53 protein-coding genes, 1 other RNA gene, 4 pseudogenes and 1 other annotated feature (2 of these 59 only partly in view) are annotated in these 57,671 nt (G+C 50.3%); of the genes and pseudogenes, 43 read left to right on the top strand and 15 right to left on the bottom strand.

What is annotated here, in order from left to right:
- Positions 1 to 893, bottom strand: the 5' portion of a protein-coding gene (gene pckA, locus skT53_RS09075; protein WP_200760739.1) for a phosphoenolpyruvate carboxykinase (ATP). The gene continues 688 nt to the left of window position 1, outside the view; only the first 893 of its 1,581 coding nucleotides appear in the window; the start codon lies at positions 891 to 893; its stop codon lies off the left edge, out of view.
- 216 nt (positions 894 to 1,109) lie between these two features.
- Here pckA and skT53_RS09070 point away from each other — a divergent pair, with 216 nt between their 5' ends.
- Entirely contained in the window at positions 1,110 to 1,289 is a 180-nt protein-coding gene (locus tag skT53_RS09070; protein WP_200761064.1) for a hypothetical protein, read from the top strand.
- 87 nt (positions 1,290 to 1,376) lie between these two features.
- Positions 1,377 to 1,826, top strand: coding sequence for a gamma-glutamylcyclotransferase family protein (locus skT53_RS09065; protein ID WP_200760738.1), 450 nt, complete (start codon positions 1,377 to 1,379; stop codon positions 1,824 to 1,826).
- Here the strand turns inward: skT53_RS09065 and skT53_RS09060 are convergent.
- Both skT53_RS09060 and skT53_RS09055 read right to left on the bottom strand, forming a co-directional pair.
- Entirely contained in the window at positions 1,812 to 2,027 is a 216-nt protein-coding gene (locus skT53_RS09060) for a hypothetical protein (RefSeq protein WP_200760737.1), read from the bottom strand. The two genes, skT53_RS09065 and skT53_RS09060, sit on opposite strands and share 15 nt — an antisense overlap.
- 36 nt (positions 2,028 to 2,063) lie before the next feature.
- Positions 2,064 to 2,387, bottom strand: a complete 324-nt coding sequence (locus skT53_RS09055) for a hypothetical protein (protein ID WP_200760736.1) — start codon at positions 2,385 to 2,387, stop codon at positions 2,064 to 2,066.
- Between the two features lie 286 nt (positions 2,388 to 2,673).
- On the opposite strand from skT53_RS09055, the gene skT53_RS09050 reads away from it, so the two are divergent.
- Positions 2,674 to 3,606, top strand: a complete 933-nt coding sequence (locus tag skT53_RS09050; RefSeq protein WP_200760735.1) for an alpha/beta hydrolase — start codon at positions 2,674 to 2,676, stop codon at positions 3,604 to 3,606.
- Positions 3,607 to 4,042: 436 nt separating this feature from the next.
- Here the strand turns inward: skT53_RS09050 and skT53_RS18530 are convergent.
- Positions 4,043 to 4,425, bottom strand: a pseudogene (locus tag skT53_RS18530) (EcsC family protein); the annotation flags it as partial.
- A gap of 205 nt (positions 4,426 to 4,630) precedes the next feature.
- Here skT53_RS18530 and skT53_RS09040 point away from each other — a divergent pair.
- Positions 4,631 to 5,689, top strand: coding sequence for a tRNA modification radical SAM protein MnmL/YtqA (locus skT53_RS09040; protein ID WP_200760734.1), 1,059 nt, complete (start codon positions 4,631 to 4,633; stop codon positions 5,687 to 5,689).
- A complete protein-coding gene (locus skT53_RS09035; RefSeq protein ID WP_404828942.1) occupies positions 5,686 to 6,348 on the top strand; it encodes a tRNA 5-(aminomethyl)-2-thiouridylate-methyltransferase MnmM in 663 nt (220 codons plus the stop codon). The genes skT53_RS09040 and skT53_RS09035 overlap by 4 nt, the downstream gene beginning before the upstream one ends.
- Before the next feature lie 9 nt (positions 6,349 to 6,357).
- On the opposite strand, the gene skT53_RS09030 is transcribed toward skT53_RS09035, so the two are convergent.
- Positions 6,358 to 7,212: a LysR family transcriptional regulator gene (locus tag skT53_RS09030; RefSeq protein ID WP_200760733.1), complete on the bottom strand. Its 855-nt coding sequence runs from the start codon at positions 7,210 to 7,212 to the stop codon at positions 6,358 to 6,360.
- 145 nt (positions 7,213 to 7,357) lie between these two features.
- Here skT53_RS09030 and tcuA point away from each other — a divergent pair, with 145 nt between their 5' ends.
- The 25 genes and pseudogenes from tcuA to skT53_RS08905 all read left to right on the top strand — a co-directional run bounded on the left by tcuA (position 7,358) and on the right by skT53_RS08905 (position 39,181).
- Complete coding sequence (gene tcuA, locus skT53_RS09025) at positions 7,358 to 8,869, top strand: FAD-dependent tricarballylate dehydrogenase TcuA (RefSeq protein WP_200760732.1); 1,512 nt, start codon at positions 7,358 to 7,360, stop codon at positions 8,867 to 8,869.
- Positions 8,870 to 8,900: 31 nt separating this feature from the next.
- Complete coding sequence (locus tag skT53_RS09020; RefSeq protein ID WP_200760731.1) at positions 8,901 to 9,668, top strand: electron transfer flavoprotein subunit beta/FixA family protein; 768 nt, start codon at positions 8,901 to 8,903, stop codon at positions 9,666 to 9,668.
- Between the two features lie 14 nt (positions 9,669 to 9,682).
- Positions 9,683 to 10,675, top strand: coding sequence for an electron transfer flavoprotein subunit alpha/FixB family protein (locus skT53_RS09015; protein ID WP_200760730.1), 993 nt, complete (start codon positions 9,683 to 9,685; stop codon positions 10,673 to 10,675).
- Between the two features lie 37 nt (positions 10,676 to 10,712).
- Complete coding sequence (locus tag skT53_RS09010; protein ID WP_200760729.1) at positions 10,713 to 11,768, top strand: DctP family TRAP transporter solute-binding subunit; 1,056 nt, start codon at positions 10,713 to 10,715, stop codon at positions 11,766 to 11,768.
- A gap of 83 nt (positions 11,769 to 11,851) precedes the next feature.
- Positions 11,852 to 12,373, top strand: a complete 522-nt coding sequence (locus tag skT53_RS09005; RefSeq protein WP_200760728.1) for a TRAP transporter small permease — start codon at positions 11,852 to 11,854, stop codon at positions 12,371 to 12,373.
- The gene (locus skT53_RS09000; protein WP_200760727.1) at positions 12,351 to 13,628 is read left to right on the top strand and encodes a TRAP transporter large permease; all 1,278 of its coding nucleotides are present in this window, start codon (positions 12,351 to 12,353) and stop codon (positions 13,626 to 13,628) included. Before skT53_RS09005 ends, skT53_RS09000 begins: the two co-directional genes overlap by 23 nt.
- Before the next feature lie 34 nt (positions 13,629 to 13,662).
- Entirely contained in the window at positions 13,663 to 14,739 is a 1,077-nt protein-coding gene (locus skT53_RS08995) for an isocitrate/isopropylmalate dehydrogenase family protein (RefSeq protein WP_200760726.1), read from the top strand.
- A gap of 24 nt (positions 14,740 to 14,763) precedes the next feature.
- Complete coding sequence (locus tag skT53_RS08990; RefSeq protein ID WP_200760725.1) at positions 14,764 to 15,912, top strand: 2-methylaconitate cis-trans isomerase PrpF family protein; 1,149 nt, start codon at positions 14,764 to 14,766, stop codon at positions 15,910 to 15,912.
- Between the two features lie 120 nt (positions 15,913 to 16,032).
- Positions 16,033 to 16,494, top strand: coding sequence for a hypothetical protein (locus skT53_RS08985; RefSeq protein WP_200760724.1), 462 nt, complete (start codon positions 16,033 to 16,035; stop codon positions 16,492 to 16,494).
- 172 nt (positions 16,495 to 16,666) lie between these two features.
- Positions 16,667 to 17,367 (top strand): annotated as a pseudogene (locus tag skT53_RS08980) (YitT family protein).
- Between the two features lie 131 nt (positions 17,368 to 17,498).
- A complete protein-coding gene (locus tag skT53_RS18525) occupies positions 17,499 to 20,666 on the top strand; it encodes a PD-(D/E)XK nuclease family protein (RefSeq protein ID WP_226375391.1) in 3,168 nt (1,055 codons plus the stop codon).
- Positions 20,620 to 24,468, top strand: a complete 3,849-nt coding sequence (locus skT53_RS08970; protein ID WP_226375435.1) for a UvrD-helicase domain-containing protein — start codon at positions 20,620 to 20,622, stop codon at positions 24,466 to 24,468. The genes skT53_RS18525 and skT53_RS08970 overlap by 47 nt, the downstream gene beginning before the upstream one ends.
- 92 nt (positions 24,469 to 24,560) lie before the next feature.
- Positions 24,561 to 25,538, top strand: coding sequence for a quinone oxidoreductase family protein (locus skT53_RS08965; RefSeq protein WP_200760722.1), 978 nt, complete (start codon positions 24,561 to 24,563; stop codon positions 25,536 to 25,538).
- 46 nt (positions 25,539 to 25,584) lie between these two features.
- The gene (locus skT53_RS08960; RefSeq protein WP_200760721.1) at positions 25,585 to 26,448 is read left to right on the top strand and encodes a selenium metabolism-associated LysR family transcriptional regulator; all 864 of its coding nucleotides are present in this window, start codon (positions 25,585 to 25,587) and stop codon (positions 26,446 to 26,448) included.
- Between the two features lie 42 nt (positions 26,449 to 26,490).
- On the top strand, positions 26,491 to 27,918 hold the full coding sequence (locus skT53_RS08955) for a DNA recombination protein RmuC (RefSeq protein ID WP_200760720.1): 1,428 nt from the start codon (positions 26,491 to 26,493) through the stop codon (positions 27,916 to 27,918).
- 35 nt (positions 27,919 to 27,953) lie between these two features.
- Entirely contained in the window at positions 27,954 to 28,148 is a 195-nt protein-coding gene (locus skT53_RS08950; RefSeq protein WP_200760719.1) for a hypothetical protein, read from the top strand.
- 11 nt (positions 28,149 to 28,159) lie between these two features.
- Positions 28,160 to 29,527: an FAD-binding oxidoreductase gene (locus tag skT53_RS08945; protein WP_200760718.1), complete on the top strand. Its 1,368-nt coding sequence runs from the start codon at positions 28,160 to 28,162 to the stop codon at positions 29,525 to 29,527.
- 43 nt (positions 29,528 to 29,570) lie between these two features.
- Positions 29,571 to 29,811, top strand: a binding site (T-box leader).
- 58 nt (positions 29,812 to 29,869) lie between these two features.
- Positions 29,870 to 30,976, top strand: coding sequence for a glutamate 5-kinase (gene proB, locus skT53_RS08940; protein WP_226375390.1), 1,107 nt, complete (start codon positions 29,870 to 29,872; stop codon positions 30,974 to 30,976).
- Entirely contained in the window at positions 30,973 to 32,271 is a 1,299-nt protein-coding gene (locus skT53_RS08935; protein ID WP_200760716.1) for a glutamate-5-semialdehyde dehydrogenase, read from the top strand. The genes proB and skT53_RS08935 overlap by 4 nt, the downstream gene beginning before the upstream one ends.
- A 34-nt stretch (positions 32,272 to 32,305) precedes the next feature.
- Entirely contained in the window at positions 32,306 to 33,181 is an 876-nt protein-coding gene (gene proC, locus skT53_RS08930; protein ID WP_200760715.1) for a pyrroline-5-carboxylate reductase, read from the top strand.
- Positions 33,182 to 33,287: 106 nt separating this feature from the next.
- Positions 33,288 to 33,569, top strand: coding sequence for a hypothetical protein (locus tag skT53_RS08925; protein ID WP_200760714.1), 282 nt, complete (start codon positions 33,288 to 33,290; stop codon positions 33,567 to 33,569).
- Positions 33,570 to 33,752: 183 nt separating this feature from the next.
- Positions 33,753 to 36,842 (top strand): phosphodiester glycosidase family protein, encoded by a 3,090-nt coding sequence (locus tag skT53_RS08920; protein WP_200760713.1) that lies wholly within the window; start codon positions 33,753 to 33,755, stop codon positions 36,840 to 36,842.
- Between the two features lie 255 nt (positions 36,843 to 37,097).
- A complete protein-coding gene (locus skT53_RS08915) occupies positions 37,098 to 38,381 on the top strand; it encodes a glycosyl hydrolase family 18 protein (RefSeq protein ID WP_200760712.1) in 1,284 nt (427 codons plus the stop codon).
- Between the two features lie 86 nt (positions 38,382 to 38,467).
- A non-coding RNA gene (ssrS, locus tag skT53_RS08910) (6S RNA) lies at positions 38,468 to 38,662 on the top strand.
- A 156-nt stretch (positions 38,663 to 38,818) separates the two neighbouring features.
- On the top strand, positions 38,819 to 39,181 hold the full coding sequence (locus skT53_RS08905; protein WP_200760711.1) for a hypothetical protein: 363 nt from the start codon (positions 38,819 to 38,821) through the stop codon (positions 39,179 to 39,181).
- Positions 39,182 to 39,228: 47 nt separating this feature from the next.
- On the opposite strand, the gene skT53_RS08900 is transcribed toward skT53_RS08905, so the two are convergent.
- Positions 39,229 to 40,419, bottom strand: a complete 1,191-nt coding sequence (locus skT53_RS08900; RefSeq protein WP_226375389.1) for an MFS transporter — start codon at positions 40,417 to 40,419, stop codon at positions 39,229 to 39,231.
- A gap of 239 nt (positions 40,420 to 40,658) precedes the next feature.
- Between skT53_RS08900 and skT53_RS08895 the strand changes: the two genes are divergently transcribed.
- The 6 genes and pseudogenes from skT53_RS08895 (at position 40,659) to skT53_RS08870 (ending at position 43,549) form a co-directional block, all read left to right on the top strand.
- Positions 40,659 to 40,916: a YhjD family protein gene (locus skT53_RS08895; protein WP_200760710.1), complete on the top strand. Its 258-nt coding sequence runs from the start codon at positions 40,659 to 40,661 to the stop codon at positions 40,914 to 40,916.
- Entirely contained in the window at positions 40,895 to 42,166 is a 1,272-nt protein-coding gene (locus tag skT53_RS08890; protein WP_226375388.1) for a DNA polymerase IV, read from the top strand. The genes skT53_RS08895 and skT53_RS08890 overlap by 22 nt, the downstream gene beginning before the upstream one ends.
- Positions 42,167 to 42,180: 14 nt before the next feature.
- The gene (locus tag skT53_RS08885) at positions 42,181 to 42,498 is read left to right on the top strand and encodes a YolD-like family protein (RefSeq protein WP_200760709.1); all 318 of its coding nucleotides are present in this window, start codon (positions 42,181 to 42,183) and stop codon (positions 42,496 to 42,498) included.
- Positions 42,499 to 42,506: 8 nt separating this feature from the next.
- The gene (locus skT53_RS19015) at positions 42,507 to 42,650 is read left to right on the top strand and encodes a hypothetical protein (RefSeq protein WP_318978604.1); all 144 of its coding nucleotides are present in this window, start codon (positions 42,507 to 42,509) and stop codon (positions 42,648 to 42,650) included.
- Positions 42,587 to 42,946, top strand: a pseudogene (locus skT53_RS08875) (methyl-accepting chemotaxis protein); the annotation flags it as partial. The gene skT53_RS19015 and the pseudogene skT53_RS08875, both read left to right, overlap by 64 nt.
- Positions 42,947 to 43,087: 141 nt before the next feature.
- Entirely contained in the window at positions 43,088 to 43,549 is a 462-nt protein-coding gene (locus skT53_RS08870; RefSeq protein WP_200760706.1) for a chemotaxis protein CheW, read from the top strand.
- Between the two features lie 65 nt (positions 43,550 to 43,614).
- Here skT53_RS08870 and skT53_RS08865 read toward each other — a convergent pair whose 3' ends face one another.
- Together skT53_RS08865 and skT53_RS08860 are read right to left on the bottom strand one after the other, a co-directional pair.
- Entirely contained in the window at positions 43,615 to 44,385 is a 771-nt protein-coding gene (locus tag skT53_RS08865) for a YheC/YheD family protein (protein WP_200760705.1), read from the bottom strand.
- A complete protein-coding gene (locus skT53_RS08860) occupies positions 44,382 to 45,623 on the bottom strand; it encodes a threonine synthase (protein WP_200760704.1) in 1,242 nt (413 codons plus the stop codon). Before skT53_RS08860 ends, skT53_RS08865 begins: the two co-directional genes overlap by 4 nt.
- Before the next feature lie 183 nt (positions 45,624 to 45,806).
- Here skT53_RS08860 and panD point away from each other — a divergent pair, with 183 nt between their 5' ends.
- Positions 45,807 to 46,184 carry an aspartate 1-decarboxylase gene (panD, locus tag skT53_RS08855; RefSeq protein ID WP_200760703.1) on the top strand — a complete coding sequence of 126 codons (378 nt, stop codon included), beginning with the start codon at positions 45,807 to 45,809 and terminating at the stop codon, positions 46,182 to 46,184.
- A gap of 118 nt (positions 46,185 to 46,302) precedes the next feature.
- Here panD and skT53_RS08850 read toward each other — a convergent pair whose 3' ends face one another.
- From skT53_RS08850 to skT53_RS08825, 6 genes and pseudogenes are all read right to left on the bottom strand, one after another.
- On the bottom strand, positions 46,303 to 46,989 hold the full coding sequence (locus tag skT53_RS08850) for a zinc metallopeptidase (RefSeq protein WP_200760702.1): 687 nt from the start codon (positions 46,987 to 46,989) through the stop codon (positions 46,303 to 46,305).
- A gap of 236 nt (positions 46,990 to 47,225) precedes the next feature.
- A complete protein-coding gene (locus tag skT53_RS08845; protein WP_200760701.1) occupies positions 47,226 to 47,426 on the bottom strand; it encodes a carbonic anhydrase in 201 nt (66 codons plus the stop codon).
- 256 nt (positions 47,427 to 47,682) lie between these two features.
- Positions 47,683 to 47,988: pseudogene (locus skT53_RS08840) on the bottom strand (transposase); the annotation flags it as partial.
- 358 nt (positions 47,989 to 48,346) lie between these two features.
- Positions 48,347 to 48,712: a Na-translocating system protein MpsC family protein gene (locus skT53_RS08835; RefSeq protein ID WP_200760931.1), complete on the bottom strand. Its 366-nt coding sequence runs from the start codon at positions 48,710 to 48,712 to the stop codon at positions 48,347 to 48,349.
- A 183-nt stretch (positions 48,713 to 48,895) separates the two neighbouring features.
- Positions 48,896 to 51,547, bottom strand: coding sequence for a DUF2309 domain-containing protein (locus tag skT53_RS08830; RefSeq protein ID WP_200760700.1), 2,652 nt, complete (start codon positions 51,545 to 51,547; stop codon positions 48,896 to 48,898).
- Positions 51,544 to 53,079, bottom strand: coding sequence for an NADH dehydrogenase subunit 5 (locus tag skT53_RS08825; RefSeq protein WP_200760699.1), 1,536 nt, complete (start codon positions 53,077 to 53,079; stop codon positions 51,544 to 51,546). The genes skT53_RS08830 and skT53_RS08825 overlap by 4 nt, the downstream gene beginning before the upstream one ends.
- A gap of 480 nt (positions 53,080 to 53,559) precedes the next feature.
- On the opposite strand from skT53_RS08825, the gene skT53_RS08820 reads away from it, so the two are divergent.
- The 6 genes from skT53_RS08820 (at position 53,560) to skT53_RS08795 (ending at position 57,304) form a co-directional block, all read left to right on the top strand.
- Positions 53,560 to 53,874: a type I phosphomannose isomerase catalytic subunit gene (locus tag skT53_RS08820; RefSeq protein WP_200760930.1), complete on the top strand. Its 315-nt coding sequence runs from the start codon at positions 53,560 to 53,562 to the stop codon at positions 53,872 to 53,874.
- 41 nt (positions 53,875 to 53,915) lie between these two features.
- Complete coding sequence (locus tag skT53_RS08815; RefSeq protein WP_226375387.1) at positions 53,916 to 54,098, top strand: hypothetical protein; 183 nt, start codon at positions 53,916 to 53,918, stop codon at positions 54,096 to 54,098.
- 187 nt (positions 54,099 to 54,285) lie between these two features.
- Positions 54,286 to 54,876 carry a fatty acid metabolism transcriptional regulator FadR gene (locus skT53_RS08810; protein WP_318978609.1) on the top strand — a complete coding sequence of 197 codons (591 nt, stop codon included), beginning with the start codon at positions 54,286 to 54,288 and terminating at the stop codon, positions 54,874 to 54,876.
- A 37-nt stretch (positions 54,877 to 54,913) separates the two neighbouring features.
- Entirely contained in the window at positions 54,914 to 55,672 is a 759-nt protein-coding gene (locus skT53_RS08805; RefSeq protein ID WP_200760697.1) for an electron transfer flavoprotein subunit beta/FixA family protein, read from the top strand.
- A 34-nt stretch (positions 55,673 to 55,706) separates the two neighbouring features.
- Positions 55,707 to 56,687 (top strand): electron transfer flavoprotein subunit alpha/FixB family protein, encoded by a 981-nt coding sequence (locus skT53_RS08800; protein WP_200760696.1) that lies wholly within the window; start codon positions 55,707 to 55,709, stop codon positions 56,685 to 56,687.
- 254 nt (positions 56,688 to 56,941) lie between these two features.
- On the top strand, positions 56,942 to 57,304 hold the full coding sequence (locus tag skT53_RS08795) for a hypothetical protein (RefSeq protein WP_200760695.1): 363 nt from the start codon (positions 56,942 to 56,944) through the stop codon (positions 57,302 to 57,304).
- A gap of 81 nt (positions 57,305 to 57,385) precedes the next feature.
- Here skT53_RS08795 and skT53_RS08790 read toward each other — a convergent pair whose 3' ends face one another.
- A protein-coding gene (locus tag skT53_RS08790; RefSeq protein WP_200760694.1) for a peptidylprolyl isomerase crosses the window boundary here: on the bottom strand, positions 57,386 to 57,671 show its 3' portion. Its footprint extends 443 nt past the window's final position; 286 of the gene's 729 nt are visible here — the last part of the coding sequence; its start codon lies off the right edge, out of view — the gene reads right to left on this strand; it ends in the stop codon at positions 57,386 to 57,388.

The raw sequence follows: 57,671 nt of genomic DNA, 5'->3' as shown, positions 1-57,671 counted from the left end.
GTTACATTCTCAAGCACGGCGCCAAATTTGATCGAATTCCAGATTTGTGGCTCTTTTTCCTCCGATAGGTTGATGCATTTCGCGTAACAACCGCCTTCGAAGTTGAAAACGCCATGATCCGACCAACCATGCTCGTCGTCTCCGATCAAACGCCGGTTCGGATCGGCGGACAGAGTGGTTTTACCCGTTCCGGACAACCCGAAGAAAAGCGTTACATCGCCCTTCTCTCCCACGTTTGCGGAACAGTGCATCGGGAACACATCACGCATCGGCAGGAGGTAATTGAGCGCGCTGAAAATTGATTTTTTCATTTCCCCTGCATATTCGGTTCCGCCAATCAGAACGATTTTTTTCTCCAGATTGAGAATGATGAATGTTTCCGAATTGGTTCCGTCTTCAGCCGGGTCTGCTTGCAGGCCGGGAACTCCGATTACGGTAAATTCCGGTTTGTGCGTCTTCAGTTCCTCTGCGGTAGGACGGATAAACAACTGGTGGACAAACAGGTTGTGCCAGGCATATTCATTAATGATACGGATGGGCAGACGGTATTTCTTGTCAGCACCGGCAAAACCGTCGAATACAAACAATTCACGATTTTTCAAATAATCGAGTGCCCGTTCATACAATTGGTCAAACTTTTCCGAAGAAATCGGTTGATTGACGGGTCCCCACGCTATATGGTTGTGAACCGCAGGAGTGTCTACAATGAATTTGTCTTTGGGTGAACGGCCGGTGTATTTGCCGGTTGTAGCCCGAAGCGCGCCCGTCGAAGAAAGAACCCCTTCCTTGCGGGCGACAGCAGCTTCTACCAATTCCGGCACGGAGAGGCGAAAGTGCACCCGGTCGGATTTTAAAATCTGATCTAAGTCAACGGTTGAGGCGTTTACATTCATGCCTATTGTCAGATCCTTTCTGAGCGTTAATCGAAAAAAACAATTCTTTAAGATTTTAATATAACAGACCATATTGTTCAATTGAAGCATGCAAATATTTTTATGAGCAAAATGTGAACTTTTCTATGAAAACACCTTTTGTTGTTTAAAAAATCTGAAAAAAGGAAAGGCTTGTCATGTAACTTCCATAATGTGAGAAAAAGCGAGGTCGATTGCATGGAAATTAGTCTGACGGCGGACCAAGTTCGCGAGCGTATCTTGAAGATGCATCAGAACGGAGCCAACATGACCAAGCGGCACATTAAAAAGACAGACCCGGAATTGCTCCGACACGCATCCTATTATTATCCTTCCTGGGAACATGCATGTAAGGAAACCGGTATTGAAATCACTTGACAACCTAACAAAAAAACGGAGCAGAAAGTCTGGGGAACGATCCCCGGACTTTTCTTTTGTATATAATAACAAACAGGAGGGGGATTCATGAACAGTGTGTTCGTATACGGGACCCTGCGTCCTGGCCAACGTTATCATAAACTTATAGAAGCATACGTAAAACATTCTGTTTCGGCTACACTTTCTGGCAGATTGTATCATCTGCCGGAAGGATATCCGGCGCTGGTCCTGGCTAGCGATCAATCGCACGGAAAGCGGAACGGACCAGTTCGAGGTGAACTGTTGTATTTTTCCGAAATCGCCCAAGTGCTTCCCATCCTGGATGAGTTGGAAGATTATTATAGCCCGAACGATCCGCGCAATCTGTATGAGCGAGTGAATGTTTCGGTTGTCACTGTACGCGGTCACTCTGCCTCTTGTATGGTTTATCTGTTTACCCCTGACAAACTGCCTGAACTTGAGCGACGCGCCGTACATATCCCGAACGGCGATTGGGTTCAGTGGATTACTGCCAACAGCAGGTTAATAGACCCTTAGAATTCGAATCGTGTCCTGTTGGCTGGTTTCATCCAATTTGGCAATCAGACCAAACAGGATTTTGCGAAGTTCGTCATCCGACAACCGGGACGTGGAATAGGTAAAGCCGATCTCCTTTAAGAACTCGGTTACTTTATCACGGGGCATGTTGTGCAGGGATTTCTCCCAAAACTCATGGAGTAACGGAGATGCGGTCGCCATACGAAATCACCTCTTAGTCTTAGGTGCAACCTTTTTTTAGTATGACATTTGTTTCCCGTCATATTCCCCGCTTGGTGCAGTTCCTTTTGCGAGTGTTTGTTTGCGCAGGCAGATCATCTGGAACAACGGCCACCAAAAGAAGAAGTAATGATTTGTGTAGGCAGACCCCACATGCAACATAAAGTGGAACAGGTTGGCGTGCAGAATGGCAACCAAAACGGCAACAGGCAGCAAATAACGGGGTCGCGCCCATTTTTCAGGAAAAAAAGGTGCCGCGAGTCGGCCGATCAGGAGTCCGCATAAACAAACTGCCAAAAGTGTAAACAGGATCAGCGGAAAAGATGGAGAAGCAAGCAGCATGGGGACCCCCTGTTTTGAATTGTCGCTCTTTTTAAAATTCGATCCGGATAAAAAAGTTCCCTGTTTGGTCGATAGGAATTTATAAATTTTTTCCTATCGACATATCGACATAAGGGCAACTAAGGCTCGCCTGCGCCAGTGGCTTGGCGAAACCAAGTTTTCTTTATCACATAACAATATATGGAAGTGGAAAAATTATCGTACTATTCGAAAAATTAGATTGTAGAATAGAAGTGAGACCCTGCGATTTTCAGTCGACAGGGAAATGTAGAGGAGGAAAACCGAAATGACTCTAGATCCCCAGGCAAAAATGTTTCTTGATCAATTGGCTGCTTCAAACGCTCCTCCGTTGTCTGAATTGTCACCGCAAGAAGGGCGGGAAAGCATCAGCGGCATCAAAGAACTGGCTGGGCCGCTAGAGCCGGTGGCCAAAGTGGAGGATATGGCCGTGCCGGTAGACGGAGGTGAGATCACCGTTCGCGTCTATACGCCATCGGGGGAAGGGCCATTCCCTCTATTTGTCTACTATCACGGTGGAGGATGGGTAATCGGCGACCTGGATACGGTCGATTCTCCCATGCAGGCAGTTGCCAACCGAGCCGGTTGCATTGTGGCGTCTGTCGATTACCGATTGGCGCCGGAATACAAATTTCCGACAGCAGTCGAAGATTGTTATGCGGCTACGGTCTGGGTAAGGGAAAATGCTCAGCAGTTTAACGGAGATGCAAACCGAATTGCGGTTGGCGGCGACAGTGCCGGCGGCAATTTGGCGGCGGTCGTCTCGCAATTGGCGAAGCAGCGCGGCGGTCTCGAGTTGGCCTTTCAGGTGTTGATTTATCCGGCCACAGATCTTTCGTTTAATACGCAATCGTATCGGGACAATGGAGAAGGCTATTTTTTGACGAAGGATAGTATGAATTGGTTTAAAAATCATTATTTGCGCACCGAATCGGACGCCCGGAATGTGTTGGCATCTCCGCTTCTGGCGGAAGATCTCAGCGATCTGCCGCCTGCCCTGGTTATTACCGCCGAATACGATCCGCTGCGTGATGAAGGGGAAGCGTATGCGGCACGTTTGAAAGAAGCGGGTGTTCCGGTTGAACTGACCCGCTATGAAGGCATGATCCACGGATTTTTCTGGATGGCGGGATTGATGGACAAAGGGAAAGCGGCAATTGAACAAGTTGCCGGCTCGCTGCGTTCCGCCTTCGGGAATTAAACGGCGATAGGCAGGAAACGGGATCGGATTTGTTTTTGTAGACCCACGCGTGAAGGAAGCCTGACTGCTGAACGTGAAAGCCGCAGTCGGTTCGCCTGCCACCGCGTGGGTGCTGTTATGGCTTCCTCTAACTTTTCGCTACTTTTCGTTTGCAAGACAATCGACCAACGTTTTGACCTGTTGGTCACTTAATCGTTTATCAAAAGCCGGCATCCCGCACAGTTTCGCCGGCAAGTATGGAACAAGTCTGTTTGATCAGATGCGGCATTAGATGATGCGGCATCGGAAAAAGCAATTTTACTTGTTCCTTCGTATGCAGTTGCATGTTTTTTGGAAAAGGTAGCTGTAAGGAGGGAATCATCATGGCTACGTTATATGAAAAACTGGGCGGAATGGAATCGATCTCAAGTGAAAGGCCCTCTTGCCGGACAAAACTCTCCTGCTGGAAGACTCTCCAATCAAGCTGTTTGAGCTGCTCTTTGCGCTCTTCCCAATTTTTAATAATTTCCAGTGTATGTTGACGATGCGCATCGCTTGAGAACGCCAATTGAAACACGTGCAAAATAAAGATTCGTTCTTCGTACTTTTTTACGTCGAATCCGTAGATAGCCGCTGCTTCAAACAAAAATTTCATTTTAATGCCAAATCATAACGGGAAATCAGCTAACCCCAAAAATATGCCGCCCGCCCCGGTTCCCGCTCCTTCGGCGGCCGCCGTTTGGTTGTGTACTCCGAACTAACGAGTGCGGTTTGTACAATTTTTTTGATAGCTTCCGTGAGGATCGCATGGTATTTGTCGGGAAGCAGGCTGTTTACTTTGTGAGGGCCTGGTTATTTTTCATTCCCATTCCTTCACTTCATATCTCGCTTTTTGTTCATAGGCATTCATCCGCATCATCCTTTTTCCGTAAGGTCCCATGACTTTCCTGCAATCAGCATTTGAAAAAGAATTCACATGTATTCTACAATGAAATTCAAAACGAATCGATGAAATACAAGACGAATCGATCAAAAGGAGCTATCTATGACAGACCTTGTGGCAGGCAGCCGGACGCCCCGGTTTTGGGGCGGTGACGGATACCATAAAAAGCGGTATCATACGTGGAATCATCATTTACGGCAGATTTTTCAGGAGAAAGTATTCAAAGTGCCGTTGGATGCGGGGTTTACTTGTCCAAATCGGGACGGTTCAAAAGGAACCGGCGGCTGTACGTTTTGTTCGGCGGAAGGATCGGGTGATTTTGCCGGGGACCGGAGAGATTCGCTGGTCGATCAGTTTCAAACGATCCGAGACCGGATGCACGAAAAATGGCCGCGCGCCAAATATCTGGGATATTTCCAGGCGTTTACCAACACGTACGCGCCCGCCCATCAACTGCGTGAGATGTATGAAACCGTTTTGGCTCAGGAAGGGGTTGTCGGATTGTCAATTGCGACGCGCCCCGACTGTTTGCCGGATGATGTGGTGGATTTACTGTCTGAGTTGAATGAGAAAACCTATCTATGGGTGGAATTGGGACTGCAGACGGTTCATGAAAAAACGGCTCTGCTGATTAACCGGGGACATGACTACCAATGCTATCTGGATGCGGTGGAAAAACTGCGGGCGCGCAATATCCGGATTTGTTCGCATATCATTCTGGGACTGCCCGGGGAATCGGAACAGGAAATGCTGGAAACAGGCCAAGCGGTTGCCGCGTTGCCAGTTCAAGGCATCAAAATCCACCTGTTGCACTTGTTGAAATACACACCGCTTGTGAAACTGTTTGAAGCGGGCGGTTTGCAATTTCTTGAGAAAGATCAGTACATTCGTCTGGTAGTCGACATTCTGGAAATGCTGCCGCCGGAGATGGTGGTGCATCGTCTGACGGGAGATGGGCCGCCCGATATTTTGATCGGACCGATGTGGAGTCTCGACAAGTGGGGCGTTCTCAACGGCATCGATGCGGAACTGGAGCGCCGCAATACCTGGCAAGGAAGATTGTGGACGCCAAAAGATTCGTGGACACCGGAAAAAGGACGGCTGCTCAATCCGCAGGCTGATTTTGTCGAGCTGCCCGTTTTTAAGGATACATTTCTATGAGTGGCGGGTGGCGACAAGCTGGCTGGCGCCTGCCGTCCGTTTTGGAACAGGCCAGGATGTTGGTGAGGGAACGGTTGATGGGCGGCCGTGGAGAATCGATTCCTGATAACGACGGACAAATTTCGATGCAGGAACGTAATCGGAGGATTCTGGCGGTTGACGCGACGGTGGGGAATGGCCATGATACGTTGTTTCTGGCGGAGTGTGTGGGTGCAAACGGGCTTGTCTACGGATTCGACATCCAATCTGCGGCGATCGAAGCTGCAAGCAACAGGTTGTCAGATGCGCGGCTTTTGCAGCGGGTCGTTTTACTGGAGGCAGGACATGAGCGTCTGGCAGAGATGCTGCCGCAAGATACAAAGGGGAACCTGCAGGCTGTCATGTTTAACCTCGGGTATCTGCCGGGCGGTGACAAATCGGTTATCACTCGCGCGGATACGACAGTCAGGGCTTTGCAGACAGCTTTGGAATGGCTCGCCCCGCAAGGCGTCATTACGTGCGTGATCTACCCGGGTCATCCAGGCGGAGCTGAGGAATCGGACAGGGTGTTGCAATGGGCCCGCACAGTCGATCAAAGGCAGGCGCAGGTGTTATGGTATCGATTTTTGAACCAGCAAAACAGACCGCCGACACTGCTGGCTATCAGCCGTAATGGGTAGGGGGACGAATTAGTTAGCCGCTAAAAAATTAACAAACGCTCTAATGACAGATAACCGGGTTGCCGTGTTGCGATAGATCAACGAAGTTTTTCGAATGATGGGCTGCCCGTCTCTGTCCAGCAGATCGGCCGTAAACAGGTTGTCGCGGTCATGCAGGCACAAACTTGGAAAAAGACCGTATCCAAGCCCGTGCTGGACCATTTCCAGACAGGTTTCAATCCGGTCCACTTCCATCGTAATCAGCGGCGGCTGCCTGTACATTTCGTTCCACCAATTTTGGATCAGATTCTTAAGGGAACTGTCGGTCGAATAGTTGATGCGCGGCAGGTTCGGCAAATCCTCAAACGGAACGGGTGAATCAGAAACCAGGCACACTTTTTCTTCTTTTAACAGCATTTTTTGTTCCGGCCAGTTGTGATCCCCACGAATGATTCCTACATGGACTTCTTCCTTGAAAACAGATTGAATGACGGCTGAACTCCAGCCGGTGGTAACGTTGATTTCCACCTCCGGGTATTGCGCAAGGAAGTTTTTTAGGATAGGCGCCAATTGATAACGGGCAAACAGGCTGGAAACTCCAAGCCTCAGGGTTCCTCTCACTTTGTTGTCCATATTGTTCATATGTTCCTTGGTTTGTCTAAGCAGCGAAAGCATGTTGTGCGCATACTGCACCAGGTATTCCCCTTGCGGAGTAAATTCGATTCCCCGTTTGCCGCGATATACAATTTTTGTGCCAAACTCCTTCTCGATCTGTTTCAACCGGTAAGTAAGTGCGGGCTGAGACAAGTACAGCTTTTCCGCCGCTTTCGTAATGTTTCGTTCGGAATGAATCGTCTGCAGTATGATCCAATCATTCTCCCCCATTTGGCCTGCCCCCATCCAATTACTCTCTTTCAATCATAAAATTTTTTTATCAATCATTATAAAATATCAATATTTTCTTTATTCACATAATTATCATATATTTTCAGATATATCAAACACTTCAGAACTGGTTTGGGAGGATGCTATGGAGACAGCAATAGGGTTGCAGACAGATGTGTTGGTTGTGGGCGCCGGCAATGCGGCAATGTGTGCGGCGCTTGCAGCGAGGGAAAACGGTGCCGATGTGATTGTGTTGGAACGGGCACCACAAAAGGAACGGGGCGGTAACAGTACTTTCACTGCAGGAGCGATTCGCTTTGCGTATAACGGTCTGGACGATTTGTTGAAAGTTGTCACCGATCTGACGGAAGAAGAGATTGCCAGCACCGATTTCGGCACCTACACTGAAGAACAATTTTTCGAGGATATGTGTCGGGTCACCCAATATCGGGGAAACCCGGAGTTGATCGAAATTCTGACGAGCAAAAGCCTGGAGACTATGATCTGGATGCGTTCTAAAAAAGTCCGTTTTACACCGATTTATGGCCGTCAGGCTTTTAAAATCGATGGCAAATTCAAATTCTGGGGCGGTTTGACAGTGGAAGCGGTGGGCGGCGGTCCCGGACTGGTGCAGCAATTACACGACGCGGCGGAGCGGGAAGGCGTTCGGGTTTTCTATGAAGCGCAGGCCACGAAACTGTTGCATGATGACGACGGCGTACATGGCGTGCGCCTGAAACTGAAGGGAAGAACTGCGGAAATTCGGGCAAAGGCGGTAGTACTGGCGTGTGGAGGTTTCCAGTCGAACGTTGAGATGAGAACCCGTTACTTGGGCCCCGGCTGGGAGCTGGCCAAAGTGAGGGGTACCCGTTTTAACACCGGCGATGGAATCCGGATGGCGCTTGAGATCGGGGCATCCCCCTACGGACATTGGTCCGGCTGTCATGCGGTCGGTTGGGACATGAACGCGCCTGAGTTTGGAGACTTGGCGGTGGGGGATGGTTTTCAGAAACACAGCTATCCGTTCAGCATTATGGTGAATGCCAAGGGGCAGCGGTTTCTGGATGAAGGGGCTGATTTTCGGAATTACACGTACGCCAAATACGGACGCGAGATTTTGATGCAGCCAGGGCAGTTTGCCTGGCAGATATTTGATTCGAAAGTCACTCATTTGTTACGGGATGAATACCGCATCAAACAGGTGACCAAAGTGAAAGCCAATACGCTTGAAGAACTGGCAGCCAAACTGGAGGGGGTCAATCCGGAGGCGTTTCTGAAAACAGTCCGGGAGTATAACGCGGCTGTCCGAACAGATATTCCTTTCAATCCGAACAGTAAGGACGGGCGTTGTACCGAGGGGCTTTCCATCCCGAAGTCGAACTGGGCGAATACGATTGATCAGGGTCCGTTTGAAGCGTATGCCGTTACCTGCGGAATTACGTTCACGTTCGGGGGACTGCGCATCAATACGAAGGCGGAAGTGCAGGATACGTCACTGGCCACCATTCCTGGGCTTTATGCTGCCGGAGAACTGGTCGGAGGTCTGTTCTATTTTAACTATCCTGGTGGAACCGGTCTGATGAACGGTGCGGTATTTGGCAAAATTGCCGGGGAACAGGCGGCGGTTCACGCCGGAAAACACGTTCTGGAAAATTAAGGGTGGCAGGTGACAAAGAAGGAGGGACAGCATGAACATCTTCGTTTTGCTGAAACAGACGTTTGACACAGAAGAGCAAGTCATCATAGAAAACGGAAAAGTGGTGGAAGACGGCGTCCGTTTTGTTATAAACCCGTACGATGAGTATGCGGTGGAGGAAGCGATTCAATTAACGGAAGAATACGGTGGGGAAGTAACTGTGGTTTCCGTGGGGCCTGGCCGTGTCGAAGAAGCGCTTCGGACGGCATTAGCAATGGGAGCGGACAAAGCCGTTCTGGTTGAGGATAAAGCCTGCTTTGGCGATGAATATACAACTTCCAAAGTGCTGGCGACCGTTATCAGGAATCGACCGTTTGATCTGATTCTGTGCGGACAGATGGCGGTGGATGACGGAGCGGCACAGGTGGGGACGCGGGTGGCAGAATTGCTTGCCATCCCGCACGTGGCTACCGCAGTCGATTTGGAGATTCGGAACGGAACAGCAACGATCAAGCGGGAATCGGAAGGAAACATAGAAATCATTGAAGCGAATCTGCCTCTTTTGGTGACTTGCCAGCAAGGGTTAAATGAACCGAGATATCCTTCCTTGCCCAATAAGATGAAAGCGAAAAAGAAACCGCTGGAGCGTTTGACCGTTACCAATCTTCAAATGGAAGGGATGGAACTGGCGCCCAAAACGGAAATGCTGGGAGTCCACATGACTCCTCCAAAAGCGCCGGGCCGAATTTTGCAAGGGGATGTTCGGGAGCAGGTGAAAGAGCTGGCCCACTTATTGCACGATGAGCGGCGGGTCGTATAAGGGGGGAAAGCAAAGTGGGAAAAAACGTGCTTGTATTTGCCGAAGTAAGGGAAGGGCAGGTCCGTAACGTTTCGTTGGAATCGCTTGCTGCAGCCGCAAGAATAGCAGATGGAGGAGAAATCGGAGCCGTTCTTTTCGGGACGGGAATTGCGGCTCATGCGGACCAATTGGCTCGCTATGGAGCCCAAAAAGTATATCTGGTCGAGGAGGAGCAGTTTAATTTCTATTTAAATGAAACTTACACCTATGCATTTGAACAGGTCATCAAGCAGGTTAGGCCGGATGCCATTCTGCTCGGTCACACGGCAACCGGTCGTGATCTGGCGGCCCGTATTGCAGGCAGGCTGAATCTCGGGTTAGTGTCTGATTGTACGGATGTGGCGCTTACTGATGAAGATGTGATCTTTACTCGCCCCATCTATGCGGGAAAGGCGTTTGCCCGGAAAAAAATTACCGATGGAACAATATTTGCCACCATTCGCCCCAATAACATTCCTTTGCCGGAGCCTGATATGTCGCGCCAGGCAGAGACGGTCCATTTAAAAGTCGAGAGTAAAAATCTGCAGACAGTTGTCAAGGAGATTGTGAAGAACACTGCCGGAACCGTTGACCTGACGGAAGCAAAAATCATTGTCTCTGGCGGGCGGGGCGTTAAAAGTGCAGAAGGATTCAAACCGTTGCGGGAACTGGCGGCTGTGTTGGGAGCGGCGGTAGGCGCATCACGGGGAGCCTGCGATCAGCAGTATTGCGACTATTCGATGCAGGTAGGACAGACAGGGAAGGTTGTGACGCCAGATCTTTATATCGCTTGCGGGATATCCGGCGCCATTCAGCATCTGGCTGGTATGTCCAATTCGAAAATTATTGTCGCGATCAATACCGACCCGGAAGCCCCGATTTTCAAGGTGGCTGATTACGGCATCGTCGGTGATTTGTTTGAAGTGGTGCCCTTATTGACAGAAGAATTTCGGAATATTTTGGGAAAACCGGAAATTACAATCGGCTAAGACTTCAGGCCAAAAAATTAAAGGGGTGTGGACAAATATGAAAAAGAAGTTTGGGTTCTTTCAGGCAGCAGCCGTAAGCGCAGCCATGGTGGGGTTCCTCATCAGCGGCTGCGGCAGTTCGGGCAGCCAGAATGCCGCTTCCGGTAACAACAGTGGAACCGGTTCCGACTATCCGAAAATGGAAATCAAATTCTCTCATGTTGCGGCTCCCGATACGCCAAAAGGGCAGTCAGCATTAAAGTTCAAGGAATTTGTAGAATCGAAAAGCGGCGGCAACATCTCGGTCAAAGTGTATCCCAATGGCCAATTGTACGGGGACAATGACGAAATCGAAGCTTTACAGGCGAACAATGTACAGTTTATCGCTCCTTCTTCCGCTAAATTGGGTGGGTTTGACAAATCGTTTGAACTGTTCGATCTTCCCTTTTTATTTAAAGATGAGAAGCATCTGGAGGCGTTCGAAGACGGACAGGCGGGCAAGCAACTGCTCTCCAAAGTAAATTCCAACAATATGGAAGGGCTGGCATTTTGGCCAAACGGGTTCAAACACATTACCAACTCGAAACGTCCGATCGCCAAACCGGAAGACCTGAAAGGGTTGAAAATCCGTACCCATGGCGGCGAAATCATCAATGACGTGTACACAGCGCTGGGTGCCGCCTCGACAAAATTGGCATTCAATGAAACCTATCAGGGACTGCAGTTGGGCACGGTAGACGGTCAGGAGAACAGCCTGGTCAATATTGAGACACAAAAGTATGAAGAGGTGCAAAAATACCTGACGCTTACGAATCACGCCCGTTCCGAATATGTGGTTGTGACAAACAAAAAGTGGTGGGATGGTCTTAATGCCAAGACAAAAGATTTGCTGACGCAGGCGATGAAAGAAGCAACTTCCGTAGGACGGAATCTGGTTGAAAAAGAGGAAAAGGAAGCGTTGGACAATATCAAAAAACACAACAAGATGCAAATTCATCAATTGACTCCTGAAGAGCGGCAAACATTTTTGAAAACGTTGAAACCGGTTTCAGAAAAGTGGGGGAAAGATATTGACCCGAACCTTCTAAAGGCAATCGATGAGTTGGCGAAGTAAAGGAGATGCAGTTATGGCCAGAAAGTATGATGTGAAACGGTTATGAATGGAAGGGAAATCGGGATGTACGGAGGGAGCAGGGAATGAAAAAGGGGCAAAGAGGCTACAGATTGTTTGAAGATCTATCATCCGGCTTGTTCTTGGTGACCGGCTTTCTTCTGATGTTTTATGAAGTGGTTATGCGGTATGTGTTTAATTCCCCTACCACCTGGGTAAATGAAATCTCAACCATGTTTGTAGTTTGGGGAGTTTTGCTCGGTCTGTCTCTGGGATTGCGGGATAATCACCATATCAGTGTTGATATTTTGTATGAGTTTTTACCTGGAAAAGTGCGCAGGCTAATCGATTTTATCGCGAACCTTGCGGGACTTGTGTTTTGTCTGTTTTTCACCTACAACGGGATCATTCTGGTGGGAAGAGGCATCAAATCCAGCCAGGTTTCCATTGAGACGGGTATACCGATATGGGTTTATTATCTGGTTGTTCCCATTTCTGGGGTAATGTTTGGTATTCGGTTTTTGACGAAAATATACGAACTGCGCCACGCTCCATCGGTTGAAGCGGGAAAGGAGGCGGAGACGATTGAACACTACCATGCTTTTTAGTGCTTTTGCCATTCTGCTTCTGCTGCGGATCCCTATCGCGGTGTCGTTGATGTTGTCCACCGTTTTCATGTTCTGGCTGTCTGGATCTTTTGGCATGTGGACGATTCCGCAAAAAGTGTTCAGTGCCTTGAATTCTGTCACATTGATTGCGATTCCCGGATTTGTATTGGCCGGCACGATTATGGCGCGAGGAGGAATCGCCAAGTATTTAATCGAGGCTCTGCGCGCCTGGGTAGGACATATTTCGGGCGGTCTGTCGATTGTTACGATTCTCGCCTGTACATTTTTTGCCGCCATCAGCGGATCAAGTCCGGCTACCGCCGCCGCGATCGGATCGATCATGATTCCGGCAATGGTGGAAGCGGGATATAACAAACGGTATGCCATGGGCTTAGTGGCCGCATCGGGGACGTTAGGGATTTTGATTCCACCCAGCATTCCGCTGATTGTTTATGGTGTGGTTACAGAAGAGTCAATTGGAAAACTGTTCATGGCCGGAGTGGTCCCAGGTATCGGAGTATCGTTGGTGTTGATCTTATATGCCCTGATTTACGCGCGAATCAAAGGATACGGAAAACTGGACAAAATGTCATGGGCGGACAGGTCGGCCAGTACACGGAAAGCGATCTGGGGACTTCTGCTGCCGATCCTGATTCTTGGCAGTATTTATAGCGGGGCGACGACTCCTACGGAAGCTTCCATTGTGGCAAGTGTTTATTCGGTTCTGGTTTCCGTTTTTGTCTACCGGGAAGTTTCCTGGAAAACCTGGCACCAAATCTTGAAAGAAACGATTGGCATAACCGGAATGATTATGCTGATTATTGCGGCAGCCACTATTTTCTCGCTGTATATGACACAGGAAGAGATTCCGCAGATGATTGCGGCGGCGATGCTCTCCATCGATCTGAATACAGCTTTGTTCTTCGTACTGACCGCCGTACTGTTTTTGATTCTCGGCATGTTTCTTGAATCGTCTTCCATTATGCTAATCACGTTGCCGCTGCTTTTGCCGATTATGAAATCGCTTGGCATTGATCCGATTCATTTTGCTGTCGTTATGATCATTAACATGGAGATTGCACAGGTTACACCGCCGGTGGGACTCAATCTGTTCGTAATCAGCGGCATATCAAAGGAAAGTCTTGGTTCGGTGTGCAGAGGGAGCTTTCCCTTTATTATCGTGCTGTGCATCTGTATGGTGATCGCGATGATATGGCCGGGTCTGTCGCTCTGGCTGCCAAACCGACTGTTATGAAATGCTGTCTTTGTCTGAAGGGAGTGGAGGGGCATTGTACAAGATTGGAGTAATGGAAGGGGACGGTATCGGTCCGGAGGTGGTGAAAGCTTCCATCGAAGTTTTGCGGGCTTTGGAACGTAAATTGGGAATCCTCTTGTTCACCTTTATCCCTCTTCCGATTGGATTGTCCGCTTTTGAAAAAATGGGTTCCACATGTCCGGATAAAGCGATGAAAATCCTTGCCGACTGTGACGGCGCCGTTTTGGGGCCGGTATCGACCCATGCCTATCAGCCGGATCGGAACATGCCGAACCCGAGTGCCAGAATTCGCAAACAGTTTGATCTGTACGCCAATCTCCGGCCTGTCCGTTCGATACCCGGCTACTCTAAATTCCCCGATGTGGATCTGCTGATCGTGCGGGAGAATACGGAAGGCATGTATGCAGACCGCAATCTGTTCAGCGGCAACGGCGAATGGATGATTGACGCAGATACGGTGTTGTCAGTCAGAGTCGTTACGCGACATGCATCGGAACGGGTAGGGCGTATGGCATTCCAAATGGCCCGCGAACGAAACGGCAAAAAGCATGTGGCCGTTATTCACAAGGCAAACGTGCTGCGCAAGGGGTGTGGGTTGTTTTTGGAGGAATGCCGCAAGGTCAAAGAGTCGTTTGCAGATATTCAGTTGGATGATTTTCATATTGACGCATTTGCGATGCAATTGATTCTCCAGCCGGAAACATATGATGTGATCGTGACCACCAACATGTTTGGCGATATTTTGTCGGATGAAGCAGCAGGCCTCGTTGGCGGACTGGGCATCGCTCCGGGACTCAATGCAGGAGATTCGTTTGCCGTTGCGCAGGCTACGCACGGTTCTGCCCCTTCGATTGCCGGACAAAATCTGGCGAATCCGATTGCCGAAATTTTGTCTGCCAAGATGCTGCTTCACTGGCTGGGAATCACACATCATGACGGGAGTCTGACAGAAGCGGCGTCCATTCTTGATCAAGCAGTTTGGGGCGTACTGGCGGACGGTCAGGTTCGCACCCCGGATTTGGGAGGATGTTCGACTACGCAGGATATGACCGATGCAATCGTATCCAGAATTTTTGCAACCAATCGGTAGTTTGCGGGGAGGAGGGACGAAGCGATGCAGATCAGTATTCCTTGTATATTAATGAGGGGCGGAACCAGCAAAGGCGTATTTTTTCTGGAAGAGGACCTTCCGAAGAGCCCCGCAGTCCGGAACGAAGTGATTGTACGGGCGTTCGGCAGTCCCGACCCGAGCGGACGACAGATTGACGGGTTGGGTGGGGGAACCTCCACCACCAGTAAAATGGCGATCATCAGTAAGCGAAAGGAAGAAGTGAACGGGATCAACTACACGTTCGGACAGGTTGATTTGAAAACATCGCTCGTGGATATGCGCGGCAACTGCGGCAATCTGTCGTCCGCAGTAGGGCCTTACGCGATTGATATGAGGCTGGTCGATAAGATTGAAGAACCTTATACGAAGGTCCGTATTTACAATACGAACACACAAAAGTATATCGTAGCGCATGTCCCAACACGCAATGGTAAAACGTTGTATGACGGCGACTTTCAGATTGCCGGTGTACCCGGGCAGGGGAGCAAGATCCAATTGGATTTCATGGAACCGGGTGGCGCGGTGACAGGGTGGCTGCTGCCAACGGGTCAACCGGTGGAAATGATTAACACAGATTCATACGGCAGTTTTCAGGTATCAATTGTGGATGCGGCCAACCCGGTGGTGTTTGTGCGTGCGGCTGATATCGGTCTGACCGGTAAGGAGTTGCCGAAAGATATCGACAACAATATGCAATTGTTGGATAAGATTTTGCAGATTCGGGCGGCGGCCGCCGTTCGGATTGGTTTGGCACAAGACATGCAGGATGCGTTTGTGAACGTTCCCTCCGTGCCGAAAGTCGCCTTTCTGTCAGAACCGTCCGATTATATAACGACAAGCGACGCGGTGGTGCAAAAAGAGGAGATTGACATTATGGCCCGTATGCTGTCGATGGGAAAAATGCATCCTTCGTTTGCGATCACTGGCAGCATTTGTTTGGCGGTTGCTTGTAAAATCGACGGGACGTTGGCCCACGAGATGGTTCCGGTGGATAGAAGAAACAACTATGAGCTGCAGATCGGGCACTGCAGCGGAGCCATCTCTGTCGGTGCAGAAGTGATTCAAGAACAGGGAACATACCGCGCCCTGCGGGGAAGCGTTTTTCGAACGGCCCGCCGGTTGATGAGCGGCATGGTGGATGTGTCGATTTAGATTGGGCTCACCATGTTCTTTCTCCCTTCGTACACTGAAAACGGGTACATAGGGTCGTTATTGACCTTTAGGTGAAGGGATTGTCTCACATGGAAGGATAAGGCTTGGGAGGGGTTTCGCATGGGGGACGAGCAACAGCGGCTGGTAGACGCTTTGGTGGCGCGAACGGGGCAACCACGGGCCAAAGTGGAGGAATGGGTGGCCGGTTCGTTGCGCCTGCTGGAAGGTTCCTTAACGGTTTACGATGTGTCTCGGGTTGCGGCCGATTTTGTCAGAAAACACGTGAAAAACGCGAAGCCTTATCTATTTCGGTTTGCCCGGTCCTGGTTAGAATCGTATCTAGAGGAGCGGCAACGGTTGACCAAAGTGGCGGATGGCAAGCGGGCGGTCAAGGAAACAATTCCCAGGCAGGCTCGCAGTGAAGACAAAGCATCGAGGCGGGCTTTCCGCAAGCCGCCTGACACAAACAGAAACCGGTGGCAACGTGGACAAAGCGTGCTCCCCATCCTTTTCGACTCTTACAGGCAAATGGAACACCCGGCAAAACCGTGGATTGCGAAGGAACTCAAAGGACGGGATTAGGCGACAGTGTGAAAAATAGAGATCACGGCATCACGGCAGCGCCACTTGGGAAAAGGCGTAAATACAAAAGTAAAGCGTATAACAGGGTAAACGATCCGAACTTGGGCCGCTTACCCTTTTATGTGTGTGAAATCAATTGGGAGGGGCATAATTGAAGCAAAGGAGGATGAAAATGGAAGGCGTTAGTGCAAAAATCAGTCATAAGCGCTTACGAAAGAGGCAGGTCTTGTTAAGGGTCCTTTTTATCTTTTTGGGTGCGATGCTGGTTTCTGTCGCGTTGGAGATTTTTTAGTGCCGAATCATATTATTGATGGCGGGGTAACTGGAGTATCCATTATGTTATCACACCTTACCGGCATGAAACTAGGGGTGTTCCTCTTCCTATTCAACCTTCCTTTTTTAATAATCGGGTATAAACAGATTGGAACGACCTTTGCGATCTCTACCCTGTTTGGCGTTTTTGTCATGTCGTTAGGGACCGCTTTGTTTTTGCCTGTTCCCAGTTTGACGCAAGTCCTTCTTTTATCTTCCGTATTTGGTGGAATCATTTCAGGTATTGGTGTGGGTCTGGTTATCCGCGCGGGTGGTTCAATTGAAGGGTTGGATCAATCGAGATTCGTATGGATAATCAGTGAAGAATATAACGAAATTGGCAGCACAGTGAGCACTGATTTAGGTCGGGGAGTCACGTATCTAAACGGGGAAGGCGGATATTCCGGTGATGTCAAGAAGGTCATTTTCTGTGTGATCACGCGTTTGGAGGAAGCAAAGTTAAAGTCGATTGTCGATGAGATCGATCCATCCTCCTTTCTTGCCATCGGAAACATCCACGATGTGAAGGGCGGTCGATTTAAGAAGAAGGACATTCACTAATTGAGGGACCCTATCCACATTTTAATTGAGACCACGCTGTATGCGGATGGTCTTTTATGGTCGATAGGAAAGGGAGGGTTCTCGCACTGCAATGGCGAATATTGACCTGATGGAAGGACGGTGACGGCGGCATGAAACGGATTTATACGGGGTGGTATACGAAACGGCTGCGGCAGGAATGGATCGCGCAATGCGGCCTTTTCTTGCGGAACGGACGGCGGAACTTTCGCTTTCTGCTACCGACCCGTTATTTAATTCAGCAGGTACGGGAATCGCTGGCCGCATCCGGCTATGGGGTGGCGGAACAGGTTGGGACGTTTGACGATCTGGTCGATCTCGGCTTGTCACAGGAAACGAATTTGATTCGCATTGATGAACAGGGAAAATTGGCGGTGCTGCACCGTGCGCTGCAGCAGGCGGGGGACGCGGCGCTTGTTCCGTTTGCGGCGATTTTGGACAAACCCGGTTTTGCACAGTCCCTGCTTGACGCAATCGAAGAACTGAAAAATTCAGGCATTGCTGAGTCGGTGTTGGCTGGATGGGTGAAAGATTCTGGTGTCCTGTCGGAACGCGATGTCCAATATGTTCGTTCTTTTGCCGCAATCTACGAAAACTACCAGAAGGTTTTGAAAGAATATGCGGGAGGCCGTTTGCTTGACCGGCAGGAAGGATACAGGCTGGCGGCAGAACATCTGCTGCAAGACGGAGACCGTCTGTTGGCGGGAATCGAGACGGTGTTTATCGATTATCTGACGGTTACGCCGCTGCAGCTGCCGATTTTGGAAGCCGTTTGCCGCCATGTGCCACATGTGGAGATTTTTATGCCTTACCCGCAGGAAGCGGCAGGAATTCCGATTTTGCAAAAAAATCGGGAGCGTTTGACCGATCTTCTGATAAATATGGGATTCGAGCATATCGAACTGGAAGCGGAACCGTCCGGATCGGCTGATCGGGCAGTGCGATCATCTGGCGCTCACAGTGGGGGCAAGGCCGGGGAGGCAGAACGGGCTGCTGAGGAAAATCGCTTCACCCGGTTGGCCAAATCGCTGTTTGCCGAGCAGGTCAAGCCGGTGCAGGCGGACGGCGTGGAATTGATCCCGAGCAGCACCCTCTTACAGGAAGTAAGAGCGGTTGCGAAAGAGATGAAACGGCTGGTGAAAGACGGTTGGCAGCCGGAGCAGATTGCGATTGTGACGGCGAATGACGCCGCGTACCGGCCTTTGATTCATCGTGTGTGCAAAGCGGACCGGATTGCAGTTCGGCTGGCGGATATTCGCAATCTGACGGAAGTGCCGTTTGTCCGCAGGATGCTGCGGGTAATCGGTGAGCAGCAGGCGGATTTTTCAGAAACGGCGACCTATCAGAAACATGCGGAAACGGTCCGGAAACGGGTGGCGGAAGCCGGTCTGGTGGAAGAATTGTATGCCGCCGCCGCACAGGCAGTCATAACGCTGGACGATTTGCGGCGTGACGTAAGGGCGTGGCAGAGCTGCCTCGACAGTCTGAGCAGTTTGGTGCGGGCAAAAAGGCTGTTCGGTGAGCGTACTGTGCCGTTTCGGGTGTTTTGGGAAGAGTGGCGGGAACAGCTGCGGGAGCAGAAAGTAGAGGTGGCTGGCGGAGCGGGGAGCGGTGTTTCGGTGCTGCGTCCGGCGGAGGTGCGCGGCTTATCGTTTCGGGCCGTTTTTGTGTTGGGACTGAACGAGGATTCGTATCCGAAAAAGCCGTCCGATCATTGGTTGCTGGATCGATTGGAACAGGCGGCAGTCCGCAACGGGTATGTGCTGCAGCGGCGGGAGCAGTTTGAACTGCAAAATCTGCTGTTCCGTTCCTGCCTGTTGGCTGCGGAAGAGCGGCTTTATTTGAGTTTTCTGAGTCCGGAAGCGGATGAACGCAACCTGCGGTCGCCTTATTTGGAGGCGGTGATGCGATGTATCGCAGAGGGGGATTGGAAGCATCCCGCCCGGTTTGCCAGCGCTCTGTCCCATCTGCCGATTTCCGACCGATGGGAAGAATTGTCGGGTGAACAGGAGTGGCGGGAGAGAGCGGCTGTCTGGCTGGGGGGGCCTGCTAACGGCGAGGATTTGGGCGAGGCGGCGGACATACTGCGCCGGGTAGAATCCGAAATGACGGAACATGAGGCCGGGCGGCCTACGCGACTGATCGGCTGGCGGTCTGTTTTGGAGCGGATAGCTCTCGAAGAGGAACGGGAAAGCGGGGGTCCAAGCCGATTTGCCGGACGTTTGTCAGATCCTGCGATTCATGCCCGGTTGCAGGAAATCTACAGTTCCGGTTACACGTGGAGCGTTTCCAAGCTCAACCGGTACGCCGTTTGCCCCTTTCAGTTTTTTGCCGATCATGTGCTGCGGATTGATCCGAAAGAGGCGCTGGAAGACGGAATACCGGTTGATGAGCGGGGCAGTTTTTTGCACGAATTGACCCAGCGGCTGCTGTTGCCGCTAACGGGAGAATCCCGTGTAGAGCAGGGGGCGGCGGATAAGATTCTGGCCGATTTTGACCGTATATTTGAGGAAACCTGCGAAAACTGGAAAGGGTCGGATTTGACCGAATCGCTCTATTGGCCGATTGAAAAAACGCGTCTGCAGCAGGAGATGCGCACTTGGCTGGAGCGGGAATTGGAGATGTTGGTGCAATCCCGTCTGCGGCCTGTCCGTTTGGAATGGTCGTTTGGCGGCGAGCGGCGTACCGGGGATGCGGAGCGGAAAGAGATGTTGGACCCGCAATCGACAGAGGAGCGGATCGGTCTTCCGGTTGGCAAGGAAACGATGTGGTTTCGCGGCCGGATCGACCGGGTCGACTTGGCGGAAGACGGCAGCCGGTATGCGATTCTTGATTATAAGACAAGTTTGGCGCGTTACAAAGGAAGCAAGGATTTGGAAAACGGAACGAATTGGCAGGTGCCGCTGTATCTGGCCATTTTTGAAAAATGGGCCGGACAGCAGGGGCAAACTCTGTCCGCCCTTGGCGGTGGCTATCAGAAGCTCGCAGCGAAAGCGGAGGCAATGGTTGGCGTCTGGGCGGAAGATGCGAAATCATTTGGCTTGACGGCGATCAAGCGAAACGATGTGCGACCCGATTTGGAGGCTGATTTGCAAAACGCTTTGCTGCAGGTAGCCAACCAGCGGGATGCCCTGCGGCAGGGCGTGTTTGACGCGCAACCGCGCGCCGATTGCGATCCGTATTGCCCGTTTGGATCGGTTTGCCGATTTGACGGGAAAAAGAAAGGAGAGCTCCATGAACCAATCGTCGATACAGCGAATTCGCGATCCGAAACCGAATGAACAGCAGCAGCAGGCAATTGAGAACCTGAGCGACCACCTGTTGGTATCGGCAGGCGCCGGTTCCGGCAAAACGTGGGTGCTGACGGAACGATACCTGGAGATGCTGGTGAATGGGGCTGCCCCCAGACAGATTGTGGCCATCACCTTTACCGAATTGGCGGCTGCCGAAATGAAAGGCCGGATTCGCAGCGCCGTGCAGAGAATGATTGACGAAACGCCCGACCTGCGGCAAAAAGCGCACTGGCGGCGAATGTACAATGAGCTGGATGGAGCTGTCATTTCGACCATTCACGGATTTTGCATGCGGCTTTTGAAAGAGTATCCGGTCGAGGCGGCGATTGATCCGACGGCCGATGTACTGTCGCCTGACGAAGCGGACCGGCTTTTACTGCAGGCGGTAATCGAAGTCACAGAACAATGGATGCGGGAGCGGACAGCCGATATTCAAGCGTTTTATCTGGCGTGGGGCGGTCGCCGCGGCATCATCCACAGTCTGCTTGACGCCTATCTGGCGATGGTGACGTTTGATTACCCGGTTTCGGATATGCTTAGGGATACGGAACGCATGCTGGCCGATTTGCGCCGTCAGATTCCGGTTGTGATCGAACAGATTGACCGGCTTGTCGATACCGTTATTGCGCCGGAAGCGGCCGCGCAGATGGGGGGGAAGAAAAAACCGGCCCAATATGTGCTTGATATGGCCGCATGGATCGATAAGTGGCGGGAAAAATCGGCCCTGCTGCGGGAGTGGGATGGGACGATCCAACCAGAAGTGCGGCAGACGCTGTATGATCTGCATAAATCGATGTGGGCCAACCGGGGCGGCGGGGAGTCGGTCAAGGAAGCGCACAAGATGCTGAAAGAGGAATGTCTGCCACGGCTTGCCTCGTTGGAAACGGCGCCCGATACGGTAGAGCAGGCGCGGTTGTTCGGCGAACTGCTGTCTGCGATTGACGGACGTTATTCAGAGGCCAAAAGCGAACGGCACAAACTCGATTTTCATGATTTGGAGCGGTTGACCGCCAGAATGTTGGAACGTCATCCGGAAGTGGCGGAAGAATACAGCCGGAAACTGAAATATATCATGGTGGACGAGTTTCAGGACACGAACCGCCTGCAGAAAACAATCATCGACCGGATTGCGGAGGATGACGGGCAGATCCGCAAGTTTTTTGTCGGCGACGGCAAACAGTCGATTTACAAGTTCCGCGGGGCGGATGTGGATATTTTTCAGGAAACGGAAACGCGGTACAAACGGATTCAGATGACGAAAAATTTCCGGACGCAGGCGGGGGTCATCCATTATATCAACGATTTTTTCGGCTGGTTGATGGATGGCGCAGAAGCGGGGGAAGTTCGTCAGGTCCGCTTTGAATCGTTGGATCCACACCGGAATCCGGAACATCAACAGCCGTGTGTGGAATTCCTTGTCGAGCGAAATGATGCGGCGGAGGATGCGAGGGAAGCGGAAGCGGATCTGATTGCCAGACGGATTTTGGAGTTGGTGAAGGGGGATCGGGTCGCCGTCTATAAGAAAAAAAGCGGAGAATCGGTCGAATCTCCCCATCCGGTCCGTTATGGTGATATTGCCATGCTGTTTTCCGCCACCACACAGCTTGCGGTTTATGAAGAGGCGCTGCAGCGCTATGGAATTCCCTATGTGGTGGAGAAAGGACGCCAGTTTTACAAAAAAAGGGAGATTGCCGACATGCTGTCCTGGCTGAAAGCGATTGTTGACGCAAGCGATCAGGTAGCACTGGCGGCGCTGCTGCGTTCCCCCGTGTTTGCTTTGTCTGATGAAACCTTGTTCTGGCTGGCTCAGAAAGGGGCTTTTGCGGGGGAGACGGTGCAGAAAAGCCCTCTTGCGCAGGAGCTGGAACCGCAGGGAGCACTGTCGAAAGGGCTCGCCTGTGTTTGGCGGGAGGCGGCGAGTGACGGGCAGAGAGTGGAACTGCAGGCGCTTCTTGGCGAGCAGGAATTGGCCAAAACGCTGACGGCGTTCGAGCAGTTGGGGAAATGGCGGACGATCTGTGAACGGCAGCCGCTGGCCGATTTTATGCGGGAGATTTTGGCGGAAAGCGGATATCTGCAGGTGGTTCTGGCCGGATTTGGCGGCGAACAGAAATATGCAAACCTCTTCAAGTTGATCGAAATGGCGGAAGAATTGCAGCGGACGGAAGGATATGGAATCTCCGAATTTGTGGACTACCTGCAGCGGATGCAGGATGAAGGCGTGCAGGAAACGGAGGCGCAGTTGGGCAGTTCGAGCCTGCTTGGGGGCGCTGTCCGGATCATGACGGTTCACGCGTCAAAAGGGTTGGAGTTTCCAGTGGTGATTTTGCCCGATTTGAAACGATCCCTAAAAACCGGAGATGCGACATGCTTTATTATTCGTCCGGGTCAAGGCATTGGACTGAAACGAGCGCCCTCTTTCGACGAAGCAAACGAAAGTAAACTGGAGATGCAGGGAGACGGGCTGTTCCGCTTGCTACGGCAACAGGAAAAACAGCGTGAGCTGTTCGAGGAACACCGCAAGCTGTATGTGGCGATGACGCGCGCTCGTGATTATTTGATTCTGCCAGTGACAAGACCCAGAATTGAGGGCCCTTCCTGGCAGAAATGGATTTTACAGCATGCCGGATTTGACAAGTTTGACGATTTGACGTTCGGGGTGTGGGAAAAAGAGAATGCGGCGGATCGTGCCCTATACCGGATTGAGATAAACGGTGAGGTTGCGAAAATGGATGCGGATTTCTCTAACCGCGGCAAAAAGAGGTATCAGCAACTGCAGGAACGCTTGGGGCAAAGGTCTGGCGGGAGGGCGGCAGCGGCGACAGGAACCGGAATAGACAGCGCGACCGCCGGTTCGTTTGGTCTGCTGTTTCCGGTCGGGCGATTGGACGCTCCTCAATTGCCGATGATTTCCGCCTCGGCGGTGATGACGCACCGGACGTGCGCGCGCCGATTTTACCTGCGGTATCTGTTTCAGCTCCCGGAATGGCGTGGCGAAGATACGGCACAGCGGTTGTCGGAAGAGGAAGCCAGATTGCCTGATACAGAAGAAACGCTGGTGTCCGAACTGCCGGACGAGAGGGCAGAGTGGCAAACTGCCGGTTTTTGGCCGGGCGAGGCCGATCAAGCGAAGGCAGCGGGTGAGCTGATTTCGCAACATAGCGGTCGCTCCAAACGGGTTCATGCAGATTTGCGCGGCACATTGGTCCATCAACTGTTTGAACAACTGCGGCAATCCAGCCAGAAGCAGGAACTGATCGAGGCGGTTCTGCGGTCGGCAGGAGTGGATCGGCAGGCAAAGACGGAACTGATTCCTTATCTTGAGGAAATGGCCGATCGCTATCTGCAAAGTCGGTGGTTTCAGTCTGAATCGTTCCGGGAACAGTCTTTTCATATTAAAATCGGCCCGGCTATCGTACATGGATTCATAGATGCGATCATTACGGAGGCGGACGGAACGCTGACCGTGGTCGATTTTAAAACAAACGATATAAAAGATCAGCAGCATGTGGCCGAATTGACAGAGCGGTATACCGTACAGCTGCAATTGTACGCGCTGGCGGCAGAAGCCGTTTTTCAAAAAACGGTGGGACAGGCGGTATTGTTTTTCCTGGCGGGTAATACGTCGGTTCCCGTTGATGTGAGCCGTCCAACGCTGACCCGATTGCGCGGCGAATTGGAACGGTTGTTTGTGCGGTTTGCGGATGACGGGAAAATGGAATCGTACCCGATGACGGAGCAGCGGGACTCGTGCGGGCGGTGCGGCTATCGCGTTTTGTGTGGAAGATAAAACCGGTTACTTGCCAATCTGATTTGGAAGGATGTACCATAGAAAAAATTGCAAGTTTTGAAAAATCTGTTTTCACATACGGAGGAGATGGAATGAACGGAGTTGTGATTACCAAGTTTGGCGGGCCGGAAGTATTGGAATATCAAAAATTGCCTGTTCCGCAGCCGGGGCCGAACCAGGTGCTGATTAAAACGGCGGCAATCGGAATCAATTTTGCTGACATCAAATCACGGGAAGGGCATTATCACGGGGCGGGGCAGCCTCCCTTCGTTCCCGGGTTGGACGTGGCAGGCACAATCGAAGCAGTGGGACCGGGTGTAGAAGAATTTGCCGTTGGACAGCGGGTGATTGCATTTCCGGAGACGGGTTCGTACTCCGAATATACGATTGCGCAGACCGTGTTGACTTACAAACTGCCGGATGCGGTTGATTTCGAAACGGCGGCGGCCTGTCCGACAATTTCCATCACCTCTTACAATTTGCTGCATGAACTGACCCGCATCCGACCGGGTGAGACGGTGCTCATTCATGCGGCGGCTGGCGGCATTGGCACGACGGCGATCCAATTGGCGAAGATTTTTGGCGCCGGCAAAATCATCGGCACTGTAGGCAGTGAGGAAAAAGCCGATTTTGCAAAGCGTGTCGGTGCGGATTATGTGATCAATTATCGGACGGAAGATTTTGCAAAACGGGCATTGGAACTGACCGACGGCAAAGGGGTCGACGTCATTCTTGATTCGGTGGCGGGTGACGTGTTTGAGCGGGGATTAAGCTGTTTGGCGACTTTCGGTCGAATTGCGGTGTTTGGCCATTTTAGCGGACAGCCGGGGACGGTTCAGACAACTGCGCTGCATGCCAGCAGCCGGTGCGTACTGGGCTATAGCATGGGTACAAACCGGCGCTATCGTCCCGCTGTGCTGCGTGATTCGGCGGAGGCCATCCTGCGTCTGCTGGCGGAAGGCAAGCTGCAGATGTATATTGATAACAAGTTTCCTCTCAAAGAGGCGGCCGCCGCTCAACAGGTGATTGAACAGCGGAAGAATAAGGGGAAAATCTTGCTTTTGCCTTAAAGTAAACCGATCATGAATCGACAAGAAATTGAAGGATGCGAATCTGATGAACTTAAAGCGAATCCGGACTTTTATGATGGTAGTGGAACACAAAAACTTTTCGGTTGTCGCGGAACTGCTTGATGTCAGTCAACCGGCGGTCAGCAAGCAGATCAAAACGCTGGAGGAAGAGCTCGGCGTTGTGCTCCTGCACCGGGAATCGATCGAGCCGACGGAGGCGGGACGGTTCGTGTATCAAAAAGGAAAGGAACTGATGCGCGATTGGCAGCAGCTGGTCGACGAATGCCGTTCGATGCAGGGAGAATTGAGCGGATTGCTGCGGATTGGAACCAGTACCATTCCCGGCTCGTATCTGCTGCCCGCATTTTTCGGTGAGTTTCGCAAACGTTATCCGCGTGTCGAATTTCGTATCTCTGTAAACAGCTCGGAGGAGGTATTGCATCTGCTGCGGGATGGGAAGCTGGAAATCGGCATTGTCGGGGTGGAGCCGAAGGGGGATCCGTTTGTTTCCCATCTGATCGGCGAAGACCATATGGTGATGATCGGACCGGCCGACAGCGATGAAGTGGACGGATTCGGCGATATAAAAAATCTGCCGTTTATTTTCCGGCAGTCGGGGTCCGGTACCTGGGAAGCGGCGAAAGAAGCGCTGCAAAAATGGGGCGGTTCTGTTGATGAATTACGTTCCGTGGCGGAAGTAGACAGTACGGAAGCGGTGATTTCGATGGTGGAAGCGGGGATTGGATATTCGATTATCTCCGACCTCGCCGCTCTGCCTGCCACAAAGCATGGGCGCGTCAAAGTGTTGGCGTCACTGCCGGAGACACGCGGCTTTTATTTGACCTATTTGACGATCAAACGGCAAAATCCGGCGATTGACGCGCTGGTCAATTTGTTGGTGCGTGAGTAACAGGACATCATGGCAACAAATTTGTAACGGGGGACATACAATATGACAGACGCGCTGTTGGTCGTATCTCTACTGGTAAGTTTGGCCGGGATTGGATTGTTGATCACATTGTTGGTGAGAAAACCTGCGGCTGGCATTTCCGTTCCGTTGGAAAACCGTCTGGCGCTGCTGGAAAAAGGGCTGGAACGATTGGAAAAGGCCGTTCGGGACGAAATCGCGAGAAACCGGGAAGAAGCCGGTTTGACGGCCAAGCAGGGACGGGAAGAGCAAAACGCTGCGTTTTCCCATTTTACCAAAACGGTTCTGGCAAATGTAGGCGAAATGGCAACACAGATGAGCAACGGGCTGCAATCTGCGAATCAGAACACGATTGCAGCGATCGGCGAACTGTCCACGCAGCAGAAACATCTGTTGGACGGATTCGCCAAACAGTTGAATGAGTTGACACAGATGAACGAACGGAAACTGGAGTCGATTCGCGGCACGGTCGAACAGAAACTGGCGGCGCTGCAGGAGGACAACAGCAAAAAGCTGGAACAGATGCGTGTGACGGTTGACGAGAAACTCCATGCCACGTTGGAACAACGCTTGGGCGAATCGTTCAAATTGGTCAGCGAGCGGCTGGAACAGGTGCACAACGGATTGGGCGAAATGAAAAATCTGGCATCGGGTGTAGGCGACCTGAAAAAAGTGCTGTCAAACGTCAAAACGCGGGGGATTCTGGGCGAGATTCAGTTGGAAAATCTGCTGGAGCAGATTTTGACAGTCGAGCAGTACGAGAAAAATGTGGCGACCCGGCCTAACAGCGGCGATCGGGTTGAATTTGCCGTCAAATTGCCGGGGCCTGACGGAGATCGCTCGCAGGTTTGGCTGCCGATTGACTCGAAGTTTCCGCTGGAAGATTATCAACGGCTGCTGGATGCTCAGGAGGAAGGCAATCTGCAGGCGCTGAATGATGCAGCCAAACAGTTGGAAGCGCGCATCCGGCTGGAAGCGAAATCGATTCGCGAAAAGTACATCGAGCCGCCGCACACGACCGATTTTGCAATCATGTTCCTGCCGATTGAAGGACTGTTTGCAGAAGTGCTGCGGAAATCGGGTCTATGGGAGAGTTTGCAGAAAGAATATCGGGTCGTGATTACGGGACCTACGACGTTAACGGCGCTGTTGAACAGCCTTCAGATGGGATTCCGCACACTTGCGATCCAAAAACGGTCGGGCGAAGTGTGGCAGCTGCTTGGTGCGGTTAAGACCGAATTCGGCAAGTTTGGCGATGTCTTGGAGAAAACACAGAAGAAATTGCAGGAGGCCAGCAAAACGATTGATACGGCAGCGGTCCGAACGCGTGCGATTGAACGCAAACTGCGTACGGTGGAGGAGCTGCCGACGGCGGAAGCAACGCGATTGCTGCCAGATATGGAACGGCTGGAAGCGGATGCAGACGAATTGAATGCAGTGGGAATGGATTGACAAGGTGATGCAGGATGCACCAGGCGCATCCGTGTTTGAAGGTCAGACTGCCTGTCCGCTTGCTGCAAGCTGTCTCGCAGGATGCGGCCGATTCGTTTGTGGCCTGCGTAACCATGGCGGCAGCCGTTCATCTGTACGGAATCAATGACCGCTGGGATGCGAAACCGTCTTTCGCATCGGAAGCAGAATGGAATCGCCAGAAGACCGAAGGGTTGATTGTAAGAATTTAGGGGGGTTCAGGATGGATCTGTTGAAAGAACTGCGTGGGTTTTTGCCGGATGATCAGGTAACTGTTAATCAAACCGTATTGGAGCAGCACAGCCGGGACGAATCGTATCATGCGCCGCATTTGCCCGATGTAGTGGTGTTCCCGAAAAGCAGGGAAGATGTAAGCAAAGTGCTGCAGTTTGCCAACAAGCATCAGATTCCTGTGGTTCCGTTTGGCGTCGGCAGCAGCCTGGAGGGACATGTGATCCCCTATCGCGGCGGAATTACGCTTGACTTTCAGTTGATGAATCGGATCCTTGAGATCCGGCCGCGCGACATGCTGGTGCGGGTGCAGCCGGGTGTGCTGCGAACACAGCTGAACAAAGAATTAAGCAAACACGGTTTGTTTTTCTCGGTGGATCCGGGTGCGGATGCTACGCTGGGAGGGATGGCGGCCACCAACGCCAGCGGTACGACTGCGGTTCGTTACGGTGTGATGAGAGACCAGGTGCGTGATCTGGAAGTGGTGTTGGCAGACGGCAGGATCATACATACCGGCGGACTGTCAGCCAAGTCTTCCTCCGGCTACAACCTGACCGGCTTGTTTGTCGGGTCGGAAGGGACACTGGGCGTGTTCACCGAGTTGACGCTGCGCGTATATGGCATTCCGGAAGCTACCATGGCGGCCAGGGCGACTTTTCCCTCTGTTAAAAATGCGGTCGATGCGGCCGTTGCGATCATCTCGACCGGTATCCCGGTGGCCCGCATAGAGCTGGTTGACGCGATCTCCATCAAGCAGGTGAACAGGTTCAGCGGGACTGACTATCCGGAAGCCCCTACCCTCTTTTTAGAGTTTCATGGCAATGAACCCGGTTTAAAACAGGATGTGGAATCGGCGACTGAACTGGCGATGCAGGAAGGATGTCAGGGATTCCAGTTTGAAACCGATTCAAAAGCGCGGTCGCAACTTTGGGAAGCGCGTCACAATTTGGCCTACGCATTTATCAAAGCGTCGCCCGGCAAAAAGCTGATGTCGACCGACGTGGTGGTGCCGTTGACGGAACTGACAGGGGCCATCGAACATGCCCGCCAGATGCTGGACGAATATGGGATAGAAGGCGCCGTGCTGGGTCACGTGGGAGACGGCAATTACCATGCGGTCCTGATGACGGATCCGAACAATCCGGACGATGTCAAACGTACCGAGCATGTGAACGCTTCGATAGTCGAGTATGCATTGAGCCGCGGCGGTACCTGCACCGGCGAGCATGGAGTGGGTGTCGGGAAAATGAAGTATCAGCGGCAAGAACATGGAGATGCGCTTGATTTGATGGCTGCCATCAAAAAATCGTTTGATCCGAACGGCATTTTGAACCCCGGAAAATTGATTCCGGCGATTTGACACTTTTTCCTGTTTTCGCTATAGTATAAAGAACAATAAGCTATACGTTGTGATGATGGAGAGAGTACGTCTGTAGGAACGGGCAGAGAGCGGAATCCATCGGCTGCAAGATTCCGCCGGAAATCAGACCGAAACCGGCTCCTGAACATTCCTGTGAAAAGCAGGACGGCTGCCGACCGTTATTCGGATTGAGTGGGTATGTCGCGTTGCAGAAGCGTTTTACGTGTGGAAACGGCGGCGTATCAATGAAGGTGGTACCGCGAAAGATGCCTTTCGTCCTTCTGGGGCGAAGGGCTTTTTGTTTTTCTTTAGAGTTTCCGCAGGTTGGTGGAGAATATGAGAATGAAACGAATTGTTGTCAAAATCGGTTCCAGCAGCTTGACAGACGAATCGGGGCAACTGTCTCCCGCAAAGATGTCGCGGCTGGTCGATCAGATTGCAGAATTGCAAAAAGACACAGACTGCCAACTGATTCTGGTGTCATCCGGTGCGGTTGCGGCCGGTTTGGGACGGTTAGGGTGGCCGCGACCGTACATTACGATGCCGGAGAAACAGGCGGCGGCGGCTGTCGGACAAGGGCTTTTGATCGAGTTGTATCAAAAACTGTTTGCGCCGCACGGGATTGTTACCGCGCAGCTCCTGCTTACCCGTTCTGACATGGAAGATCGCAAGCGTTTTATCCATACCCGGAACACGACCGAAACACTTTTGCATCATGGAATTCTGCCGATTGTGAATGAAAACGACACGGTAACGGTGGAGGAAATCCGGTTTGGCGATAATGACACGTTGGGCGGATTGGTGGCGCTTGTCACGGAGGCCGATCTGCTGGTTCTGTTGACCGACATTGACGGATTGTATACGGCCAACCCCAAAACGGATCCGAATGCCACCCGGATTCCAGACGTTTGGGAAATTACGCCCGACTTGATGGAATTGGCTGGCGGCAGCGGCAGCGCGGTCGGTACAGGCGGCATGCGCACCAAGCTGATGGCGGCAAGAATCGCCGTTGACTCGGGTGTTGATGTGGTGGTCGCCTCCAGCTCGGAGCCGGATGTGCTGAAACGGATTTTGGCCGGGGAATCGATGGGTACGCGGTTTCATTCCCAACAGCGTCTTTCCAGCAAGAAATCGTGGATTGCTTACGGTCCAAGACCGGAAGGCAGGCTGATCATCGATCCGGGTGCGGCAAAAGCGCTGCTGGAACGGGCTGGCAGTTTGTTAATTCAAGGGATTAGGGAAGTCGAAGGAGATTTTCAAGAAGGATCGATTGTAGAAATGGTGACGGAAGAAGGGCTTTTGATTGGAAAAGGGGTGGTCAGCTTTTCCGACCGGGATTTGCGGCTGCTGTTGGAGCGCCGGCAGATGGGAGAGAAGCTGCGGAACATCCATGAAGTGATTCACCGCAACGAAATGGTGGTGCAAGTTCAGGAGGGGAGCCAGGTATGAGTCAAATCGACACGCAGACAAGAAGCAGTTTGCAGGACGAAGTATGGGGCAAAATTCAGGCAGCCAAAAAGACGGTTCGAACGCTTGGCGTATTGTCCGCAGAGGACAAAAACCGGGCTCTTCAGGCAATGGCGGAATCGCTTTGGGAGCAGCGTGACCTGATTTACCGCGCCAATCAGGAGGATGTACAGGAAGCGCGAAAATCGGGGACCCCGGAAGCACGGATTGATCGCCTGACCCTGACTGAAAAACGGCTGCTCGATATTATGGAAGGACTCAAACAGGTGGCCGGTTTACCGGATCCGGTCGGGGAGACACTGGAGACGATTGAGCGGCCGGACGGCTTATGGATTGAAAAAGTCCGCGTACCGTTTGGCGTCATAGCGATGATTTACGAATCTCGTCCGAATGTCACGGTGGATGCGGCCGGATTGGCGCTAAAAACAGGCAATGCGGTCGTGCTGCGGGGCGGCAGCGAAGCGCTTCGTTCCAATCAGGCGTTGGTTAATGCGCTGCGGGACGGATTGCGGAAAAGCAAGGTGCCGGCGGATGCGATTCAATTGATTGAGCGCACCGAACGGGAGTCGGTGGACATCTTAATCCGGGCAAAAGGCAAGGTGGATCTGGTGATCCCGCGCGGCGGAGCCGGTCTGATCCAGCGGGTGGTGGAAAATTCGCTGGTGCCCGTGATCGAAACGGGTGTCGGCAATTGTCACGTGTATGTGGACGCCAAGGCGGATCTGGAAATGGCGACCGCGATTGTAATCAATGCAAAAACGCAGCGTCCTTCTGTCTGTAATGCGATGGAAACGCTCTTGGTACATGAATCGGTTGCAAATGATTGGCTGCCTTCCATCATTCGCAGTCTGCGCGATCGGGGTGTGGAAGTCAGGGGATGCGAGCGCACCCGGTCGATTTTGCAGGATGCCAGGGCGGAAAATGTCCTTCCTGCAAGCGTGGAAGACTATGCAACGGAGTTTCTCGATCTGATCTTGGCGGTGCGGGTGGTAGACAGTCTGGATGCGGCGATTGAGCATATTGAAACATACGGCACGCGCCATTCCGAAGCGATCGTGACGACAGACTCGGCTGCGGCTGACAGGTTTTTGGCGGAAATCGATGCGGCAGCCGTCTATCATAATGCGTCGACCCGTTTCACAGACGGATTCGAATTCGGGTTCGGGGCGGAAATCGGCATTTCTACGCAAAAGCTGCATGCGCGGGGACCGATGGGGCTGCGTGAAATGACCAGTTACAAATATATCATCAAAGGCAGCGGACAGATCCGGCAATAGCCGATTTGAATTAACGGGGCAGGGGGCGATGTGTATGGAAGGGAATTCGATTTTGCACGGCAAACGGATTTTATCGGTAGGAGCCGGATCCATGGCGGAAGCGATCATCCGTGGTTTGATTCATGCAAATGCGGTTGATCCTTCGCAAATCTGCGTGACAAATCGCAGCCATTCGGATCGGCTGCAGCAATTAAATAAACTGTATGGTGTCCGTACGGTGGAAGGTGCCGATACCCATGCAAAGGTGCGGGAACTGGCGGCAGCCGACGTGATTTTGGTGGCCTGCAAACCGTATGATGTGGCGAACACATTGGAAACATTGGTTGGCAAAATCGGCAATCCGGTTATCCTGTCAGTTGCGGCAGGCATTTCGATACCCTTGATGGAATCGGTGCTGGGAGGAAGGCCACAGGTGGTTCGGGCAATGCCAAACACCGCCTGTGCCGTCCTGCAATCTGCCACTGCCGTTGCATTTGGCCAATATTGCACGGAAGAAGCAAAACGGCTGTCGCAAGAAATTCTCTCCCTGTTGGGCACCGTGTCTGTGGTAGAAGAATCGAAGATGGATGTGGTGACAGGGGTATCTGGCAGCGGCCCGGCCTATTTTTACTATATGGTGGAAGCGATGCAGCAGGCGGCCGAATCGATGGGATTGTCGCCTGAAACTGCCCGCACGCTTGTCCTGCAGACGATGACAGGCGCTGCCAAAATGCTGCAGGAAACCGGACTTGACGCGCGTGAACTGCGCCGTCAGGTAACATCGCCAAACGGAACCACGATGGCGGGAATTCGCGCATTGGAAGAGGCTGATTTTAAAGAATTGATCGAACGGACGATCAGTCGGGCAGCCGAGCGGAGCAAGGAGATGGGAGAGCAGCAGGCTTCTCTTTTAGTCGACAGGAAGTTATAAATTTTATCCTATCGACATAAGGGCAACTAAGGTTCGCCTGCGCTTAGGCTTGGCGAAGCCAAGTTTTCTTTAAAAATAAAGCAGGTTGTTTTTGGGGGGTGAGCGTATGACGATTCGGTTTAATTTGGATGATGTGGCTGCTATGCTGAAAATTCCGGTGGAACGAGTTCGTCTGGCGCTGGAGGAATTGGATCGGCAGGGGAACTTGACGGCCGAAACATTTCCGTTCGCTGAAAGGGCATGGCGGATTGCGCCGATCGATATTAAGCGGATTCAATCCCTGCTGCTGGAAAAAGGAATGATCAGCGAGCAAGCCGATGCCGCCGCCGCAAAGCCACCGCGGCGAATTGTCCGGGTTGTCAAAAAGCCAGCCCCGTCAAATGATTGACAAAATGTACGAAAATAGGCGCATATTGGCATAGACCCCGGATTTTATGGGGTTTTTTTGTTTTTTTGTAGGCTCTGAAACATTTTCTTTCTGCAAATCCTGTTACAATAAAAGTACACACAAGTTGCTAGATTGCTAGAAACATAGAGCACCAAGATTTGGATTTGCAGGAGGGAAAGCGTTTTGAGCAAAAAGCGGGTTTGGATATCGGCTGCGTGGTCTCCTGTTTTGGCGGGCATTCTGCTGGTTCCGCCCTTTCACGCAGAGGTTGCGGCGGCTGCAGCGGACAATTCGACAGCAGCGGCACAACAATCGGGAAGTGATTCACCGTTTCTGTCGGTAGGCAATCCGGCTCAGTCGATCACGGCCCATCTGAAGACTTTGCCGATCGGGCCCGGAGTTAACTGGACTACCTTCAATCGGCTGGATAGCAAAGGTTGGGTGCAGGGGCAGATTTTGCAGGTGGATTTAGGAAATCAGGCGGTAAAAACGAATCTGCTGTTCCCTGGAACGGTTTCGGCAACTGCCCGTCTGTCGGAAATGGCTCAACAAAATGGCGCCATAGCGGCTGTCAACGGGGATTTGTACGATATTAACGGTACAAATGCCCCATTTGGCATTGAAATTCAGAACGGGAAGCTTGTGAAAGGTCCTGTCCCAAGCTGGAACAATGCGGCAGGTGTAGGAAAAGACGGATTGGGGCGGTTGGTCGAGGCGACCTTGCAGGGAACGGTCAAGTTTCCAGAAGGATCGTGCCCGTTGTCGGCGCTGAATCAAAGCTACATTCCGAACGACGGAGTGGGCATTTACACCCCGGAATGGGGAACGGCTTCCCGCAGCGGAGCGGTGTCAGGCGGTTGGGCTGCAAAAGAAATTCTGGTCAGCAACGGGAAGGTGGTTTCGGTTTCCAATCAACCGGGAAGCGGCCCGATCCCTGCCAACAGTTATGTGATCGTTGCCCGTGATGCGTCCGTGGCGGCGTTTGACGGACTGAAAGCGGGCGATTCCGTGTCGGTAACCTTTCAAGCGAAGCCGGATACGTTGTCTGCCTTCCAGTTTGCAGTAGGCGGCAATACGGTTTTATTGAAAAATGGAGCTGTGCAGCAACTCGATGACAAAACGGCCGATCCGCGAACCGCAATCGGATATTCGGAGGATGGCAAGACCATGTATCTCGTAACCGTAGACGGACGACGGGCCGACAGCCGTGGCTTGACGATGAAAGAGTTTGCGGACATGCTGCAATCGATCGGTGTTGCCAACTCGTTGAACCTGGATGGGGGCGGATCTGCCACAATGGCGGTTAGACAACCGGGCGATTCGACTGTAACGGTTGTGAATCAACCATCGGACGGCAAGGAACGGCCTGTGCCAAACGGAATTGGTATTTTTACCGGCAAGGGAAGCGGTCAACCGGCAAAATTGACGGTGTCGCCAGTGTCTGAACAGGACAATTGGAACCGGATTTTTCCCGGATTGTCGAGAAGCCTGAAGGTAAACGTGTTTGATGAAACGTATGCGCCGGCTGCGGCTAACGGTGTGCAGTGGCAGTCTCTGGCGGAAAGTATGGGAACTGTTGATCAACAAGGTGTGTTTACAGCCAGGCAATCGGGCGACGCGTCGGTACAGGCATCTGTTTCAGGCATTGCACAGGGGAAATCCAGAGGTGCGACTAAGCAGCCGTCGGGGCAGCTGCAGCAGACCGTCCATTTAAAAGTGCTGGGTGAACTGAACCGGATCGAAACGGCTCCTGACCGTATCAGCCTGACGGCAGGCGAATCGGCAACCTTCCGCGTCACCGGGTTTGACCAGGATGGGTACAGTGCGCCGATTGAGCCCCGTGATGTACACTTTACTTACGATACGTCCCTGATTCAAATCACTCCCACCAATACGGGAGAATTTCGCATCACGCCGACAGGCGGAAACGGATCTGCGGTGGTGATTGCGGAGGTTGCAGGCATTGAAACAAAGCTTGCGGTGTCGGTCGGTCTGCAGTCGATTGCGGCTGATGATTTTGAGGAAGCGGACAACGCTTGGCGGTTTTCCACCGCGCGGGCAACTGGAGGATTGGAGAAGACAGAGGGGCGAACGGGTGCGGGCATCAAAATTCATTATGATTTCACCCAATCTACCGCGACCCGAACGGCCAATATCCATCCGCAGGAACCGATTGCCCTGCCGGATAAACCAAAACGGATCGGCGTTTGGGTTAATGGCGCCAACAAAGGGGAGTGGATCGCCTTTACCGTTCAGGATGCGGCCGGCAACTATTACAATTTATATGGTCCGCATGTAAACTGGACCGGTTGGCAGTACGCGGAAGCAACTGTCCCGGACGGGGTTCAGTATCCGCTAAAATTGACCACCATCGGAGCGATTGAAACTGCGGATGATCATTTGTATCAAGGGGAGCTTACGTTTGATGACTTGACTGTCAGGACGCTGCCCGCAGTTTCGGCGCCGGTTGCCGCTTCCGCAACGAACGATCCGATCATGGTGCAAAGCCGGACATTCGATGGCGACCGTTGGAAATTTGCTGTTTTGACGGGGGATCGATTGATCGCTGCTGCTGACAGTAAACAAGCGGCGGAAGTACAATCGATGCTGCAGGACATTGTGAAGGAAAATCCTGATTTTCTGGTAGTCACAGGGGACCTGGCAGCCAAAAAACAAGCGGATATCGCATTTGTGAATGCGCTGCTCCAACAGGAGATTGGCGGAAAATTCCCGGTTTATTACGTACCTGGCGAGGGAGAACGGACAGATGGAAATCTGAATGCTTTCTGGAACGCATTCCCGCAAAACAATCTGTTTGATCACAAAGGGACGCGTGTGGTGATGCTCGACTCATCGACTGGAAGTTTCCGGACTGCCAATTTTCAACAATTGATTGGGTTGCGTGCCCAGTTGAACCAGGCGGCGGCCGATCCGGCTGTGCAACATGTGCTTGTTGTCAGCCATTATCCACTCGATGATGCTGCCGATCTGCAGGATCCACAGGAAGCGGGATTGATCGAAAAATGGATGGCCGATTTTCATGCCGCATCCGGGAAAGAAATCGCGTATGTGAACGGTCATGCGGACACTACCTCAGTCAAGCGGCAGGATGGTGTGGTATATTTGACAGTCGGATCCTACAGCCAGCCGCGGACAGGTGATGAAGCTGCATCGGGCAATTCACGCAGTTGGAATCTGGTCGGTATTGGAGTCGATGGAAAAGGTGAATGGCTTCAAACCAAAGCCTATCCTGCGCAAACGCCCCAAAAATGATAAAATCGGTTTCCCTATGGATAGAGTGGCCAGAAAGAATCGGCTTCTCTATCCATTTTTCTTTGTGCGTTTTACAACAACGTTTCACTGGCGAACGTGAAAGCTGCTGCTTTCTTGTCACCGCCTCCAACCGGAAACGATTTGCATAGGAGGAATGAATCAAGCAACGTCTTGATAAGCGTGCGGATAGGCACATTTCCCAACTTTTGTGAATAGGGTAAAGTGAATTTTTGTGCAGAAAAAGGAGGAGTGCACGTGCAGATTCATGTCGTGAAGCGCGGCGACACCATTTGGAATATCGCAAAGCAATACGGCACCACGCCGGAGGAAATTATACGGCTTAATCAACCACCCAATCCCAATTCGCTTGTCGTGGGGCAGACCCTCCTCATTCCTTCGGCGGGCCGCGCTGACATTGTAAAATCGGGGGAAAGCTTCTATACAACGGCTCAGCAATATGGTGTGTCCCAGGAATTGGAGCAGGCGAATCCAGGAGTGAGTCCAGCCGATTTACAGGTTGGACAACAGGTGCAGATTCCACGGGAGGCGCAACTGAAACGAACGATTGAAGTAAACGCATACCTTGAGCCATCAGGGGGGCCGGATGATCGTGCCACTTTACGGGAGGTAGCCCCTTATCTGACCTATGTGAGCGTATTCAGCTATCGGGCGACACGTGACGGAGGGCTGACATCTCCGAACGATTCGTTTGCCTTGGCAGCTGCTCGAGAGTTTGGGATTGCGCCGCTGCTTGTGATGACCAATTTTGAAGCAGATATCGGATTTAGTGCGGAACTGGCGCGTGCGATTATCACCAGCGAGGAGGTCAAAAACCGTCTGTTTGACAATCTGGTGCGGATCATCCGGGAAAAAGGGTTTGTCGGCGTAAATGTGGATTTCGAGCGGGTCGGGCCGGAAGATCGCGAAACATATAACCAGTTTTTGCGTGATCTGGCTGCCAGATTGCACGCAGTAGGGGCTATCCTGTCAACAGCGTTGGCGCCAAAAGAATCAGACTATGTAGGCGGCGAGTGGCATGGAGCGCACGACTATCGGGCACACGGCGAGATTGTTGATTTTACCATTATCATGACGTATGAATGGGGCTGGTCAGGCGGTCCCGCATATGCGGTTGCTCCGATCAACAAAATGCGCGATGTGCTTCGGTATGCCGTGACCCGGATTCCCCCCCGGAAAATTTTAATGGGGTTCCCGCTCTACGGATACGATTGGACACTGCCGTTTGCTCCGGGAACAACTGCCCGCACCATCAGTCCGCAAGCTGCGATTCGCCTGGCGGATCGGGAAAATCAGGCGATTGAGTATGACGAAACCTTGCAGGCTCCTTTCTTCCATTACTACGATAATCAAGGAAGGCAGCATGAAGTTTGGTTTGAAGACGCCCGCAGCGCAAAGGCTAAATTGAATCTGATCAATGAATTCAATTTGCGAGGGGTCAGCTTTTGGGAGCTCGGCAATCCCTTTCCGCAAATCTGGCACCTGCTGGCCGATATGTTTACCATTCGCAAACTTCGGTAGTACAGACGAAAGATTTTCATCTGTTTCCATCAATTTGGGATTGAGTTTATGCCGATTTGGGGTATAATGATAAACACAAAGAACGTTTTAACCTGCCGTGTGCGTCAGAGCGGTACCTTGTTTTGAACCTATACATGTTTTCGGGGAGACAGAACTTATTGCGGATGGCATGCCCACCTCCTTTTTTGGACGAATGGGACGTCAGCAAGCAATAACGGGTCGCCCACCTGCTTTGGCGGGTTCAGAAAACAATCCGGATCGACGGCATGGGCGGGGGATACATAGCCAAAAGCGGACTGCGTAAGCGGCCCGTTTTTTTCTTTCTTTGCATGTCACATTGTTTCGTTGCCGTTTATTGGTCAGCATAACAGCTGAACGGAGCGCACAAAATAGCGTTGAACTTCGGTTCAAAATCTTTTGGCGAAGGGGGACATCCGATGTTCAATCAAACGATTGCACAAGACATTCAACAAATTCGGGACATCTGTCAGCAGCTTGCCCAGAATGAACGGCAGAACGCACAGATTTTCTCGAATCAACCGGGCATGCAAACCATTGCCCAGCGGGAAAATCAGGCTGCTCAGCAATTGCAGTACTGCGTTTCCTTGTGTAATCGGATTGAACAGTCTTTCGTTCAGGGAGTGGGCGGCTCTGCCAATTTCACGGCGACCGGCGCGTACACGATTGGCAGGGGCACAGCCGGCGGCCAATCTGGCGGTTATAGCCAGGGCAATACTCGCCAATACGGAGCCGGATATAACCCTTCTGTGTTTACCCAGATGATGGGCACCGTTCGTTAACTGGAGGACACATTGAATGACCGATTCGCCAGACGGCGGGTCGGTTTTTAAATACGAAACACGATCATCAAGATGGCCGATAAAATTGCAAGACAACTGCTGGCGGCAAAAGCAGTTGACGGCCCAAACAACTGCCAAAGGTAACCCGCAATAACGCTGGCGGGCAGCGCTGCCAAACCAGTCAAAGCATTAAACGTCCCCATTGCCGTTCCCCGTTGCCCTTCGGGAACCAGGTCGGCAATGTATGCCTTTTGAATCCCTTCCGTCGCCGCGTAGTAAAGACCGTATATGACAAATAGAATCCAAATCCATGTGACGTTCTCGGTAAAGCCAAATCCCAGATAAATGGCGGCGAAAATCAGGTATCCGACAATCAAAACGGGACGTCGGCCGATACGGTCCGATAAAACACCAACCGGTATTGAAAATACACTAGCGGTTAAATTAAACGTCAAATAGGCGATGGGAATTAAGGCAGTTGCCATGCCAACATTCTGTGCGCGCAAGACGAGAAACGCATCTGAGAAATTTGCTACGGCAAATAGCGTGGATGCCAGTGTGAACCATATAAAACGACGGTTCAGATTTTTAAATCCAATCTTCGGTAATGTCCTACGCCTACCCGTTGCTGCCAAACGGTTTTGTTCCCGCAAGAAAAACAGAAGAAGCAAAACGGCAAGCACACCGGGAATGGCCGATGCCCAGAATACGGTTTGATAGCTTCCGCCGGATTGGGTGAGAATCCAATACGTAACCAAAGGCCCTATGGCTGCCCCGAGTGTATCCATCGAACGTCTAAAACCAAATGCTTTGCCGCGTTCTTCCTTGCTAGTGACATCCGCCAGAAGCGCATCTCTGGGAGCTGCTCGTACACCTTTGCCGAAACGATCCGCAAACCGAATCGCAAGCACCTGCCCCCAGGAGGAGCTTAGTGCAAAAAACGGTTTGACGAGATTGGAAAGTCCGTACCCTACTATCATGAGAGGCTTTCGACGACCAAAATGATCCGAGATCCAACCGGAAAACAGCTTTAGAACGCTCGCCGTGCTCTCCGCAATTCCTTCGATTATGCCAACAGCCTCAATCTGAACGTGCAGTACAGACGTAAGAAATAAGGGAAGCACAGGGACAATCATTTGACTGGAGAGGTCGGTCAACAAACTGACCAACCCAAGAACCAAAATCACTGGGGTCAATCCCAAAAACGACTTTCTTTTCGAAGATTTTACAGATTCCATGGCTTTCACCCCATGTTTGCATTTTACGTTTGGACCTTCTTGCCTCGGCCATCACCAATATACCATATCCAAACTTTCGATTCTGCCACAAAACCGCCAATGCCAGTGCAAAAGCACCTGTCGAGTGTCACTGGGAAATGAAGGACAGAAATTAATACGGGAACATTTGTTTGCATATTATGCCGAACGAATACTATAATATCTAAACAGGAACATATATTCGCATTTTGGGGGAAATCATGGAACGACCGACCGCTTTGATTCGGAAACTGCTAGAGCTTGAAATATTCGAAGAACATCTTTTGCAACAGATGCGAAAGTTGAAACAACAGTTGCAGCAACAAAACATTTCGATATTGGATCGGAGCAATCAGGCGTCTGATATATGGATTCAGTACCGGTCCGGTGAACGCGTTCGGGAAGCCGTATTTATGAGGGCGATGCTGGATGCGGAGGTGCAGGGGAAAATTCGGCAATGGACAGGCGAAAAGGAATGAAATGGGTATACGGACTGGTTGATATGCAAAGTTTCTATGCATCGTGTGAAGCGGCGTCGCGGCCTGAATTCGCGTGGAAGCGTCGTGAGGATGATGACTTTACAGATCCGCCGCTTTTGGTATCAGGTGATCCGGCTCGCAGATCGGGAATTATTTTAGCGGCTACGCCTGCAGCCAAGCGGTCAGGTGTTGACAACGCGATGCGATTGGGGGAAGCATTGCAACGTTGTCCGGAAGCGATTGTCGTTAAACCGCGCATGGAATTTTATCTGGAGACAAGCGTGCGCATTCGGAGAATGATCGAGCATCTGTTTCCGCTGCATGAACCGTTTAGTGTAGACGAGTCTTTTTTTGCGTTCCCTTATCCGTCTCATTTGTTTTCCGATCCGATTGCAGCCGTTCGGGAACTGAAACAAACCGTTTGGGACCTGTTCCGAATCCGCTGCCGAATCGGTTTAGGGCCCAATAAATGGATGGCCAAAATGGCGAATAAACAAGCCAAGAAGCACCCGGACCGCATCGTCTGGTGGACGGAACAGGATGTGCCGACACAACTGCACCGTTTATCCGTATTTGATATGTGGGGATTGAAGCGCCGTGCGAAGATTTTACACGAGGAGTTTGCAGCCCGAACGATCGGCGATGTGGCGGAGATACCGGAAAGCAAACTGGTCGACAGATTTGGCGTGTGGGGGACGATTATTCATCGCTGGAGTCGGGGGGAGGATGATTCGCAAATAAATCCCCATTCTTGCGAGAAACCGCATAAAGGGATTTCGCACCGGACGACCTTGCCGCGAGATTTTTATAAGCGTGAAGAGATTGCCGTTGTGATTTTGGAATTGCTCGATGAAGTCTGCCGCCGGGCACGATCGGAAGGCCAGAAAGGCAGGCGTGTGGGGCTTGGATTGACTTATGAGGGGCTGCAAGGCGGATTTTATAAAGCAAAAACAGTTGATTTTTATTCGGATGAAGCAAATGAATGGTACCCGGTTTTGCTGCAACTGCTGGATCGTTGGTGGATGGGGGATGGCGTGAGAGCGGTCAGTGTTTCGCTTGATCTGCTGCAGAATACAAATGCCTTGCAGCTATCGTTGTTTAACGATGCTGTCAAGCAAAACCGGCTATCGCGAGCGGTGGATGACATCCGGACAAAATACGGAGAGATTAGCATTATGCGAGCGGTCAGTCTTGGGAAAGCCGGTCAATTCAAAGAGCGGAGCAAAAAGATTGGCGGGCATTATATGTAAGTGGAGGGAACAGCATGCGAATTGTGGACGGCAATATTTTTGAAGCGATGCGGTTAATGTTGCCGGAAGATCGCGAATTGATGGAACGTTCAAGAAGGGAATCAACACGACGCAGGTTGCCGATCATTTCGCAGGATGCATGGAATGAAATGGCCTACATCCTGGATGAAGCTTTGCATCAGAAACAGCCTATCCGAATTACATTGTTCGAACCGCATGAAGATGTGATTTGGGAGGGAATTCCTGTTGTGAAAAATGGCCATTTGAAGCTGCAGACGGCTGACGGAATTCGCCAGATCCCTCTGGAAAAAGTGATCCGGATGGAGAAGTAGGTTACATATTGATGAAACTGTTACAAATTTGTTACACGTTTGTCATTGAACTGTTACAACAGAGAGAGATTGCGAGCCAAACCAACATCTGGCTCTCAATGCAGCGATTGAAGCGGCCAGAGCGGGCGAAATGGGACGCGGATTTGCGGTAGTAGCGGATGAAGTGCGTAAATTAGCTGAACAATCAGCCGGTTCGGCACAACAGATTGCCGGATTGATCGGAGAAATCCGAAAAGAAACAGAAAATGCAGTGGCGGACGGGGTAACGAAGACACAAAAGGTGAACGAAGCATTTCGCGTGATTGAAGATGCGGTTTCGCATGTGACAAGTGAGGTACAGGAAGTGTCCGCTGCCGTTCAGCAGATGTCGGCTGGCAGCCAACAAATCGTAGGTGCTATCGAAATGGTTAGCAAAGCGGCAGAAGAAGGAGCAACTGCCAGCCAGTAGACATCAGCAGCCAGTCAGGAATCGCTGGCTACGTTAGAAGAAGTGGCGTCTTCTGCTCAATCGCTCTCCAACCTGGCAGAGGAGATGCAGGCCTTGTTGACGAAATTTAAAGTATAACGGAAAAGAATGGGAGGTTTTCAAATGGCGATTGAAACGACAAAAGCGATTATCTGCAAAATTGGGCAGGAGGAATATGCGCTGGATGTCAGCCATGTGCTGTCGATCGAACGGCTGCAAAATATCCGCTCCATGCCGCATACGGAAGAATACATGGCAGGTATTATGGAATTGCGCGGCTCGGTTGTTCCTGTGATGAATTTACGAGTTTGGTTGGGATTTGGCAAGGCGGGCGATGTGGACCAGGATCATAAGCGGATCGTGGTGACGGAGTCAAACGGGCAGAAGTTGGGGCTGATCGTCGACGCGGCAACCGATGTACTGGACATCGCAAAAGAAACCCTGCAGGCAGTTGAAATGCAGCAAGGTGCGCGGGAAGTGAATCAAGTGGTCAATTTGGACGGCCGTTTAATACTGGTACTCAATGTGCCGAATCTGATCAAACAATTGGATGTATCGATTTTTGACAACATGGAAACGGCATAAGGTATCGTTTGAGTAAAACCCGGTCAGGAGGACAGACCGGGTTTGTGCTGTACAGAGATTTTTCGTTAATGTGTTTTCCGACGGCGGAATGCGGCTAATTGTTTGATACGCCGGAAGGCGGTCGGATTTTTAAGTTTGGCGAACAGGAAGTGAGCAGGACCCGTATTCTGCTCAATGATCCAAACCTTTCTGTTCTGGTCAACAGCCAGATCGAGTCCGATCTGCCAGTACCGTTTATACGAATCAAACCTGTGGCACGTTTTGTAACCGAGATGGATCATTTGTCGTTTGATGTTATCAATTTCCGTTGAACTGAGTCCGAGAGACTGTTTCAGAGCATCGTCGACCGATAGAATATACCCTTTACTACGCACCACATTGGTTATGATACTTTTAGGTCCGGCCACTTTTGCCGCCATTCCGACATATTCCCAATGACCGGACTCATTTCGCATCATCATTAGCCGGACATCAAATGGACGGCCCTTAATCTGCGCCAGTGGGATGGCTCGTTGAATAATGTAAATGGCTTTGGTGACAGCCTGTTCCGCTCTCAGCTTACGGTATAGGGAGTCGAGATCGGAAAACTGCAATTGTGTTCCCTTTTCTTTTACATAGGCGTAACGGCCGTTGTGTTTCCAAACCTTGATGACGCCACGTCCGGTCGATCCGTTGGCCGGTTTGATGTACACAGCAGAATGATTCGAGAGAAACGATTGCAGAGTGGAGCAGTTTAAAACGGCTGTTGGTGGCAAGTATCGGCTGACAGCGGTATCCGCCTTGAAAAACTTGTAGAGTCCCCATTTTCCCATTTCCGGTTTGCGGGTTTGTGTCATTTCATGGCACCTTCCTTTAGTTGGGGACTCGTCAGGCGAACCCATTCCTCGTAATTTTTCACGATCGGTACAGAGGAAGAGGATGTATAAGGCCAATACTTGATTGCATGTGAAGTATTAAATAGCACTACTCGTTCGTTTCGTCCGATCCAACCGGATTCAATTAACCGGATAGTGCCTGCCAACGTGGCAGATCCCTCCGGTGAGGCGGAAATTCCCTGCGCTCCCATGGCTATCTGGGCAGCACGAATTTCATCCCGGTCGACCGCTACGGCCGTTCCATCTGTCTCGCGTAAAATCGATACGATAAGCGAGCCGGCGGGAGGTTCTGGCACACGCATACCGGTCGGACTGGCCGTCACCTTTTCCGGCGGAAACGGTTTATAATTCGTTTGGGACCGTATGGCATCGACAATCGGTTGGCATCCCGCCTCTTGGACACTAACGAAACGGGGCAAATCGCCCGAAAGCATCCCCAGCGATTTCAATTCGTGAAACGCCTTCCACAAGCCGATAATGCCAGAGCCTCCGCCTGTTGGGTAGACAATCACATCCGGCAAAATCCAGTTCATCTGTTCGGCCAATTCGAATCCCATCGTTTTCTTGCCTTCCACGCGGCCGGGTTCCCGCAATGTTCCTACATTGAACCAGCCTTGTTCCACACTGCCATCCTGGATAATACGGGCTGCATCATGAATGTATCCGTCTACCTTGTACGTGTGGGCTCCATAATAAAGGCATTCGTCGATAATCATTTCCGGACAATCTTGCGGTACAAACACATACGATTGCATACCGGCGTGAGCCGCATAGGCAGCCAACGCAGAGGCAGCATTTCCGTTCGAGGGAACTGCCACTTTTTTTACTCCATGTTCGTTCAGAAGTGAAATCGCGGTAGAAAATCCGCGTGCTTTAAAACTGGCCGTTGGGTTCTGCTCCTCACGTTTTACCCACAATTCCTTCACAGGGAGGATCTGCTGTTCTTGATTGATTCGAATCAAAGGAGTCCATCCTTCCCCCAACGATACGATCGATCTGGTCTGCTGCACAGGCAGCATATCGCTATATCTCCACATGGTGGAAGGTCGTTGGAGAATCCCCTCCTTCGTAAAGGTTTTCGATGCCAGTTCAAGATCGTATTCAACTAATAAAACTCCACTGCATTCACAAGTTCCGGTGAGTGAAGCAAGCGGTTTTTGCTTCCCGCAACGTGCGCATGTTAACCAGCATTTCGTCACCGCTCTCCCCCCAAAATCTATCTTCGAAAATTCTTTATAAGGTATATCAAACCATTAAAATATGGCACGGCGTACTGCCCGCCTGTTCCCTCAATTCGGAAAAAATGGGTGGATGCCAATGGGCAAATTACTTTGGCTGGAATAGGATGGAGAGAAATCGTCAACGGAGAGGAAGAAGTGGACATGAAAAGAGTGATGTGCAAGGGGAAAATTCACCGAGCCACCGTGACGGAAGCGGATCTCAACTATGTAGGAAGCATTACAGTAGATCGGACTTTGATGGAGGAAGCCAACATCCGTCCTTACGAGCAAGTACAGATCACCAGTCTTCGTAATGCAACCCGCTGGAAAACATATGCGCTGCCTGCACCGCCCGGTTCCGGGAAAATTTGCTTGAATGGACCGCCTGCCCTGTTGTTTCAGCCGGGTGATATTGTAATTATTCTGAGTTTGGGAATTTATGAAGAAGAAGAGATTTCTTCTCTGAAGCCAAGAGTGGTATTTGTTGATGAAAACAATGCGGTGATCCGGATCGAGGAACATGATGTAAACGAATGGTAAGGCCCGGCATGAATTTACGAGGAAAAGTAAAAAAGGCCATTCTTGCCGGCAAATATCCAGGAACACAGCGGGATGCCGGTTTCTGGACAGCGCCAAAAGAATGGCCTTTTTGCAGACTTTATTCTTCGCTCTGAGAAGAAGCGGTGAACATCCAAATGTATCGGATCAATTCAAATACGGACACCAGTGCGGCTGCTACATAGGTAAGCGCAGCTGCACCAAGCACTTTGTTAACGCCGCGTTCTTCCGCGTTGCCGATAAATCCTTCCGCGACCATCAGCCGTTTGGCGCGGGAGCTTGCGTTGAACTCGACCGGAAGGGTAACCAATTGGAAGGCAACCGCGGCCGAGAACAGAATAATGCCTAATCCAATCAGGTTCAGAGCATGTAACAGGAAACCGCCCATCAGCAGAAACGGTGCTACCCCGGAAGCAAAATTGACGACCGGAAACATCCGATGTCTCAGCACCAGCATCGGATAGTGAACCTTATGCTGGATGGAGTGCCCCACCTCGTGGCAGGCAACGGATAGAGCAGCGATTGACGTTCCGTAATAAACCGGCTCTGACAAGCGAACGACACGGGAAATCGGGTCGTAATGGTCGGTCAGCCGCCCGGCAATTGGTTCTACCGGCACATCGTAAAGTCCTTGCCGGTCAAGCAGCGTGCGGGCTGCTTGCGCGCCCGTCATACCGGACGAAGCGGGCACTTCTGACCATCGATTAAAGTTTCCCTTGACCTTAAATTGCGCCCAAATGGAAAGTCCAAATGCAAGCAAGGTTAAGAGGTACAGAAATCCCATCATGTAAAATCCTCCTTTAAAGATTTGAGTGAGTATTAAAAAAGACCTTCACGCAGCATGTGCATGAAGGTCTTGCTTACCCATAGTAACGGGTCCGACATACCGGGCAGAAAAACTGCCGTAATGACGATATATCGACCGGACCTGATCCGGTTAGCTACTCCCCTTGGAATAACTTAATATTGGATACTTACCTGATGGGGTCATTATAGCATGACATGTTTGGCTTGGCAATGGTTTTATGCTTCCGCCTCCGCCGCTTGGTATCCATTGACTACCAGTTCCAGTTTTCCTGTCTGCGGATCGATCACAAGTCCGTGCACAGGGATGCCTACTTCTGCAAGAAATGGATGGTTTCTGATGTTATGAACGGTGTTTTTAACACTGTCGTACACATTGTCGAATTTGTGCAGCCATTCCTTCAGATCGATCCCCTGCATATTCCATCATCTCGATCGTTTGGGCGGAAATGCCCCGGTCTAATAATTTTTTTACAAACAGGTCTTTTTCCACGCTCTGCATGCCGCAATCATGATGTGCGACAACCACTAACCTCATCTGCTTCCAACATATGAACCGCGATCAAAATAGAGTACATAACCGAACCAGACGGATGATGAACCTGGGCGCCTGCCACACGGATGTTTTTTGCTTCTCCCTGCGAGATTCCCATTGCTTTTTCAACAATTCGACCAGTCGTGTATCCATGCAGGTCAAAATTACCATGCGGCGTCGAATTTCACGGTTGAGACGCTCCAATGGATTCGTTGAGCAAATTTGGCGCCAGTGCTCCTTCGGAAACGCTATATAAGCCAGTACATCCTCCTCGGCACGCTGCAGGATCTCCATCGCTTTGGGAAAACGATTCTTCAGTTGCTCTACCACAACAGCAAGCTGCTCTTTCGTCGTCTCTTGTGTAGGTTGAGCGAATATGGTTCGTACAATCGACGATACCATGGCTTGAGACGATTTTGGCACCTGGCTCAAGACGTTCTTTAGGAACTAGTTGGTCTAAAGAGAAAAAGGATACCTGATGACGTCCTTCTTCGCGATTTTTACTTAACATACTACTCCCCCCAAGAAATGGCTTACTGATCAATTCAACAAAAAAGCCTGTAGACCTTGTTCCTTGCGGAACTTTGTCTACAGGCTGGATCAATGTATGTACAACATTGATCTTTTGGGGGAATTCGGAGATAAATTCATGGCGTTTTTAGCTCAACATTAATGGTTTCTTAGGACCCTAACATCAGATGGCATCAACGGATGATGACGAATGGTTGTAACACCAATTTGTGATCCATTCCGATTACAAATAATTATTTAAACAGTAAAATCATGTTTTAAAGACGTCCCATAATTATGAAAACTTGCGTGATAAATCACTTGACATCCTAAAGACTATAATCCGCTCTCCGGTACGTGTACTAAGATCGGTGTGAAAACTCACGACTTCTTCGCCAGTTATGTTTAAAATAATTTCCTTTAGATGTTCTATACCTGATTCCACCAAACTTGTTCGAATCCTTTTTATTGACAACAATCCTTCTTTTTCTTTACAAAGTGAATATTCAGCAGGTGTTAAAATACCACGTAAGGTAACGATAATCATATCCCGTAAAATGTCTGATTTAACTATTAAAGAGCCACGGCCAAGATAATCTTTCTCCCAATGAGTTAAAGCTTTACTTATTTCAGATTCAATAGTCCCCTTTGATTTATTCATCATGATTTTTTTCCTTTTTAGAAGTTTAATTTCAAATTATTTAGGATAAACATTATCTTCCATACTTACCGAAAAACAGTTTTTCTACATGTGTAAATAATCTATTCAAGAAGACGAGGGATCGAACGAATCGTTTCGGTCTAAACCTGGCTAGCGCATCGTGCACACATCACGTATGTGTATTTATGACCAACTCTCCCAGTATCCTTCTGGATCAATGGTCGCAAGCCGAATCCAACCGTTATGAACTTTTTGGTGGAACGCGGAATCGTGAGCTAACAATCGTTCCACATACTCTCTTGGTGCTTGGATGAGCACCAGCAACCGCAGAGGAGCATGATAAACCTCTTGATCCGATTTCATTACGGACTGCCAGGGAAGCCCAGTTAACAAATCACTTGCGTTCCCCTGCATTACACCAAGACCTGCAGTGACTGTTTGGGTAGCTTTATTACCGCTGCCATAATAATGAGGTGCGACGGTTGATGCGTAATACTGTAGGTTTATCCATTGAGCCACCGTCGCTGGACCAGCGATAATGTTAGAAAGCAGAATACCATCTTGATCCTTCTTCCAATCATAATTGTGTAAAAAAACTCTTCCATCCAAATTGCACCCCTGAGTAAGCAAACGGTCACCAATGATAAATGCGGCGTTACGCGCTAGCCCCCATTCCGGGCGTACCTCACTCCAATCTTCCGCAAAACGTTGCATATCAGTCTTCGGGTTTTTTGAACGAGAGCTGAGATTAGGTAATCGCGCTAATTGCTCTTTATTTACACAATCACTAACATTTGGCAATGTGGCACAGATTTGTTCAAATGCTTCTTGTGCTGTTTCTGAAAGTTTGGGAACATACAGCCAACGTAATTGATTAAGCGTCGTTATATGCTCTGCAGCCGTAAAAACCGTATCTTCTGGGATTGAAATCCCTTCATTTGCCAAGTTCTTCCTTACTTTTGGAAGGTTACACAAAGCTGCTAGAACCCGCGCATTAAAACCACCCGAAGCCCCTCCGCAAGCTCCACAGTCTAAAGCAGCGGAATAGGGATTGTTAGTGCTGTGACTTCCATGCCCACAAATCACAACTAATGGAGCGAAATTATTTGTTAAACCCATCATTTTCAGTGCCTGTCGTACATAGTATACTTTTTCTTCTTCAGAAAAACCAACAGGCAATTCCGCTTCCGTATGCTTGTGATCTAACGAGAGTTCCGTAGACGGTTTACGCAGCCATAATTGTTGGAGCTGTCGGAAGGTACGACCACCGCAACGTGGGAAAAAGCTTCGTACCAACATTTGTAGACTAAGCCAAGGACCACTTAACTCTGGCAACAATAAGCTGGTAAGCATGTTTTGTTTCATCGTTTTAAACGTACGATTAAGTGAATTTGCCACCTGTCGACGCTGTTGATATGTTTTGAATTCAAACTCAGAAGAAAACTCTTTTACTTTATGTTTCGGTTTGAGCATAACCGGTAAGGAGGAATGGCTATGTTGACTGCCAAGTTCACATGTCTCAATAGGCAATCCGAAAAAACCGGCAACCCCATATGTCTTAAAAGGACCTGCTTTTTCAAGCTCACGGCGAAAGGGCTCTGAACGTACATCAATACAAAAGGCAAATTGTGCCAACATAGGCTTTATCTCGTCTGATTTAAACTGGTTCGATGTAATCATCTCTTTTAATCTTTCTTCGTATGTTTGCTCCCAGGCTTCCAACCAAAGCCGCTTGCGAAGCAAATGATCAAAACGGTGGGCGAGATTCAAGCGTGCCTTTTGCTCCGAAGAAGATAACTGTGACCAAGCTTCAATTGGCATTTCACCCCAATGAACCCAAGCTGCAATCAGTGGAACAAGAAGTGATTGATCATCGGTTTTTTGCTCAGGTAAGGGCAGATAAGGTTTGATCAGAGCCCACTCCAAGGAAATCCGAACAGCCAAATATTCGGTTAGAAGTGAATTTTCTCGGGTTGATTGTTGCGATCGCCAAAGCATCATTCCTGCCCACCCTGGCAAGGAAAGCAAATGAGCCTCAAGATAGTCTTGTATCTGCCACTCTGGAATTTCAAGTGCCGACAATGCTTCTTTTAAAGCAGCATCTGCCTCTTGCGGACAATCTTTTAATCGCCGGCGTTGCGAATGACTAAGTGCTGGGTCGTACTGAACCAGCCGGCGCCACGCACGATAGAAACCTTCCTCCTTATTTGGCAATGACCAAGCTGCCTGGGACTCATCCAAGAACAGCTTACACCATTTAATTACGTGGCGATCAAGATCATGAGCCACCCTCTCACAAACCTGCTGTTCCAAACGAAGACTCAAGGTTTTCATCGGATGTCTCTCAATAGTCTTCAATTTTAGACCGCTCAGTTTCTCTGCCAAACCCTTTAACTTAGGTGCTGCCAACAGATTGGGAGGTAGATCATCTAGCTTAAGTGCAGCCCGACAGAATCGCTCAGCAACGTCACGTGACAAATCAAGAGACTGTACATCAAGCCAATGTTGAAGCCTTTCTTCGAGAAAATCCTGATGAATCTCGCCTCGATTCTTCGCATCCAGCAGTATAGAAGCACTAGGACATATATCTACATCGCGAATATCTTTGAGCCAGCGTGCAACTTGTTCAAATGATTGTCCTTCAAGTCCCATCCAAGGATTACGTGCCGCAAACGTGGCAATAGGTCCAAGCGGTGCAATGACTCGGCTGGCGGATCTCACCAAATCGTTAATATCAGGGACAGGGGAAAGATTAAGATTTTGATCTGGATAATCAGGTATTAAAATTTCCTTTTGCAAATCTACTTGATCGGGTAATGTTGAGCTTCCGTTCATCGTTTATTCCCTCCTTGAGACAGACTGAATGCCAGATACTTTGGATGGGATTCGACCGAATCAGGATGGGGCTCACCCAATCGTATGAGCCAAAGATACAATACAGCAAAGGAAGTAGAAGAATGATGGCGAGTTAACCAAGCACCTATAGCACTAGCGGACAACAAGACTGATAGAACCAAAATGACCACCGATGTAGGTGGTTGAATTCCAAGCTGAACGGTTCTATGTAACAGTCCATTGAAAGTGGTAAGGATGGCGGTGAACACGATTACCGCTCCTGCTATTAGGGAAAATCCCATAATACGCCCAATACGCCCGTAACCCAAAGCCACTAGCTGTGTCCAAGCGAATGAAATTGACCATCCCAGGAGTAATGCACTAATTAATTCGTCACCCTTTCCATTAGTAATTAACCAAAAACCACCCCCCATTAATAGTCCGAAAACACCCCCTGCAATTCTCCATAAAAATGATGGTAGTGGGGTTGTACGTGTCTTTAGCTCGTTGTGATGTACCGCTGAGCCCGCCTGTAAGAAAAGGGCGGATTTAAACAGACCATGTAATACGGCATGAATAATTGCTGCTAAATAAGCACCTAATGCACACTGAATTAGCATGAAGCCCATCTGCGCAATCGTAGAGCCAACTAACTGACGTTTATAGTCAACTTGGACCAAAATAATTCCAGTCCCGAGCAAGACTGAAAAACTAGAAAGAACGATTAAAAAAATTTGGGTAAAATCGCCACTAAATAGTGGTGCGAAACGGGTCAGTATAATTCCGCCAGCATTCACTATACCCGCGTGCATCACCGCGGAAACGGGCGTGGGAGCAACTACCGAGTCTAACAACCAGCGGTGGAAAGGATACTGTGCAGCTGGAATCACCACTGCAACTACCATTAGCAGATTTATGCCGGTCCTCTCCCATGAACCAAGTTTCAACAGACTGCCTTTGTAAAGCACAAGTGATAACTGCCAGTGTCCGGTGACTTGCGTTAGCCAGGTTATGGCTAACAACAAAATAAGCCAACTTAGTGCAAACAGTCGACCAGAACGTGCAGATGCAGTTCTTGCCACTTTCCACTCTCTATTTAACCCTATAAGCAATGTCATCCCTAGAAGTGTAGTACCCCAACACACCAACATAAGGCGGAGGTCATCACTTAACCAAGCAACTGATGCAGCACCCGTAGTGAGTGTCAAGAGCGCAAAGTATTTTCGATAATTACGATCACCAAGTAAGTAACGTATGGAGTAGCGCTGTACTATAAAACCGATTGTAAGAACAAATAACGCTGTCAACCAAGCTAAGGGATCAAGGTGCCATGGACCGAAAATCTCATTCGTTTTTTTAGTGACAAGATTCAACAGAGCAATTAATGGGGGAAACCCACATATGCCGACGTGAATACGAACAAAATTCAAAGGAACACGTGGATGTAACATAAATAACGCGCTGAACGCTGAAACCACAAGTGATACAAAAAATGCTATCGGTAGCGACAAAAAATCCAGAACAGCTAACATCCAGTATCCCCCCAATCGAAATGATTTAACCAACATTTCTGTTACATAAGATTTGTATTCTTCCAACAAAAAAACCGACAAATCCAGAATATAATGGTCATTTTCAAAACCATTGCATTCTAAAAATTGTCGGTTTACTATCAACTAACCAAAATTGGTTTTTTGAACAGTCTACCTTTAGTAAAGTTTTAACTTCTTCATTTAATAGCTTTTCTTTAAAACAATCATGATAAAAAATACAGCCTGCGTTTTTGATAAGATCATACAAACTTTAAGGGAATCATACCACTTAAAAAATATTCCGTCAAGGCCTTTGAATAGCTTTATCCTATTTTTTGGCAATTTCCTCCGTTTTGGAACAAATTTCTTGCCTCCCATTGAATTTGGACTGCCAGAGCCGAATTCAAATTCAGTAATGACGGTTCGGATCCGGTTGGAAAATTCCTATGTCTTGGGGGTGGCAATTGCGGGTGAGGCCGTATCCGCTTTTTTTTTGAGCCGATTCGGAAAGAACGGATCTGGGGATATGAATATTGGGCGATTTCCTTTCATCCGGACGCGCTTACGCCAGCACGTAACGGGGAACTGTCCGGTAAAACGCGGCCGGAGATTTGGCAGACGGAAAGGAAGCTTTTTGGTGACAATTCGTTGCAGTCGTTTCCCCTGCTTGTTAAATGGATCGAACCTTGGCAGGACCTTTCGGTGCAGGTGCATCCGAACGACGAGTACACAAAACAGAACGGGCTGACCGATTCGGGAAAAACGGAAGCCTGGTTTAACGCTTCCGATACTTGAAAAACCCATATTTTTCGATGTGCGGGTGGCGGGTGAAAGGGGTGGCGGAATACGCCGTTTCGCCAGATTCGTTTTTACTGCTGTCAGGAGTGAAAGGATCCGGAAAGCTGTTTTGGGAAAACGGACAATCGAGCTTCACAAGCGGTGACCACTGTCTGCTTCCTGCAACGTTGGGCGGGTTTCAGGTGACGGGCGAGTTGGATTTGATTGTGACAAGTTTGTAAACAATACGAAAAGCGACGGAAACAAAACCCGCACAGATTGAAATAAAACGGAAAGTGACGGTATGGCAGCCGAAATCTTTCCGTTTTGTTTTTTGCCCAATTTTCTGGCATACTGGTTGACAGGGATAATGGTTATGCGTAGAATAAAAACTGAATGATCATTCATTTTTGGTTCCGGGGGTGACCCATTATCGCTCAAAAAAAAGACCCGGATAAGTATGAGGCAATTCTTGCTGCGGCCATTAATGTAATCGGGCAGGCTGGTTACCACAATGCGCCAATTTCTCGAATTGCACGGGAAGCGGGTGTAGCGGACGGAACGGTTTACCTGTACTTCAAGAATAAGGAAGACGTTCTGATATCCATATTAAGTGAAGCGATTGGCCGTATACGGACGGAAATCGAAGCCAGATTCCAAACGGAAACCGACCCTATCCGCAAACTGCATCATTTGGTAACGGTTTACTTTGAAGGGCTTGCTCATAACAAAAGTTTGGCAGCGGTCACGCAGATTCATCTGCGGCAAGCGGACCAGGCGATGAGGCGACAGATTGGGGACATCATCCGTCCTTATTACCAACTGATTGACCATATTATTCAAGACGGGATCGACAAAGGCATCTTCCGCCCGACCATCGATCATCGGATCGCGCGGAGAATGATTTTTGGTACCATGGATGAAACGATCACCGCCTGGGTGCTGACAGGAGCGAAGTACGACTTGCAGGGATTGATTGAACCGGTTGTGGACCTGCTGGTGCATGCGATGAAAAAGTAGCGTCGGCAGTTTAATTTTCAAGAGAGGGGATTCCAAAATGAACATTTTGGTACTGATGAAGCAAACGTTCGACACCGAAGAGAAAATTGTTCTCGACGGCGGAAAAATCAAAGAGGACGGCGTGCAGTACATTATTAACCCGTACGATGAGTATGCGATTGAAGAAGCGCTTGTGATGCGCGACAACTTTGGCGGGGAAGTGACTGTCATTACAGTCGGTCCCGATCGGGCGGAAGAGGCTTTGCGGAAGGCGCTCGCGATGGGGGCTGATCACGGCGTGCACATTAACGATCCGGCGCTGTTCGGAGACGAATATAAAGTCGCCAAAACGCTGGCTGAATATATCAAAACCAAGCCATACGACATTATTCTCGGGGGTGTACAGGCAGTTGATGACGGTTCCGGTCAGGTTGCCGTTCGTGTGGCTGAACTGCTTGGCATTCCGCATGTCTCGACTGTAGTAAAAATCGAAATCGATGGCACCAAAGTAACCGCTCATCGTGATGCGGAAGGCGATCAGGAAATTGTAGAGACCACTTTGCCTGCCGTATTCACGGCGCAGCAAGGCCTGAATGAACCGCGTTATCCGTCTTTGCTGGGAATTCGCAAAGCAAACAAAATCCCGTTGAATGTGGTAACGGCTGCTGATCTCAACGTTTCCGCCAATGCCAAGAGTGAAATTGTAGAAACGTTCTTGCCGAAGGAAAAAACGGGCGGACGCATTCTTGAAGGGGAAACTGTCGACCGCGTAAAAGAACTGATTTCAGCGCTTCGCTCGAATGATAAAGTAATCTAATAAACCCGACCGGGGAGAAAAGGGGACGAACTCAATGGCACGGAAAGTACTTGTACTTGCAGATATCAGACACGATAAGGTCCGCAATGTAACGTTTGAAGCGCTTAGCGCCGCTCGCAAGATTTCGGAAGGCGGCGAAGTGTACGGTGCATTGCTTGGTAAAAACGTCAGCGGTGCGGCTGATTCTTTGGCTCAATACGGAGCAGACAAAGTGTTTGTAGTGGAAAACGAAGCGCTTGGCAACTATGTGCCCGATGCTTATGCCAAAGCGCTGGAAACGGTAATTAAAGAATCCAACCCGGATGTGGTATTCCTCGCTCATTCGGCAATTGGACGTGATTTGGCGCCGAAAGTGGCAGCAAGGCTGGAAGCTGCTCAAGTATCCGACATTATCGATGTACAGATCGAGGGCGGAAAACTGGTGTTCACTCGTCCGATCTATGCCGGTAAAGCGTTTACTAAAAATGTGATTAACGAGGGAGTTGTGTTTGCGACAATTCGTCCGAACAACCTGCCGGCGTCCGAGCCGGGGGCGGGACGCAGTGCGAACGTAGTCAATGTATCGGTGGATATTCCGGCTGACTCGCTTCGTTCCTTCATTAAAGAAGTGGTCAAGAAAACGACCGGTGGCGTCGACCTTTCGGAAGCCAAAATTATTGTCTCCGGCGGTCGCGGTGTAAAAAGTGCGGATGGATTCAAACCGCTGCAGGAATTGGCAGATACATTGGGGGCGGCTGTTGGGGCTTCGCGCGGTGCATGTGATGCCGGTTACTGCGATTACGCGCTGCAGATTGGTCAAACCGGTAAAGTTGTAACACCTGACTTGTACATTGCTTGCGGTATTTCTGGCGCAATTCAACACTTGGCTGGTATGTCCAACTCGAAAGTAATTGTAGCGATCAACAAGGATCCGGAAGCGCCGATTTTCAAAGTGGCGGATTACGGAATCGTTGGCGATCTGTTTGAAGTTGTACCGGTACTGACGGAAGAGTTGAAGAAAGTATTGGCGGAGTAATCCGATTCATAGTACGAACGCGATCCTACCAAACCAGGTAGGGTCGTTTTTTTCATATAGATTATTTGTCGTCAGTAAATGATATCGGCTTACAATTTTTGTAAGAGGTGTTTTGGGGGGGACTTGCATTTTTTTTTTTTTTTGAATTTATTAGAAAATTCAAGGATATTGTGGGAAGAATTTAATAAGCTTTTTTTGTGAGAAGTACTTTGGGGAAAGTATTTTGGGGATGTATTTTGGGGGTTGGGGAACCTGTGAGAATTCAAGATGGAAGTTTTTTCTATAGAAATTGGAGTAGACTGTTTGCTGCGCAAAACCAGCAATTCGCTTCTCTGGCTACGGGAAAACGAATTTTGTCCGCTGCTGACGATCCTGCCGTATCTCGCATAGAAGATGTGGATATGGCCCGAATGGCGGTTGAATTTGTGAAAACGAAGCTCCTCTTATCGAATGTGAACCAGTTGTTCTCGAATGAACTGCATTACAATCGAGATTACATTAAGGAATTGCTGCAAACAACGGGTGATTCAAAAGGTTCAAACGGTTTTGGGTATCCTGCCATGCGGAAAACTACCGATTATAAAAACGATTTTGCAAAATCGGTCTCCTTATTTTAAGGTAAGAATCGAAAAAACGCTGCTTTGCCCTGTTGCAAAGCAGCGTTTTTGGGGTTGCAGAATCTTCTCGATTGCAGAAAGTTATTTTTCTTCGATCTGGATCGATTGAATTGTCACTTCTTCTCTCGGGTCGCTCATTTCTCCGTTTTTCACGCCGACCGGAACAGAAGCGATTTTCTGTACCACGTCCATTCCAGAGATCACTTTTCCAAATACGGTGTAATTAGGCGATTGGTTCAGGCTTTTAACATCATCGCCAGTGCCGATAAAGAACTGGCTGCCGTTTGTATTGGGACCTGCGTTTGCCATGGCCACAACACCCGGTTCGTAGGGGTGTTTGGGCGGCAGTTCATCATTGAACTCATAA

Origin of the sequence: Effusibacillus dendaii (assembly GCF_015097055.1) — a bacterium.
Classification (GTDB): domain Bacteria; phylum Bacillota; class Bacilli; order Tumebacillales; family Effusibacillaceae; genus Effusibacillus; species Effusibacillus dendaii.
The sequence above is the reverse complement of the archived record's forward strand: the minus strand, read 5'-3'. Positions and strand labels throughout refer to the sequence as shown.

Coding starts and splice junctions, on each gene's coding strand:
- proC (WP_200760715.1), top strand. CDS start 32,306: ATGGAAGGGAATTCGATTTTGCACGGCAAACGGATTTTATCGGTAGGA.
- skT53_RS08800 (WP_200760696.1), top strand. CDS start 55,707: ATGGCACGGAAAGTACTTGTACTTGCAGATATCAGACACGATAAGGTC.
- skT53_RS09050 (WP_200760735.1), top strand. CDS start 2,674: ATGACTCTAGATCCCCAGGCAAAAATGTTTCTTGATCAATTGGCTGCT.
- skT53_RS09030 (WP_200760733.1), bottom strand. CDS start 7,212: ATGGGGGAGAATGATTGGATCATACTGCAGACGATTCATTCCGAACGA.
- skT53_RS09070 (WP_200761064.1), top strand. CDS start 1,110: ATGGAAATTAGTCTGACGGCGGACCAAGTTCGCGAGCGTATCTTGAAG.
- skT53_RS08970 (WP_226375435.1), top strand. CDS start 20,620: ATGAACCAATCGTCGATACAGCGAATTCGCGATCCGAAACCGAATGAA.
- skT53_RS08935 (WP_200760716.1), top strand. CDS start 30,973: ATGAGTCAAATCGACACGCAGACAAGAAGCAGTTTGCAGGACGAAGTA.
- skT53_RS08925 (WP_200760714.1), top strand. CDS start 33,288: ATGACGATTCGGTTTAATTTGGATGATGTGGCTGCTATGCTGAAAATT.
- skT53_RS08895 (WP_200760710.1), top strand. CDS start 40,659: ATGGAACGACCGACCGCTTTGATTCGGAAACTGCTAGAGCTTGAAATA.
- skT53_RS08850 (WP_200760702.1), bottom strand. CDS start 46,989: ATGATGGGATTTCTGTACCTCTTAACCTTGCTTGCATTTGGACTTTCC.
- skT53_RS08965 (WP_200760722.1), top strand. CDS start 24,561: ATGAACGGAGTTGTGATTACCAAGTTTGGCGGGCCGGAAGTATTGGAA.
- skT53_RS09060 (WP_200760737.1), bottom strand. CDS start 2,027: ATGGCGACCGCATCTCCGTTACTCCATGAGTTTTGGGAGAAATCCCTG.
- skT53_RS08805 (WP_200760697.1), top strand. CDS start 54,914: ATGAACATTTTGGTACTGATGAAGCAAACGTTCGACACCGAAGAGAAA.
- skT53_RS08955 (WP_200760720.1), top strand. CDS start 26,491: ATGACAGACGCGCTGTTGGTCGTATCTCTACTGGTAAGTTTGGCCGGG.
- skT53_RS08985 (WP_200760724.1), top strand. CDS start 16,033: ATGGGGGACGAGCAACAGCGGCTGGTAGACGCTTTGGTGGCGCGAACG.
- skT53_RS08990 (WP_200760725.1), top strand. CDS start 14,764: ATGCAGATCAGTATTCCTTGTATATTAATGAGGGGCGGAACCAGCAAA.
- skT53_RS09055 (WP_200760736.1), bottom strand. CDS start 2,387: ATGCTGCTTGCTTCTCCATCTTTTCCGCTGATCCTGTTTACACTTTTG.
- skT53_RS08900 (WP_226375389.1), bottom strand. CDS start 40,419: ATGGAATCTGTAAAATCTTCGAAAAGAAAGTCGTTTTTGGGATTGACC.
- skT53_RS09065 (WP_200760738.1), top strand. CDS start 1,377: ATGAACAGTGTGTTCGTATACGGGACCCTGCGTCCTGGCCAACGTTAT.
- skT53_RS09035 (WP_404828942.1), top strand. CDS start 5,686: ATGAGTGGCGGGTGGCGACAAGCTGGCTGGCGCCTGCCGTCCGTTTTG.
- skT53_RS09005 (WP_200760728.1), top strand. CDS start 11,852: ATGAAAAAGGGGCAAAGAGGCTACAGATTGTTTGAAGATCTATCATCC.
- skT53_RS08890 (WP_226375388.1), top strand. CDS start 40,895: ATGGACAGGCGAAAAGGAATGAAATGGGTATACGGACTGGTTGATATG.
- skT53_RS08865 (WP_200760705.1), bottom strand. CDS start 44,385: ATGACACAAACCCGCAAACCGGAAATGGGAAAATGGGGACTCTACAAG.
- skT53_RS09020 (WP_200760731.1), top strand. CDS start 8,901: ATGAACATCTTCGTTTTGCTGAAACAGACGTTTGACACAGAAGAGCAA.
- skT53_RS08905 (WP_200760711.1), top strand. CDS start 38,819: ATGTTCAATCAAACGATTGCACAAGACATTCAACAAATTCGGGACATC.
- skT53_RS08960 (WP_200760721.1), top strand. CDS start 25,585: ATGAACTTAAAGCGAATCCGGACTTTTATGATGGTAGTGGAACACAAA.
- skT53_RS08845 (WP_200760701.1), bottom strand. CDS start 47,426: ATGCAGGGGATCGATCTGAAGGAATGGCTGCACAAATTCGACAATGTG.
- skT53_RS09010 (WP_200760729.1), top strand. CDS start 10,713: ATGAAAAAGAAGTTTGGGTTCTTTCAGGCAGCAGCCGTAAGCGCAGCC.
- skT53_RS08945 (WP_200760718.1), top strand. CDS start 28,160: ATGGATCTGTTGAAAGAACTGCGTGGGTTTTTGCCGGATGATCAGGTA.
- skT53_RS09040 (WP_200760734.1), top strand. CDS start 4,631: ATGACAGACCTTGTGGCAGGCAGCCGGACGCCCCGGTTTTGGGGCGGT.
- proB (WP_226375390.1), top strand. CDS start 29,870: ATGAAACGAATTGTTGTCAAAATCGGTTCCAGCAGCTTGACAGACGAA.
- skT53_RS08825 (WP_200760699.1), bottom strand. CDS start 53,079: ATGTTAGCTGTTCTGGATTTTTTGTCGCTACCGATAGCATTTTTTGTA.
- tcuA (WP_200760732.1), top strand. CDS start 7,358: ATGGAGACAGCAATAGGGTTGCAGACAGATGTGTTGGTTGTGGGCGCC.
- skT53_RS08885 (WP_200760709.1), top strand. CDS start 42,181: ATGCGAATTGTGGACGGCAATATTTTTGAAGCGATGCGGTTAATGTTG.
- panD (WP_200760703.1), top strand. CDS start 45,807: ATGAAAAGAGTGATGTGCAAGGGGAAAATTCACCGAGCCACCGTGACG.
- skT53_RS08830 (WP_200760700.1), bottom strand. CDS start 51,547: ATGAACGGAAGCTCAACATTACCCGATCAAGTAGATTTGCAAAAGGAA.
- skT53_RS08835 (WP_200760931.1), bottom strand. CDS start 48,712: ATGAATAAATCAAAGGGGACTATTGAATCTGAAATAAGTAAAGCTTTA.
- skT53_RS08870 (WP_200760706.1), top strand. CDS start 43,088: ATGGCGATTGAAACGACAAAAGCGATTATCTGCAAAATTGGGCAGGAG.
- skT53_RS18525 (WP_226375391.1), top strand. CDS start 17,499: ATGAAACGGATTTATACGGGGTGGTATACGAAACGGCTGCGGCAGGAA.